Here is a 57671-nt window from a genome sequence, read left to right on the forward strand (position 1 = left end):
ACCAAAGGATAAGAATGGTGATTATCAGCCTCTTATGACTCTTACTCTTCCTAATGGAGATAAGAAGAAGATCTATATGATTACACAGTATAAGATTCGCCCAGGTACAAAGTGGGCAGATGGTGCTCCACTAACACTTGATGATATTATCTTCTACAACCTTCTTCAGCTTACACCTGGTATGAGAACACCAGGTACATATCCAAATGACCATATTGCTCTTATTGAAAAGGTAGATAACCAGACCATCAGATTCTATTGGACAGAGATCAACCCATATGCACCAATCGGTGCTGGTCTTGGTGCATATCCAAAGCACTGGTTCGAGAAGAATGTTCTTCACAAGACCTTGACATTCCCAGCAAAGTCCTACTTCATGACAAAGATTACAGAGGATGGAGATTATATTGCCGATCAGTCCATCCTTATTTCTAAGGACATCACAAACTTCATGGCTTCTAAGGCTCAGGATATTATGGCATCTTCTTTCAACGATAAGCCACTGGGCAATGGTGCCTATGAGGTTTCTAAGTGGCAGAAGGGTCAGTCTATCGAGCTTGTTACAAACAGAAATGCATGGCTTGGCCGTGGTTTGTTTGACAAGGTTATCTTCTCCTTCAAGTCTCCTGAGACAGCTCAGAACGAGCTTCGCTCCAAGAGAGCAGATGTTGCCATCATGGTTATCAATGCTCAGGCAGCTCGTGCTCTGAGGAGAGAGCAGACATTCATGAGAAACTACAACCTTATAGATATGGGTTCTGCTTTCTGGGAGCACTGGACAGTTAACTTTGACGATCCTAACAATCTGCCATCTAATCCTACATACAACACACCATATAACCACCCACTGTTCAAGTATAAAGAGGTCAGACAGGCTCTTTCCTTTGCTCTGAATAGAAAAGAAGTCATCGACCGTGTCTACTATGGTGGTCGTATGGTATGTCACTCCTTCATCATTCCTGGCACATGGCCATACTGGAGCGAGATTGACAATATAGTTAAGTACGACCCAGCTAAGGTTGAGCCACTTCTTCTGAAGGCTGGCTTCACCAAGCAGAATGGTGTATGGGTATCTCCAGAGGGTAAGAAGTTTGAGTTCTCTGTTGTAACAACAACAAGATCTGACCGTAAGCAGTCTCTGGAAATCTTTGCACAGCAGTTGAAGAAGTATGGTATTATCATGCATCCAGAGACACAGACAGCTCGTACACTCTTTGGTGAGACCATTTGGATAAGAGCCTTTGATGCAACAGAGTTTGCATGGGGTTCTGGTTCTGCCCTTGAACAGGGTGGAAGATCTCTCTACCACTCTTCTCAGATTCCTGATCCTGCTAATGATAAATGGGGTCAGAACCTTTCCGGTTTCAGAAACAAACAGATGGATGCAGCAATTGACATGGCATTCAAGAATGTTGACCGTAAGACCAGACGTGAAGGTTATATTGAGATGCAGAAGGTATGGGCAGAGTGGCTGCCAGAGATTCCACTATCCTGGTATGATACCCACGACGCAGTTATTAAGACACTTGAAGGCTTCGATATGAAGTTTGATGTGGGTGCCCACACCTGGAATATGGAGTACTGGTACAAGGAGCAGTAATAACTGCTATTAATTGACCTTGAAGGAGGGAGCTTTGTCTCCCTCCTTTTGCTTTTTTGATAATATTGAGATAAATATATACCGCCCCTTGAAGATTTGCTTTTTTATTCTCTATAATTTATGCAATTATATGTGTATATATTATGATGCCTTTTTCGACTTTTATGCATCTTAAGATGCATTTTTTATCTGGTTTCCCATATCGTGATATAATATCTGTTGAACTATTGCCTAATAGAAGGCGACATTATGAGGAAAGGGGTGTAGGGTAGTGTTAAATTACATTATCCGCAGGCTACTAGGGCTGATACCTACTTTTATTATTATCACCCTTGTAGCATTTTTTGTGCTAACGCTCATGGGAGATCCCTTTGAGCAAATGAAGATGAATCCTCAGATCCCCAAAGGTCAGATAGAAAGATTGCGTAGACAGTGGGGATTTGATCAGCCGTGGTTTATTCGTTATGTTAAATGGTTTATTTCATTTATGCAGGGAAATTGGGGACCTTCGATTTCCCAAAATCCAACAGATGTATACCATGCTGTAATGGAGCGAATACCGATTTCGTTGTATCTGGGTATTTACACAATTATTCTCCAACTGTTGATAGCGTTGCCGCTTGGTATATTTACGGCTATCAAGCAATACACAATCTGGGATAATTTGGTAACATTCCTTGTGTTTCTGGGATTATCCATGCCATCGTTCTTTGCCGGTGTCTTATCCCTGTACTACTTTGCCGGTGTTTTGAAAATATTCCCCAATGGCGGTATAGGTCCTGACACCTTCTATACATCGGATTACACTTTCTATCAAGTTTACCTTGTTAGAAGTTACTACCTTATGCTTCCGGTTGTCATTTGGGGTATTCTGTTTTCTGGTGGTTTGCTTAGATATGTTAGAAGTGCCATGCTTGAGGTCATGAATCAGGATTATATCCGTACAGCTCGTGCTAAAGGTCTTCCTGAAGAAGTTGTCATTAGAAAGCATGCTCTGAAGAACACTATGGTTACACTGGTTACCATATTGGTTCTTATGATACCGGGTATTATTGGTGGCGGTATTATTACAGAGCAAATATTTAATATTCGTGGTATTGGTAAGCTCATGTGGACAGGTCTTAACCAACAGGATATTCCCCTTGTTATGGCCATTCTTATTATTCAGTCTGTGCTTACCCTGTTTGCCAACCTACTTGCCGACATTCTCTATGGTGTTATTGACCCAAGAGTACGCTACAGCTAATGAAAGGGGTGAATTGGTGTGGCTGAAAACAACAATGTAAAAAGCGAAAGACAGGAAAAGTCTTATTCATATTGGTCGATGGTATGGAGAAGATTTCGTAGGCATAAGCCTGCTGTTATCTCTCTTGTGTTGTTGATTACTATATTCCTGTTTTCTTTCCTTGGTGGTCTTGTTTGGCGTATTCCACCAGATGAGACGATCCCATACAGGGATGTATTCAAAGATGTTATTTCTCGTACAGAGAAGCTGCCTTACTTTAACGACTTGAATAAGCAGGTTTTCTCCTATGCTGATGTATCAACTGATGATAAACTTATGACACTACTATATTCTGCTCCTGAACTCCAGAAACCGATTGAAAATGGTGCTCTTCCTATGGCTGTTGTTTTTGATTGGTTCAAGAATTTTACAGATGATGCTGAGAGAATGGCAGCTCAAGCAGATAAATATAATACTAATAGTAGGGATATGGAAAATGCATTTTCTCCGTATCTGGCCGTTATTTCAGTTATTGGTAATGAGATCAATGTCTATAATCAACTTCAGAATAGCGTATATAATTTAACGTATAACGGTGAATCCTTCGTAGATATTCTTAAAGAGAATCCTAGAACATTTGATATTAATAAGAGAAAGTTCTTTATTAATGCCCTTAATAACCTTATTACTGTTATGCATTCTTCTCTTACTTTCTATCCACGAAAGGTTGATTTGCCCAGCAGCTATGCCGATACATTTGCTAAACTCCAGAATAAAGATAAAATTAGTGAGGTAAATACTCTTCTTTCTAACATAGAAAATGGTTTGCAGTCCTATAACGAGTATATAGAAAAACAAACCCTTTACCTCCAATCTCTTCAGAAAGCATTTGATTTTGTTGATAAGGCCTTTTCTTACAAAATAGAAGAGCAAAAGGCAGTGCTTGTGGAAAAGTACAAAAAGGAAGTGGGCTTTTATTCTGAAAAAGGTTGTGCATTTGAGGATCCCTGTTCCTTCTGCCAGGATGAGGGAGCGGCTTCTACTCTATGTAATATCCCTGAGGGTGAAGGTTGTCAGAATGAGGTTGTAGGAAAGTTATGTAATAACGATAAGCTTTTCAATGGAACTGACAATGAGCCTTCAGCGTGTGATCTGTGCGGTTATATGGCATCTAAATTTGCCGATACAACAGATTTTAGCCAGATTGATGCAATGCAGAATCCTTGCGCTGCAAAGATCTTCATGGAGGCTAAATGGAAGGGAGAATATGTTGAACCCATCTCTGATATAGAGAAAAAGATAGCTGCATATGAAAACTTTCCTAAAATTGATGATCTTAAGGCTCCTAAGAACATACCTTCTCTGACAGATTACGATTTTGTGAAAAGTGCATACGATGAAGAAATTAGCCGTATCAATTCGGAAATTTCTTACTATAAGAAGATAAAAGGTGCATTAAAAGATGCTGCACAGTACGCGCAGGCGGGTAAAACTACTGCTATATCTAAACGTATGTTTGCTGAAAAACTCAGAGAGCTATCAGGTATAGATAATGAAAAGGATCCTCTGGTAAAGCAGAAAGTATATTCTTTTATTAAGGATCTTGCTTTCCAGGCGTGTGATCTTGAGAAGGATTGTAAGGATATTGTAAGTGTACTTTCTGATTATATTGATAACACCATTCGTCAAAGGGAGTCTGTTATTGCTAATATAAAGGCTGACCTTAAGGAATACAAGTCTACACTTAAAGACTTGGATTATTATAGAAATATTGTTAATCAACTAAAGCAGAAGAAACCTTTCGAGTCTGTATTTAATGCTGCCAAGCCGCTTGTTGGTGATTTGAACATTATGCTTATTATGAAAAACGATGCATTTCCGGTATATAAGGATTTGTTCGCTAAGGTTGAGCAGGATGTTAAACAAAACAAGGATAAATTCCAGTATGATACTCTTATTGTTGAAGACTTCAAAGACTTTGTTAATACATGGATTAAGCGGGAATTTCCACTTGACAAGTCCTACTATCCTAAATTCATTGTTAATCTAGCACAGATTCTTATTCCCAACTTCGATCAGTATCTTGAAGAATATCTAACACAGAATGTACCAGATTATCAAAGCATGTCTTATGAAGAACAGGAAAAAGTTAAAGCTATCTACGGAGCAGAGTTTGTAAAGAGTATTATTAATTCTCCCCAGCAAGCGGAGGTATATCTATTTGGTAAGGGCGCACAGCAAGCATGTAATAGTGGAAATATGTCTAATATAGCTGTTCAACAACTTGAGGCTATCTATAATTCTGCTCTTGTGGAGCGTTTAAGAGATATGAGGAAGGAACTTTATGGTGAAACATCTGTAACATCTAATAATGGATGTCCTGCTATCTCTGACCTTGATTACATTTATTATGCGTATAACCAGTTTGCCTCATTTAAGTCTACTGTTGGTAGTTTCACAACAGAACTTGAGTTTAAGGCCCATACATATGGCAAACTCTACTATGGATATGGTAAAGCTTGGTACGATGTTGCCGGTATCAAGGGTGAAAACGATCGAGAGGCACTGGCTAACCTTGTTGAGTTCCCTCACTTACCTATGTTCTCTCAGGGACACCCGCTGGGAACAGACGACAAAGGTAGAGATGTTCTAGCCAGACTGATATTCGGTGGTCAGGTATCACTGCTTGTCGGTATATTGGCTGTTGTTATCTCTATTACCGTAGGTACTGTTATAGGTATTACATCTGGTTTCTACGGTGGTTGGTGGGATAACCTTGCCATGCGTTTCGTTGACATTATGATGAACATTCCATCTCTACCACTCTTGCTGGCGTTGTCACAGGCTCTTAGGAAATTCTCTAACTTCTTCTCTGAGACACTACACATGGGTGCTATCGGTGGTGCTATGCCTATAGCTCTGGTCTTGGCCATCTGGTCTTGGATGGGTCTTGCCCGTCTTGTCAGAGGTCAAGTTTTGTCCGTTAAGGAGCAGCAGTATGTTGAGGCTGCCCGTGCTATAGGTACACCAAACAGCCGTATTATGTTTAAGCACATTCTTCCTAATGTTTCTGCTGCCATTATCGTTGCTGCCACACTCCAGGTCGGTGGTGCCATGCTATCTGAGGCCTCTCTATCCTTCTTGGGATTTGGTGTTCAGCCACCGGCTACATCTTGGGGTCAGATGCTCCAGAACGCTACACAAATATTCCAGATACCCGGTTACATGTATCTTATTATACTTCCAGGTACACTGCTATTCCTTACGGTTCTGTCATTCAACTTCCTTGGTGATGGTCTAAGAGACGCCCTTGACCCAAGGATGAAACTCTAATGAGGGGAGTGGAAAGGGATGAGTGAAACAAGAAAACCATTACTAAAAGTAAGGGACTTAAGGACATATTTCCATACAGAAGATGGAATAGTAAAGGCCGTTGATGGGGTAGACTTTGAAGTCTACCCCAACGAGACCCTTGGTATAGTTGGTGAATCTGGTTGTGGTAAGTCTGTAACATCTTATTCTGTTATGAGACTTCTTCCGGCTAGAACAGCCTTCCATCCAACAGGTTCCATTGAGTTTTGGGATAAGGACAAAAACGAGTATGTAGATCTTCTTAAACTACCTCTAGATGAGATGAGGAAGTATAGAGGTGCCAAGATATCTATGATCTTCCAGGAACCTATGTCTGCTCTTAACCCTCTTTTCACCATAGGTGACCAGCTAATGGAGGTTGTTCTAACTCACAGGCCGGATGTATCCAGACAGGAGGCCCGTGAACGTGCCATTGAGATGTTGGCCAAGGTTGGTATTCCTGCACCTGAAAAACGTGTAGATGAGTATCCCCACGAGATGTCTGGTGGTATGCGTCAGCGTGTTGTTATCGCTATGGCTCTTATGCTCAATCCTTCGCTGATTATTGCCGATGAGCCCACAACGGCCCTTGATGTTACCATTCAGGCACAGATTCTTGAGCTCATGAAAGACCTTCAGCGTGAATTTGGTACATCATATATACTTATTACCCACAACCTTGGTGTTGTTGCCCAGTATGCACACCGTATTGCCGTTATGTATTTGGGCAGAATTGTTGAGTATGCCGATGTTCATACGATATTCAAGAATCCGCTGCATCCGTATACCATAGGTCTGTTGAAATCCATTCCAAGACTTGATGTGGGACACCTGAAGGAGAAACTGCCTTCTATTCCCGGTACTGTTCCTAACCCAATGAATATGCCTAAAGGTTGTCGCTTCAATACCAGATGTGAAGTAGCAACGGAAGAGCTGAAGTGTTTCACCGAGGAGCCACCACTGGTTGAGGTGGAGCCCGGACACTTCGTCAGATGTTGGAAGTATGTATAAGGGGGTGCGGTAGATGGCTACGCCAATACTTCAGGTAAGAAACCTAAAGAAATACTTTCCTATAAGGGCAGGACTCCTTAGAAGGGTTGTCGCCCATGTTAAGGCCGTTGACGATGTCTCCTTTGATGTCTTTGACGGTACCACAGTTGGTCTTGTCGGTGAATCTGGCTCTGGTAAGACCACTGTTGGTAGAACAATACTGAAACTTATTGAGCCAACAGCAGGTGAGATACTCTTTGAAGGGCATAATATAGCACATCTCAAGCCTTCTCAGATGCTTGAGTTTAGGAAAGAGATGCAGATGATATTCCAAGACCCATATGGTTCTCTTAACCCAAGAATGACTGTAGGTGAGATTATTGCAGAGCCTCTTGTTGTGCATACCAAGATGACTCAGAAAGAGATTGAAAAGCGTGTTTATGAACTGCTGGAGGTTGTCGGTCTGAGACCAGAATATGCCAGAAGATATCCACACGAGTTTTCTGGTGGTCAAAGACAGAGAATTGGTATAGCCCGTGCTTTGGCACTTCAGCCTAAGTTTATTGTGGCAGACGAGCCCGTTTCTGCTCTTGATGTGTCCATTCAGGCACAGGTTATCAACCTTATGATTGAACTTCAGCAGAAGTATGGCATTTCATTCCTGTTTATTGCCCACGACCTTGCCGTTGTTAGACACATGTCTGACTATGTAGCCGTTATGTATCTGGGCAAGATTATGGAGTACGGAAACAACTATCACATCTTTGAAGAGCCCAAACATCCATATACACAGGCCCTTCTCTCTGCTGTTCCTGTTCCTGACCCAGATTATCAGCGTGAGCGTATTATTCTACAGGGTGAAATACCATCTCCTATCAACCCACCAAAGGGTTGTCGTTTCCATACAAGGTGTCCTTATGCAACGGAGAAATGCCGTACACAGGAGCCACCACTGCGCGATATCGGTGGAGGCCACTTTGTGGCATGTCACTATGCATAATGATATATACCCTACACCAGTATATATGGGGGAGCGTGTCTCCCCCTTTTTCTTTTTTGCCGTGTTAATATATAAAGCAGTTTATGTAGAGGGGTGAGATATGTGGATATATATAGCACACTGAATAAGCGTCAGCGTGAGGCGGTGCTTGCCCCCCGTGGGCCATTGCTTGTTCTTGCCGGTGCAGGTAGTGGCAAGACAAGGGTGCTGACCTACCGTTTCCTTCACTTTGTATACGATGAAGGCATAAAGCCCGACCGTATATTGGCGGTGACATTTACCAACAAGGCTGCCGATGAGATGAAAGAAAGGCTCCATAATATGTTCCAGCAACATATGGGACTGGATATTACCCCACCATGGGTGCGAACATTCCACTCGGCATCGCTGATGATACTGAGAAGATATCTATCTTCAGATGAGGCAAAGGATATTATTCGTAGCCATATAGAGAGACTTCTGCTAAAGGATATGAACCTCAGCTCGGATTTTACCGTTGCCGACAGAGATGATAGCCTTATGGTAATAAAAAATATCTTCAAGGAACGCGGCTATAAGGTGAAATCTACAGGTGATGATAAGAAAGCAATGGCACGTTTTCTTGAAGATGTTTCTCTTGCCAAACGCAGGGGAATATACGATCCTGACAAGTTTGAATTGTACTATGCCCCTGATTACTGGAATCTACCTATAGGATATAGAGACCTCTTCAAGATGTATCACTCAGAGCTATATGCGTCTGGTAGGCTTGACTTTGATGACCTGCTGGGCTTTGCCCATATGCTACTGGAAGACGAAAAGTTTGGTGCAAGGATAAGGCATCTATTTGATGCCGTGCTTATAGATGAGTTTCAAGATGTCAACGATGTTCAGTATTCCATGGGAAAACATCTGGCAAAGGACCATGGCAATATCACAGTTGTTGGCGATGTTCAGCAATCTATATACAGCTGGCGTGGTGCCTCCCCCCAATATGTTGATGCCTTTCTCAAAGACTTTCCAGATGCCAAAGTTGTCAAGCTAGATATCAACTATCGCTCAGCCAAGAAAATAGTTTCTGTAGCCAATAGTGTATCCCAGTCTATGGCAACGAGGCACCGTTTTTCTGTTCGCTCACACTCCGATGAAGATGGCAAGGTGCAGGTTATCCCCGTTTCCGATGAATATGCCGAGGCAACCCAGATAGCGAATATGATACACTCTCTTAGCATATCTGAGGGTATTCCCTACGAGGAGATGGCAGTGCTTTATAGGGTCAATGCACAATCTCGTCACTTTGAGGAGGTACTGGGTAGATACGGTATTCCGTATGTGCTTGTTAAAGGTGTGTCATTCTATGCCCGTAAGGAGATAAAAGATATTATCTCATATCTCACGGTTATACACAATCCACGAGATAAGGTGGCATGGCAGCGTATTATAAACACGCCTCCCCGCGGTATAGGTTCTGTTTCCCAAGATAAACTCTGGAAACACTTTGACGAGGTAGATGATATAGGTCAGCTGGCATCTGTGCTTTCTGGCAAAGGTGCAGCATCTTTTAAGAGACTATGGAGTCATATTGTTCGCTGGAGACAGATGGTAAAAGACGGCATATCCCTTGTAGAGCTGCTGAAGGATGTACTGCAGGGCAGTGGTTATCTTGATTACCTTATAGAGGCTGGGGAGGATATGAGGCGCGAGAACATTGGTGAACTTATGAATATTATGGCTGCTTACGATGGGGAGGGTAAGACCCTATCAGACTTTCTTGCAGAGATGGCACTGCGCACCGATCAGGATACAGCCGACGGTAGAGATGGTGTTAAGCTCATGACCATACATGCAGCCAAGGGTTTGGAGTTTGATGTGGTGTTTCTGGTAGGTGTTGAAGACGGGTATATGCCCTATCGCCGTGGTGGGTTTGGATGGCGAGATGTTGACGATGAAGAGGAAGAAAAGAGGCTATTTTATGTAGCTGTGACAAGACCAAGAAAGCATCTGTATGTAACATATGCCCAGTACCGCACTTTATGGGGTGATACTGTGCCGAGAAAACCATCACCGTACATTGAGTATATAGAGTATGCCATTGATGATGAAAGTGAAGAAAACTACGATGGTGATGAAACATATAAGATTCCTGTGGATGATGTTTCTATGCTGAAAGAAGGAGATAGAGTATATTCGGACCAGTTTGGGTATGGCAATGTTGTGAAAGTAATACCCCCGGCCAGCATAAAGGTAGAGTTTGACGATGGCACAAAGAGACGTTTTAGGCTGGGAATGGCCTCTATATACAAGGTTATTTCATAACATTTTGTGATTAAATATAAGGGGTAAATATGCAAAGAAAGGGAGGGAGAAGGATGAAGGAAATTACAGAGATTGCTAAACTTATAGATGTGGAGGTGGAGCCTTACGGTAAGTATATTGGTAAGGTGCCACTAAAGTACATGGAAGAGGGTGAGCGTCGTGGTGGCCTCATTCTTGTAACCGCTATCAACCCCACTCCTGCCGGTGAGGGTAAGACAACAACATCTATTGGCCTTGCCGATGCTTTGAGAAGGATAGGTAAGAATGCCATGCTCACACTAAGAGAACCATCACTGGGCCCATTTTTCGGTGTTAAGGGTGGTGCCACTGGTGGAGGTAAGGCAGTTGTTGAGCCAGCCCAGAAAATTAATCTGCACTTCACCGGTGATTTTCACGCTGTGACATCTGCACATAATCTCATATCTGCCATGCTTGATAATGCTCTCCACTTTGGACAGCTGGATATGCCAGCCGATGAGATTCTCTGGAAACGTGTCCTTGACATGAACGATAGGAGTCTCAGAGACATCATTGTGGGTATTGGTAGCCACTTTGTGAGAAATACAGGCTTTGAGATTACACCTGCCTCTGAGATTATGGCTATACTCGGTCTGTCTCTCAGTCTACAGGAGGTTAGAGAGCGTATATCTAATATACTTCTAGGCTTTGACAGAGACAAGAAACCTGTATATGTCAAGGATATCAAGGCGGAAGGTGGGGCAACACTGCTTCTTGAAGATGCCATTAAGCCTAACCTTGTGCAAACCGGTGAAGGTACACCTGTATTTGTTCATATTGGTCCATTTGCCAACATAGCACACGGTACAAACTCCATCATAGCCATGGAAATAGCCCTCAGAAAGGCAGATTGGGTTGTTGTTGAGGCAGGCTTTGGTAGCGACCTTGGTGCCGAGAAGTTTATTGACATCGTTCAGAGGAAAGCCGACCTTCCATTGAAGGCCGTTGTCATTGTTGCCTCTATAAGGGCTTTGAAGTATCATGGTGGTGTTAAGAAAAAGCATCTCACTGAGGAGAATGTAGAGGCTGTCAAGAAGGGCTTTGTCAACCTCCTTGCCCATGTTGAGAATATGCGTGCATTTGGGTATGAGCCTGTTGTAGCCGTTAACAGGTTTGCCGGCGACAGTGATGCCGAGCTTGATGCACTGACAGGTCTTCTTGATGAGCATGGTATACAGTGGGCACTATCTGAGGTATTCGCCAAAGGTGGCGAAGGTGGCATAGCCTTAGCCGAGAAGGTAATGGAAAATGCTAAAGACATTACACCAAACTATGTATATGACCTTGAAGACCCCATTGAGGAGAAGATTAGAAAACTGGCAAGACGTGTTTACAGGGCAGAGGATGTCTCATTCTCTGCAGAGGCCAAAAAACTTCTCAAGAGAATTAAAAAACTTGGCCTTGACAGTCTTCCCATATGCATGGCTAAAACACAGTACAGCCTTACCCATGATCCATCTATACTGGGTGTGCCGACAGAACCTTACACATTCAAAGTGTCTTCTATTAAGATTTCTGCCGGTGCAGGTTTTATCGTTCCTATCTCTGGTGATATCATGACCATGCCCGGTCTTCCTAAGGTGCCTGAGGCTGTGAAGTTTTAATGGCTATAAACATATAACGCACAAAATTTTGAATAAGGGGTGGTAAGTTAACCGCCCCTTTTTTATTTGGAAGTTTTCAGAAAAAGCACCAGAATTATTTGTAATTCCTGCTATTGTGTAATATTAAGTCGTTAATTTTAACATTGTTTATGAATATGAGAATGTTATATAAGGCGTTATAATAAATGTGTAGTAGGGGGAAGTTTTTTTTCCAAACAATATTACTCAGGGAGGGGTGGTGTTATGAAAAAGTACACTTATAGTCTTCTTTTTGTTGGTATTTTGGTAGGTATTCTTATTGCTGTTTTGGATGTTCTTGTTCCCCAAGCTGTTGTATGGGTCGCGATTATTATTCCACCTATTACAGGGTTAATTGTTGGCATGCGTATAGATAAAATTATTAAGGAGATTTCCACTGTTGCCAAGCGTCTTAGTGACAGAGATCTCACTCATATTAAAAGATCTGATGGCTCAGAAGAGGCAATGAATCTCTATACCGCACTTGATAATATGAGACAGTCTATTGGTGTTATTAAAGATGGGGTAATCACACTGACCGATACAGCAGAACATGTCACATCCTCCCTCAATGAATTTAAGATGTCTTTCGATGAGATGGGAACCCATCTTCAAGATATAGCAGCATCGGCAGAGAATGTCTATGCTGCTGTTGAGACAATTAATGCTTCGATGGAAAATATATCTCAGTCGGCTAATCTCTTAGCGGAAAATGCTACAGAGCTTGCCGGTGTTTATGCCAATATAAATACCATGGCAGAAGAGGGGGCTGAATCTGTTAGACAGCTTAGAGATGGTATCATCATGGGAGCCAATGCTATGTCAGAGACATCGGATATCACCGAAGAACTGAATCGACATATGGAAGAAATATATTCTATTGTCGACGAGATAAAAGATATTGCCGAACAGACTAATTTGTTGGCACTCAACGCTGCTATTGAGGCAGCAAGGGCCGGTGATGCCGGAAAAGGATTTGCTGTTGTGGCAGAAGAGATCAGAAAACTGGCAGAGAAATCTAAAGAGTCGGTAGAGCATATTAGGGATATGGTTACAAAGCTTCGTCAAAGTGCGGCTGATGCCAGTAGACAGAGTGATGAATTGTCTGCTCAGGTGAAGGCTTTAACGGAGCATGCAGAAAAAACCACAGATGAAATACTGGGTATCATAGAGCAGATAAAATCAGTATCTCAGATGACAGAGTCTTTGGCTGCTACATCTGAAGAATTATCAGCCACTGTGTCTGAGGTAAAAAGTGGTACAGACAGGGTGACACAGCAGACGGAATCTATGGCACAAGGTGCCACTCAGATAGCAGAGATAGTAACAAGGATGGAAGAAGAGCTGGAGAAGTTAGTGGAAGATAATGAAGAAATATATGCTACTGCTGAGCGACTCAGGGCAGAGGCAGAACTTTACAAGGTTCAGTAGTATTGAAGTACCATTATAAACTTTTATGGGCCTTTATATTATAATGTTGCTTGAGATGAAGAGGTAGACACTCCCTCCTCTCAATGGGACCACCATGTCAGATGGTCCCTGCCCTTTTTCTTTATATGTATGGGATAGAACGAGGTAGTTAGCTACTAAGATGTCCTGTGTTTGTTCCCTCTTTTACGGCCACCAGTGGATATACGATAAGTGCCGTGCCCCCAACTATGGCTAGAGCAACGCCTACGCCAAATGCATCTGCCAGTGCGCCCATGATAGGTGCTAGTGCAGCGGCAAGGAGACTTTTAATCTGACTTTCTACGGAAAGTCCTGTTGCCATGCTACCGGCAGGAATAATCTCAGATATGTAATCAAGCATAATAGGTCTTCTGAGGTTCTGAAGTACATACAGTACGAGGAACATCAGCACGGCTACATAATACCAACCTATATGGTAAAACACACCTGCCAATGTAACACCCAGAATGCCTATAATATATAGCGTATTTATGAGACCTGTGAGATTATTACCTGCCATGTTTTTCACCTTGTATGCATTACGAGAGGCAAAAGAGTTTATGAAGTAGATAATGGAGTATACGATACCAACAATAATAGCTGTGCGCTGCTGACCTGTGAGCCATAGTAGTATAGGCATGGCAAGTGCCATTTGCTTTAGCAATGGCTGTAGATAATCTTTGGTACCCCTAAATACACCCATAAAGATAGATGAGTTCATAAATGCCCTTAGTATAATAGGGTCTTTAAACATATTTATAAAGTCTGACAAAGTCTCTGTTTTCTTTTTCTTCTTTTTCACAAACTGGTCAAGTTCCTTGGGGTATGTCGCCAGATTGATGAGGTTGAGCACATAGGGGATAAGGGATATGGCAAATACTACACGGTAGTTGCCATACCATGCCACAAGAAAACCGGCAAGGAGGGCATTAACGGCGGAGCCCATCTGAGACCATGAGCGAGTGGCCCCATAGTACATGGTTTTTAAGTGTTCCCAGCCTTTAATTTTTAGGTATGCCAGTATCAGTGCTTTATGTGTGCCACTGCGGAATGCCTCACCCATGGCAAAAAGCACCATAGCGATGGCATATGCCCAGAAGTTGGGTATAAAGAAGAATATGAGAAATGACACGATATATGAGGACATGGACATGACCATAGATAATCTTCGCCCAAATGTGTCGGCAAATATACCTGTGGGTATCTCAAGCAGGTTGGTAGAGATTTCCATAATACTGTAGAGCACACCAATCTGGAAGAAGTCAAACCCTTGGGAGCGGAAGAATAGTATCATAAAAGGCTCAAAGAGCCTGAGGTTTTTCAGAAAGCCGTAGGCTGCAAATCTGTAAAATTGAAAATCTTTCTCAAAAGTCTCGGGTTTCTGATCCACACCTCTCACCTCCCTGTAGATACATTATATGCCACCTGTTTTTCTACTAATGCTATGGGATATAAGATGAGACCTACAACTCCTACAGCAATGAGTGCCATGTGTATGCCCCATGTATCTGCTACTTTTCCGGCTATAGGGGCAATGATGCCCGATGTGATGGTTGTTAGCTGTGTTTCTGCTGATAGTGCCATTGCCATGTTTTCTACTGCCACTGTGTCTGATATGTAGTCAATAATAAACGGTCGTGCCAGGTTGAGGGTTATGTAGATTACTATGAATATAAAAGCTGCCATAATATTCATCTGAATATATAGGCTTAGCCCGGCCAGTATCAGTAATGTGCCCGTAAGGATGTATAGGCTGTTGATGATGATGTGAGACCTATCTATAAACACCTTCTCCAGTACATAGGCATGCTTTGATGCCCGTGAGCTGAGTATATAGATGATGAGGTATGTAAAGCCAATGAGTATGGCTTCTCTCTGCTTACCTGATAGCCACAGCATCATCGGTATGCTAAGGGCTACGCTCTTCAGTATAGGTTGCAGGTAATCCTTGGTGCCTCTAAATATACCTGTAGATACCGATGAATTTAAGAGTATGCGTAAAACTTTAGGATGTGTCAGTAGCCATATAAACTCCTTAGTAGCTGATAAACTGCTTCTTCTCTTCATGCCTTTTTCATCTATGTAGTCAGGGTAAGAGAGTATATTGAAGAAGTTTATCATCATGAAAAAGGTAGAGGCAATGAATGTTGTCTTGTAATCCCCCCACAGGGCTATGAGTAGTCCTGAAAGTAGTGCATTGATAGCGGCTCCAATTTGCCACCAGCTTCTTACACTGCCATAGTATTGTTTTCTCATATGCTCTAATCCATGAATCTTCAAATAGCTCATAATCATGGCATTGTGTGTACCACTGCGAAATGCCTCTGCAGCACCAAGCATGAACATGGCACATGCGAAAAAATAAAAGCTTTTCATGAAGAGAAATAGTGGCAGTATGAGTATATAGATACCCATAGATATGAGTAGAGACTTCTTCCTGCCGTATGTATCGGCGATAATACCCGTTGGTATCTCCAGTATATTAACGGCAAACTCCCTTATGGCATATAGTATGCCTATTTGAAAATACGATAGACCTACTGAAAGAAAGTATAAAAGCATAAAGGGCTGGTATAGCCTTAGATTCTTCAGAAATCCATATGCGGCAAATTTTATGTATTGGATATCCTTTTTCCCCTCCATAGCCCTATCATTATACAGGGCTGATGCATAAATATTTGACGGATTGGCTAAATTAACCTATAATTATCTGATATGCGATTTATGAGGAGGTGTGAATGTGAAGAAGTTTCTTTTGTGGAGTATAGTGCTATCGTTTGTTGTGGGTATGCTCATGATACCTATGCCTACCCCATCTACATATGCAGGAGATTGTGCCGGTATCAAAGTGCTTTTTGACAATGCACACGGAGAAACAGCCGGTAATGCCGACTGGTCTATCGATGGAGCATATTCCTCCTTTGCCGATGCCTTGAGAAAAGAGGGAATGGGGGTAGACCAGTGGGGCAATACTGAATGCCGGAGATGTGGCGAGGACGACGATCCCATTACATACGATGTTCTTCAGAAATACAATGTATATGTTGTTCCAGAGCCCAATGTCAACTTTACCCCGAGAGAACGTGCTGCCATATTGATGTTTATCAAAAATGGTGGTGGTGTCTTATTTATGGGTGACCACTGGGGTAGCGATAGAAACAACGACGGTTGGGATAGTGTTGAGATTATCAACGGCTTTACCCAGTGGATGGCTACCGATAAAGATTATGACCTTACAAAGCCCTACATATACGATAAAGACTTTGCTGGTAGACTAGGCTTCAGGTATACCTTTGAAGGTGCCGATGATGATCATATATCTAACTTCATGAAAGACCATCCCGTAGTTCAGGGATTATCTTATGTAGGTTCTTGGGGTGGTGGTGTAATAAAGAATCTTGGCTTTGGCAATGCAAACACTGTCATATGGTACAACTCTTCAGAAAACGATGTTTACCTCATAGCCGGTTTCTACTTTAAAGGTAGATTTGCCTCTATTGCGGACTCTGGTGTATTTGATGATGGTACTGGTGCAGAGGGAGATAAACTCTATGATGGTTGGAACTACGGTAGCGATGCCCTTATGGGTATAAATACCATTAAGTGGCTTGCCGGTTGTCTACCAGCAGGACCAGAGTTTACCGGTAAAAAACTCTTTTTATATATAAATGATAAGAATATTGTTACCTACGATGGTAAAACACATGTACTTGAGAAGAAGACCATAGATGCTGCTCCATTTATAGATAAAGAGGCATGGCGCACCCTTGTGCCTGTGCGATTTGTATCTGAAAACATGGGACTGAGAATAGATTGGAACGGTAAGACCAGAGAAGTAACTATTACCTCTGCTGATAAGCAGATAGTGCTCAAGATAGGCTCTAAAAACGTTGTTGTCAAGGATCTTGCCACAGGTAAAGAGACTAAGCAAACCATAGATGTGGCTCCCCGTATCATACCCCCGGGTAGAACTGTTGTGCCACTAAGGTTTATATCGGAGACCATGGGTATGCAGGTGCGCTGGAGGGCAAGGCAGAAGTATATCGTCATTACATCTGGAGAGTAATAAAAGGGCGGGCATAAGCCCGCCCCTTATATTTATATATAGATGGGAAACCATATACAGAAACCCCACCAAACCAATAAAGCAAAGAATAAAAAAACCCCAGTCCACAACAAGAATGAAAGCCCCTCCCACATAGTAAACCCCTCCACCTCCCCATAGACATCCCCAAGCACCATAAAAGTATACAAAAATACACGATTGACTAGAGTACAAAAGCTGGTATACTAATAACTGCCTGCCTGGGGAGAGAAAAAACCGGGCACGGCGAGAGAGCGGGAACGCGACCAAGCAGGGAACGAAAGGAAAAGGCAGTGAAGAATACCCCGTGAAGGTATTTGAGACTGCCGTACTCCGCAAGTGATATAAGAGCTTGGGGATAAAAACTTTCCATGGATAGAAACGAAAGGCCGTGAGGTCTTGAGGATAAAGTATGTCATGGAGGGTTTGATCCCGGCTCAGGACGAACGCTGGCGGCGCGCCTAACACATGCAAGTCGAGCGATCGGCCCGCAGCCCTTATGGGCAGCGGGTACGGAGCGGCGGACGGGTGAGTAACGCGTACCTGACCTACCCTCCAGAGGGGGATAGCCACGGGAAACCGTGGGTAATACCCCATACGCTCCTACTGGGGCCAAGTTATTAAAAGATGACTTGGCTAAGGTAGGAGGAAAGCTGAGGCGCTGGAGGATGGGGGTGCGTCCCATCAGCTAGTTGGTGAGGTAACGGCTCACCAAGGCGAAGACGGGTAACCGGCCTGAGAGGGTGGACGGTCACACCGGGACTGAGACACGGCCCGGACTCCTACGGGAGGCAGCAGTGGGGAATATTGGGCAATGGGGGAAACCCTGACCCAGCGACGCCGCGTGGTGGAAGAAGCCCTTCGGGGTGTAAACACCTGTACAGGGGGAAGAGGAAGGACGGTACCCCTGGAGCAAGGGACGGCTAACTACGTGCCAGCAGCCGCGGTAAGACGTAGGTCCCGAGCGTTGTCCGGAATCACTGGGCGTAAAGGGTCCGTAGGCGGATTCCTAAGTCCACTCTGAAAGCTGCCTGCTCAACGGGCAGAGGAGGGTGGAAACTAGGAGTCTAGAGGCAGGTAGAGGCAGGTGGAATTCCCGGTGTAGCGGTGAAATGCATAGATATCGGGAGGAACGCCAGTGGCGAAGGCGGCCTGCTGGGCCTGGCCTGACGCTGAGGGACGAAAGCTAGGGGAGCGAACCGGATTAGATACCCGGGTAGTCCTAGCCGTAAACGATGATGGCTAGGTGTCGGGGGGTTAGACCCTTCGGTGCCGCAGCAAACGCGATAAGCCATCCGCCTGAGGAGTACGGTCGCAAGGCTGAAACTCAAAGGAATTGGCGGGGGCCCGCACAAGCGGCGGAGCATGTGGTTTAATTCGACGCAACCCGAAGAACCTTACCAGGGCTTGACATGCTGGGGCAAGCCCGCCCGAAAGGGAGGGGTGGGACCTGCTAAGCAGGTCCACCCAGCACAGGTGTTGCATGGCTGTCGTCAGCTCGTGTCGTGAGATGTTGGCTTAAGTGCCGCAACGAGCGCAACCCCTGTCCCTAGTTACTCCTTGCCAGTAAGGGGGCAAGAGGACTCTAGGGAGACCGCTGGCGAAGAGCCAGAGGAAGGGGGGGACGACGTCAAGTCATCATGGCCCTTATGTCCTGGGCTACACACATGCTACAATGGATGGGTACAACGGGAAGCGAAGCCGAGAGGTGGAGCGAAGCCCTAAAAGCCCGCCGTAGTTCGGATTGTGGGCTGCAACTCGCCCACATGAAGCCGGAGTCGCTAGTAACCGTGGATCAGCAAAGCCGCGGTGAATACGTTCTCGGGCCTTGCACACACCGCCCGTCAATCCACCCGAATCAGGGGCACCAGAAGGCTGGTGACCGGTAAGGGCCGGCTGAAGGTGTGTCTGGTGAGGGGGGATAAGTCGTAACAAGGTAGCTGTAGCGGAAGCTGCGGCTGGATCACCTCCTTTCTAAGGAGAGAGAAGTTCCCTGCGAGGTCGCGTTCCCGCTGAGGGTGAAGACCCCAGCACGCGAGCAAACGGGCAGTAACAGGTAGAGGGTAAGAAAGTGAGAAGATAAAACGAGCACACGGTGGATGCCTTGGCACCTGGAGCCGAAGAAGGACGTGGCAGGCTGCGAAAAGCCTGGACGAGGGGCCTGCACCCGGTAGTAGTCCAGGATCTCCGAATGGGGAAACCCGATGTGCGAAAGCACATCATCCATACCTGAAGCAAGTAGGGTATGGAAGGCAAGCCGGCGAAGTGAAACATCTCAGTAGCCGGAGGAGGAGAAATCAACCGAGATTCCCTAAGTAGCGGCGAGCGAAAGGGGAAGAGCCCAAACCCACAGGGTGAAGAAGCCGGCAGGCGTTGCCCTGTGGGGGTAGCGGGACATAGCTAGGCGTGGCTGCCGACACGCCGCGGAGTAAAAAACCTAGTGTATAGCCGAACCAGCTGGGACGCTGGGCCGAAGAAGGTGAAAGCCCTGTAGGCGAAATGCACTAGGCTCCGTGAGCTATGATCCCAAGTACCCCGGGACACGAGGAATCCTGGGGGAATCAGGGGGGACCACCCTCCAAGGCTAAACACTCCAGGTGACCGATAGCGGAGAAGTACCGTGAGGGAAAGGTGAAAAGCACCCCGGAGAGGGGAGTGAAAGAGGACCTGAAACCGTGTGTTCACAAGGGGTACGACCGGATCTAAGGATCCGGAAGTGCATGCCTATTGAAGAATGAGCCAGGGAGTTCATGTCAGTGGCGAGGTTAAGGCGCTGGAGCGCTGGAGCCGGAGGGAAACCGAGTCTGAAAAGGGCGAAAAGTCGCTGGCATGAGACCCGAAGCCGCACGATCTATCCATGCCCAGGGTGAAGGCCGTATAACAGCGGCTGGAGGCCCGAACGGGTTCGGGGTAAAATCCGTTCCGATGAGGTGTGGATAGGGGTGAAATGCCAATCGAGTGCGGGGATAGCTGGTTCTCCCCGAAATGCATTTAGGTGCAGCCTCACGGATTGCCTGCTGGAGGTAGAGCTACCGATTGGGGTAGGGCCACAGAAGTGGTACCGAACCCAGTCGAACTCCGAATGCTGGCAGGGAGAAGTGGGAGTGAGTATCCGGGGGACAAGCTCCGGAGGCGAGAGGGGAACAACCCAGACCGTCGGCTAAGGTCCCGAAGTCTGTGCTAAGTGTTGCAAGAGGAAGGATGTGGGACTGCGAAGACAGCCAGGAGGTTGGCTTAGAAGCAGCCATCCTCTAAGGAGTGCGTAACAGCTCACTGGTCGAGCGGTTCCGCGCCGAAGATATAACGGGGCTAAAGCACAGCACCGAAGCCACGGAACTATACAGGTCTGCGGATCTGTATAGTTGGTAGGGGAGCGTTCCCTGCGGGGTGAAGTCACACTCGTGAGAGGTGATGGACTGCAGGGAAGTGAGAATCCTGGCATGAGTAGCGAGAGGTAGGTGAGAACCCTACCGCCCGGAAGCCCAAGGGATCCTACGGAAGGCCAATCCACGTAGGGAAAGGCGGGACCTAAGGTGAGGCCGAAAGGCGTAGCCGATGGATAGCCGGTCAAGATTCCGGCCCCACCCACCTGGAGGCTGAGGCGGGACGCAGGAGGTGCAGCACGCCGGGGAAGGGAACACCCGGTCCAAGTCCTGAGGCGAGGAGGAGTAGGCAAATCCGCTCCTCCGGTAAGCTGAGGGATGACGGGGAGCCCCATAAGGGGTGAAGGTGTGACGTGCCAGACTGCCGAGAAAAGCGTCGCAGCCGATGAAAGGTGGGTGCCCGTACCGGAAACCGACACAGGTGGGCAAGGTGCGAAGCACCAAAGGGTAGCGAGCTAACCCCAGTCAAGGAACTCTGCAAAATGGCCCCGTAACTTCGGGAGAAGGGGCGCCCGAGTAGCTTGACCCCCGCTAAGCTTAACAGTGGAGCGGGGTGTAGGGCGAAAGGGCCGCAGGAGATGGGTCCTGGGGACTGTTTACCAAAAACACAGCTCTATGCGAAGGCGAAAGCCGAAGTATATGGGGTGAGGCCTGGCCAGTGCTGGAAGGTTAAGGTGAGGGGTTATCCCCCGGAAGGGGGAGAAGCTCCGAGCCGAAGCCCCAGTAAACGCCGGCCGTAACTATAACGGTCCTAAGGTAGCGAAATTCCTTGCCGGGTAAGTTCCGGCCTGCATGAAAGGCATAACCACCGGGACACTGTCTCGACTGGGGGCTCGGTGAAATTACAGTGGGGGTGAAGATGCCCTCTACCCGCGGCAGGACGGAAAGACCCCGTGGAGCTTTACTGCAACCTAACATTGCCTATTGGGTGGCACTGCGCAGGATAGGTGGGAGGCTAAGAAGGCCCGCTTTCGGGCGGGCTGGAGCCGCCGGTGAGATACCACCCTGTGCCACTTGATGGGCTAACGACGCTCCGTGAAGCCGGAGGTCGGACAGTGTTAGGCGGGCAGTTTGACTGGGGCGGTCGCCTCCCAAAAGGTAACGGAGGCGTCCAAAGGTCACCTCAGGCGGCTTGGAAACCCGCTGATGAGTGCAAAGGCAGAAGGTGGCTTGACTGTGAGAGCGACAGCTCGAGCAGGTGGGAAACCAGGGCTTAGTGACCCGGCGCGCCTAAGTGGAAGGGGCGTCGATCAACGGATAAAAGCTACCCCGGGGATAACAGGCTAATGGGGCCCGAGAGTCCACATCGACGGCTCCGTTTGGCACCTCGATGTCGGCTCGTCCCATCCTGGGGCTGCAGCAGGTCCCAAGGGTTGGGCTGTTCGCCCATTAAAGGGGCACGCGAGCTGGGTTCAGAACGTCGTGAGACAGTTCGGTCCTTATCCGCCGCGGGCGCAGGATACCTGAGGGGAGGTCGGCCTAGTACGAGAGGACCGGTCGGCAGGGGGCGCTGGTGGATCGGTTGCACTGCCGAGTGCACAGCCGAGTAGCTAGACCCCCGAGGGATAAGCGCTGAAGGCATCTAAGCGCGAAGCCCATCCCGAGACGAGGTATCCCACTCCCTAGAAGGGAGGTAAGGGACCTGGGAGACTACCAGGTAGATAGGCCGTAGGTAGAAGCCCCGCGAGGGGTGAAGCCGAGCGGTACTAATATCCCGAGGGCTTCTCACTTTTAACTCTACCTGTTACTGCCGGATGCTCGTGTGCTGGGGTTTAGAGGTAAATAGTGGGTCTGTGCCCACGTCGTGGGGGTACACCCGGCAACATGCCGAACCCGGAAGTTAAGCCCACGAAGGCCGATGATACTAGTCACCGCGAGGGGCTGGGAAAGTAGGCCGGTGCAGACCCACTATAAAGGTGAGAGGGAGCCGCTGGAAAGTGGCTCCCTTTTTTCGTTTTGAAGAAAGATACAAGAGGTAGTAGATACGGATAGATAGAAGGATGTGGAAGAAGAGATTTTTCTTTTGACAACCTACTTGATCTAATCAATAGATGTGTGCATGGATAGAAAAAAGTGAAGTAAGACGAAGTGAGGATTGTAGAGGCAGACACCCCGAAAAAGCTATAGTTAAGTGAAAGACAAAGAATGCAAGTAGTTTGATGTAGCAATATGAGATGAGCAGAAAAGCCATAGTGGGTGCCCTGCAAATTATTCAGAAAAGCTATGTGTGATAGGGGTTTTTAGAGTAAGATGTGATATATCCTTATCGGTTGGTATATTCTCTGAAAGCGTTTCCTTATTTGAAAGGCCGAAGGTATAAAAGATAAAGTGCAACGAGTAAATGCTTTCAATAGCATATTACTGCATAGCTTTCGGTTGAACACTGAAGAGATAATGAAGGTATCTCATACTTCTTAATGTTTTTATAGTTTTACTCTCCTGTTATTGAACCTCAGATGAATTGATGAAGCTATGAGTATTTATGCTATGTTTGTGATGACTCACTACCTTGTATTCAGATGATGAATGGTAGCGTTTTTAAAGATTTGCTCTATCTGAATTTTTCCAGTACCACTGTACTATCTGCTACATCTTCCCACCAGTTTGAGTGGGAGACAATAATGAGTGATTTCCCCATGTTTTTCAGTGTATGGACTATCTGCTGGAAAATGTTTTTATATTTGTCATTGACACCTGACTCCGGTTCATCCATGAGAATGATATCGGCATTTGATAGCGCAGCTCTCAGGATATCTATAGCCCTTTTCTGTCCCCCACTAAGCGTGTCTTTATCAGGGTGAAGCTCTCTATCTAGTGGTAGATCTTCAAACAGTAGATGTAGCCCCAGCTGGTCTATCAATTTTTCTACCTTTTCAGGTGATATGTCTTTGTCAAGCTTGATATTTTCATATACGCTACCCGGTATTATTAGTGTGTTTTGTGGTAGGTAATAAAATCTTCCTTTGCCCTTCTTGATGCAGCCACTGTTCTTCTGCAGGCTACCAGTAAGACTCTTTAGTAAACTACTCTTGCCTATGCCGTTATCTCCCTTGATCAGGATACACTCTCCCTTATTTACTGTCATAGACACAGGTTTATGTGTTCCATATATAGATACCATGTCTTTGATATCAAGTGGAATATCTGGAGATATGAGACGGCTCTCTTCTTCATTCATGAGCTTTTCTATGTGTTTCATGGCTATGAGTGCCTTTGATATTCCTACGACGGAGCCAATGATTTTGTCTATCTGTATAAACCACATGGGTATGATGCCTATCAGTGCAATGGCTATAGCTTTGTTTTCTCTCATGTTATATACGCATATGGTTGTGGATATCACAGTCATAATATTCATCATTATGTTTCTGGAGCTTGATAGCACTGCCCATCTCTGGACCGTGTCTTTGTATTTATCTACAATATCTTTTACGATCTGGTGGAAAAATGTGTCAGATATGCTAACTTTGAGAAATGTGTTTTCTTTCAGTATCATTGTTGTAAGGTTTTGCTTCTGACGAAACACATCTCTGACATGGCCATATAGCTCTTTGGCTACCTTTGTGCTCCACATTCCATAGAGGCCGTATGCGGTGGATAGCACAATGAGTATAAATGCCGTTTGTATGGAGTATCTGTCTATGAGAAAGAGAATATATATGCCTATAGCTGTGCCTGTGATGATATTGGCTGGATAGTCAAGGAAGAGTTTCAGCACTGTATTAAGATCGTTATTTACAGTAGTGTGGAGCTTACCACTACCGTAGTGTGCAAGGGCAGATTCTTCTATAGACCTTAGTTTTTCAAAGATATTTGTTGTGAGTGTGCGATAGATGTTAAAAGAGTATATAAAGTATGTTGCCATACTCAGGGTGTATAGACATATCCATATAAAAAGTAGGGTAAATATGCGAAAGCTTTCTCCAGCTATAGTAGTACCAAGTCCAACCATTAGCTGAGTCTGTGCTATATATGTGGCTGTATGTAGCAGACTGTAGATGCCTACATATATGGCCAGCGTATTTATACTTCCATACCACTTTTGGGCTTTCTGGTTTTTCATAGGTATCTCCTGCGTGTTTTTGTATATTATACAAATTTCCATGATTATTTAGACTATAAAAAAGCCCCGCATCATGCGGGGCGTGAGGTGATTTCCCCTAAGGGAAAGGGGAGAGGAGCTAGAGTTCCCAGAGGTACTTCATGATGTTTCTCTTAAGAAGCATCTTTTTATCATCATCAAGAAGGGTGTCGGCGGCTTTCAGCATAACTCTAATATCATAGTGTCCCTTATATGTTTCTGGTGGCTGTTTGTCTATACCCAGTACACCGTATACTGCCATCATTGCGGATTTGATGGAATACTCAACGGTGAATACACATTCACCGGGTACTTCGGCAAACTGTCCCATAAAGGCTATATTCTTATAGCCTTCTGGCACAACAGGTGGTCTATCGCCCACTGCTCTTGGCATAAACTGGGCTGTAATATACGGCATCATGGCTGTGCGTACATTGATGACGCTTTTCATGAGCTCCTCCTTGTCATCAAGCCACCTAAGCTGATACAGAAGTTCTTCAAATATCTCTTTGCCCGTGCACTGGCTCATGGGCTTCTTTACATAGTCACCCTCTTTGTCTATAAACAGCCCATATCCCCAGAGAACATATACATCATCGGGTTGATTCCTAAAGTGTGGTTGTCTAAATGCCACGATGGACATGAGCCAAGAGGAGTCTTTAAATGTGACAAGTCCACCGGTACCTGTTTTATTGCCCGTAAACTCTTCCAGCTTTTTAAAGAACTTGTCGCCTTTGAATGTAATGGTAAAGGACTCCCACTTAGACTTGTCAATATTGCTGGCAAATTTGTCGGGATTGCCAAATATCTTATCTCTCTTTGCAAGGTTTCTCCATAGCCTCCACACATCACCCTCAGATGTGTTGAGGGGTGGCACGGTGTTCCAGTCTCCATATGTGGAATTTTCTACCATAGAACCGTTGGTAATAAAGACGATGTCTTTGGGACCGAGTTTGATAACATCTTTGCCACTGGCATTTTCTATGTGAATAGCCATGGCATATTTGCCGTCGCTTCTTTCTTCAAAGTCTACATCTACAACCTTTGTGCCCATGATAAATTTCACGCCACGCTCTTTAAGGTAATTTTGTAGAGGCAGTATCATGGCATCGTATTGGTTGAGTGGAGTTCTCAGTACTCCCTCTATACGGTTCATGCCGGGTACAAGGTGCATAAAGCGAATCATATACCTACGCATTTCCGCTACGCTGTGCCATGGCTGGAAGGCAAACATTGTTGCCCAGAAATACCAAAAGTTGGTCTTGAAGAATGATGGGCTAAACCACTGCTCTATGGTGACATCGGCAAGGTCTTCTTCTGGGGTTAGTAGTAGCTCGTTCATCTCGTTGAGATGTCTCATGGTAAGCTCGTACTTTTCAAAGTTTGCCTTTTTACCACCTTCTACAAGACGGCATTTAGATGAGCCTACATATTCTTTGTTGAACTCTACAACCTCGTCAAGAACGGTTTTCTCAGGATTATCAAGCGATGGTATTTGAGAGAAGAGGTCCCAAGTGCTGTCGTAATGTTCCTCAAACATGCGGCCTCCTCTGAGGATATAACCCCTCTCGGGGTCACCTGCACCATCAAGACAACCACCATTTAGCCCTGTTTTTTCTATGATGTGAATATTTTCACCGGGCATACCGGCATCTCTCATGAGATAAAATGCCGCAGCCAGTGATGCTATGCCACCGCCAACAAGATATGCCTTTCTCTCTTTTATATCTGCTGGTTTGGGTGCATTGTATCGTCTGTAATTTAACATATCTTCCACCTCCTTGTGTGATTTCACTGGTATTGTAGAAAAAAATTTTCATAATGTCCAATATATGATTTAATATAATTAGATAACTTATCAATTATGAGGTGAATGCTATGGAGCTGACATGGATAAAGTACTTTGTGGAGCTTGCCCATGAGGGACATATGACAAGGACGGCAGAAAAACTGGGAGTGTCTCAGCCCAACCTTAGCATGGTGATAAAGAGACTGGAACAGGAACTGGGAGTGCCATTGTTTGATAGGGTAGGAAGAAGGATTACCCTTAGTGACTATGGCAAAGCCTTTTTGCCTTATGCTACAAAGACTTTATCGGCAATAGAGTCGGGTAAAAGGGCTGTTTTAGAGGTCAAGGGGATTTATGATAGAAATATAACCCTTGCCACGACGGGAACAACTTTTCTGTTTGGACTTTTAAAAGATTTTATTAAGCAATATCCCGATGTTAGGGTGCGTCAGTTTATCGTGTCTCCAGAGGAGGCCTCATCTATGCTCAAGATGGGAAAGGCAGACTTTGCCATAACATCACCGCCACTGAGTGAAGAGGAACTGTGCACGACACTGATATATGAAGACAAAATACTCCTTGCCACATCAAGAGACCATCATCTATCGAGGGAAGAGAGCATAGATCTAAGAGATTTAAAAGATGAGCCCTTTATAGACCTTGTTGAAAACTACACGTTTAGGAAGCTAACAGATGAAATGTGTCAGCTGGCAGGATTTACTCCCAATATTGTATTTGAAGGAGAAATAGTCCTTATGGCTGAACTTGTAGAAGAGGGGCTTGGAGTTGCCCTTATTCCGGAGAGCATTATGAGACTATATCCCGACTTTCCGGTGAAGGTAATTCCTATCAGATACCCCGAATATACAAGAAAAGTGGGGCTTAGTTGGTATAAGCATAGCCATATGGGTAAGTACAAGGAGGCATTTAGGGAGTTTGTGGAGGCATATTATAAGTGAGTTTTATATAATACTATTGTAAATATTTATGGGAGAGTGGTTATCGTTGCCTCAAAGAAGAAAGTATATTGTATTACTTACTGTAATGGCTGCGGTGGTGCTTGTAATACTGGTTGTATACTTTCAGGTAAGAAATATGGAATATCCTCCTCCTGGTAGCCATGTTGTTGATACTTGGGTAGTTTCTCATAATGGAAAAAGCTATATTTCTGATGGACGATACAGGGCTTTGAAAACTGAAGATGATGTAGGTATATACACATATACTGCTACTGTTCACTTATGTGAGAATAAGGAGATGTTTCTAGTTATTTCCCGTCCTGTTTTTCGAGGGCTTAATGTATTTATAGACGGAGAGCTTGTTGGTAGTATTGGTGATATGAAAACAGGGCGAAGTAATCTGTGGAATGGTACATTTATGTTTCCTATCAATTCTAAGACATCTACAGCAAAGATTACACTTGTGGGATATGCACTATTTGCCAGAGGATTTTACATACCAGCATTTGTTGCTCCTAGGGATATTGCCCAAATGTATGTGATGAGAAACAATGTGTTTTCTGAAAACTTGTTTGCATGGGCGACAGGTGCAAGTATCCTCTTGTTTATTACTTTTATGATGATTGCTTTCAGCGGTAGGGTGCCTATAGGCAAGGTGTATTACTATTTCGGGTTGGGAATGCTATTTTTATCTGCGGTATTTTTTGACAATGTTGTAGAATTGGTCCTACCTGTAGACTATGTTATTTATCAAAAGGCACTGGTGATAGCTTCCCTTGTAGCTCCCTTATTTATTCATGTGGGAATACTGGAACTTTTACTCAATGGGCAGAAGAAACCATTGGTTGCCCGTATTTTATCGTATACGTTAGCTCTTTTATCTCTTATTGTCGCCCTCTGGTGGGGGAATATACTATCTTTTAACAGGTTTATTTATTACTCGATGATTATTATTCCTGTAGTTGTGCTGTATGATGTGTATCTATTTATAAAAGAAATCTTTGAGGGGATTTCTATTCCCTTTACATATCTCATTATATTTGTCGGATTGGTTGCGGAGATGATACTTCTCATTATTGATATTGTGGCCAGGATACTTATGCTGACGCGACCGATGTATGTGGTTTTTTACTCATATTATGGTCTTGTGTTTGCCATGCTGGGTATCTATATGGCCCTCATTTATGATTATATCTATGTATATGAAAGTGCTGGTGCAGAGCATAAGCTTGCCATGGAACTCAAGGATGCCTCTGAGACCGACGAACTAACTGGGGTATACAATAGGCGCTATCTTCATAAAATAGCCCAGACTGTTGAAGGAAGAGTATGTATTCTCATGATAGATATAGACCATTTTAAGAAGGTCAATGATACATATGGCCATCTTGCCGGTGATACTGTGCTTAAGGAGCTTGTGGGTGTCATAAGAAAGCAACTCAGGGCTCATGATGTTCTTGTTAGGTATGGTGGAGAGGAGTTTCTTGTTATTCTTTCAGATACTCTGCCTGATGCAGCCGTTCATATTGCAGAACGGATTAGGAGGGCCATAGAAAAGTATGAGTTTGTTGTCAAGTCAGACTATATTCATAAGATACATATAACAGTCTCTGTAGGTGTTAGCTGCGGACTTATTCCTGCCGGAGGCTCTTCGTATATCATTTGGAATCTTATTGCTAAAGCAGATGAAGCATTATATATAGCAAAGTCTGCTGGAAGAAACAAGGTTATATCCTCTGGATAAGGTATGAAAGTTTTTCTATTATAATGTTCTGTGAATAGTTGCAATGTCTCTATAAACAAATATTAGACCGGGTATATTAGCAACGGCGTGAACTATGGTGTTCAGGGTAAGACTGTGATATATGGAAAATGTATACGCCAGTATGCTTCCCAGTATAAAGATACCTATAAGGTGTATGATTTTATATGTCATTGAGTTTTGCCAATATGCCCCTATATGTAGAATGGCAAATATGAAACCGTCTACTACAATAGCTACGGCAAGTGGCATAAACTGTATTAGGCCTGTAAATAATACTCCCCTAAATATTATCTCTTCTGACAACGGGGCTAAAACAAATAATGTTATTACTACAATGGCTATATTACTCTGTCTGATGATATGTTTTAGTTCATCGTCTTCGTGAAGGTATGCTGCAAGTGCGTTTAAGGTAAGGCTTATCATCAAGGCTACACCACTCCACATAAGGGTGGCATAGCCCCATGGCACATTGAAATACTGATACGTAAATGGTAGTGCCACAGCGCCTCCTACCAATGCACCTATGGCAGATGCGTAGAGTGGATTTTCTATATACCTAATAAGGTATGTTGATATCACACCTTCCATAACAATAACACATATAAAAACTGCTATCATTAACATATCCATCACCGTATATAGGTTATCATTTTACAGAGGTGATAGTGTTGAAAATTCGAATAATAGTTGATTCTGGTAGCAACTTTACGGCTGAAGAGGTGGAAAAATATGATTTGGGCTGGATACCCCTTCATATAGTCTATCCCGATGGGCGTATTATAGATGATGAACCTCATCTTGGACAGGAGCTATATGATGATATAGCCACCGGTAAACTGTCCACTTCTCAACCCACTCCTGAAAAAATACGTACTGTGTTTGAGGAGACCCTTAGTCGCTATGACTATGGTGTGTATTTGCCCTTGTCCTCTGCACTGTCTGGGACATATATGGCTGCCAAAATGGTTGTCTCGGAGATGAAGACAGATCGTATTAAGGTCATAGATAGTAAGCAGATTACTATAGGCATTGATGTTCTTGTGATGCGTATTCTTGAGGAGATAGAAAAAGGAGTGGATTTCTGTCGAATAGAAGAGCTGTTTAACGATATTCGTAGTAGGCAGAGATTTTATTTTCTTCTTGAAACACTTGAGCACTTGAAAAGGGGCGGGCGTATTGGCAGGGCAAAGTATGTTGTGGGTACAATGCTAAGAGTTGTTCCTCTCCTTGTTATAGATGACGATGGTTATATTAATGCCAGTAAAAAAGCCCGTGGTGTGAAAAAGGTTATTAAGATGATAGATGAATATGTTTCTACTGATAATATCGGTCCATCTTCTCATATGCATGTTGTGCTTGGGAGACCTAAACATAAAGATATATGGCCTTTTGCCCATAAGCTCCAGTCAGAGTATGGTGCTAAAATCAAGCTTGTAAGACCGCTAACTGCCATACATGTTGGTATATGGGGCGTGGGTGTGTCTTATATAGTGGAGTAGATTCTTATAAATGTTAAAATGCATATAGAAATCCGTGCAGAGGAGGGATATTGTGGATATTGGTATAGTTGTGGATTCCGCAAGTAATTTTACACCGGAGGAGCTAGAGCAGTATGATTTGGGGTGGGTGCCGCTGCATATAGTGTACCCTGATGGACATAGTATACCCGATACACCAGATCATCTTCTTGATTTGTATGATGACATAGCTACAGGAAAGCTAACAACCTCTCAGCCCTCGCCGGATAGTATTAAGACAGCACTTCTTCAGAAGCTTGAAAAATATCCCAAGGTCATATTTTTCACACTGTCCTCTGCACTATCAGGTACATATCATACGGCCAAGATGGTGGCCTCTGAGATTGGTGAAGATAGGGTAAAGGTTATCGATACAAGGCAGATGGCTACCGGTATTGATGTACATGTAATGGCTGTAAGGAACTGTCTGATATCTGGAGCATGCTCATTTGAAAAGGTTGAGGAATATGCCAAGTCTCTATGGGGCAAAGCTCAGATTATGTTTCTTCTTGAAACTCTTGAACATTTAGAAAAAAGTGGTCGCATTAGTAGGGTGCAATCAATCATAGGTTCTATGCTAAGGGTTATGCCTATTTTCTATGTTGATGAAGAGGGATATGTCAATGCCATAGAGAAAGTGAGAGGTAGTATTAAAAAGGGACTGAGGGTACTAGAAAAGATATTTGATAGCAGAAAGATGAGGAAAGATGTGCAGCCTAGAGTGATTGTTGGTAGACCTAAACACAAAGAACTGATGGACTTTGCCCATTATCTAGCCGATAAATTTGATGGTGTTATTAGATATGTAAGACCTACCACAGCCGTTCATACAGGTATATGGGGCGTTGGTATGTCTTGGGTAGATGAGTAGAAAATTTATACTCTCCTTGTCAAGTGGCGGTTCTTTAGGTTATGCCCACATTGGTGTTTTAAAGGCGTTTATTGAGAGTGGAATTGATATTTTAGCTATTTCTGGTACTTCTATGGGTGGAATAGTGTCTTCTCTGTTTGCCTTGGGTATATCTCCTTATGATATAGAGGATGTATTCGTCTCTATTATGAGCAATATCTCTGTCTTTTCGTCAGCTGTTCTTAGCCATATAGGGGTTCATGTGGGACCTATGGCATTTTTACACTCTATGCTGAAAGGTATAAAGATAGGACATAGTCGTATACCCCTGTTTGTGTATGCCACCGATATGTATACCCGAAAGCCCTATCTTTTTCAGCCAGAAGATGATATGTTTACAGCCCTGAGGGCCACATCTGCTATTCCCGGTATCTTTCCCCCAATAAAGTACAAGGGCATGTATCTTGTCGATGGTGGTATTGCTCTACCATTACCTAGCAAAGATCTGATGAAATATAAGACACCTGATGTGGTATCGGTTGGTATTGAGGTATATGGTGGTACACTGATGGGCATAAGACGTTCCCGAGTATCTATTATGCATGCCTACAGCCTTATTATGAGCAGGCACGGGCGGTGTAGAGGAAGATATCTTGACTATATTATTTCTCCTAACCTCAGAGGGTATACCAACCTTATGTATGGCAGGGTAAGAGAGATTATCGAGAGAGGATATGCAGCAGGTATCTCTTTTCTTGAAGACATATATAGAAAAGGATTGTTATGAATACCTTGGCTTGCCTGTGAATTAACTGGAAATAGATAAAGAAAAGAGGGGGCACAAGGCCCCCTTATACATTACTCTCTCATGAGTTTCCTCAGTTTCTTACTTCTGTGTGGTGAGCGGAGCTTCTTTAGTGCCTTCTGTAGTATTTGTCTAACCCTTTCACGGGTTATACCAAAGTGCTGTCCGACATCATCAAGGCTTCGTTCAATACCGTCGTCAAGCCCGTAGTAGAGTTTAATAATTTCCCTTTCTCTCTCGGGCAATTCTTCTATTATCTTACGGAGATTCTCTTTCATCTCTTTTCTAGCTACATACTCCTCTGGCTTTTCTGTGTTGGGATCCTCAATAAAGTCGCCAAAATGGGTATCCTCTTCATCACCAATAGTGGCCTCCAATGATTTAGGGTCTTGTATGGTGGTTTCAATGTCTTTAACCTTTTCCACATCTATACCCATGGCTGCGGCTATTTCCTCTGTGGTGGGTTCTCTGCCAAGCTCATGGTATAGCTCCTGCTTTGTCTTAAGATACTTGTTACGAGTTTCTACCATATGTACGGGTATTCTGATGGTACGGGACTGGTCAGCCAGTGCCCTTGTAATGGCCTGCCTAATCCACCATGTGGCATAAGTGGAGAATTTGTAGCCTCTGCGCCATTCAAATTTTTCAACAGCCTTCATGAGGCCTATGGTGCCCTCTTGAATGAGGTCCATAAAGTCCATTCCTCTGCCTGTGTACTTCTTGGCAATAGAGACAACGAGTCTGAGGTTGGAAACAATCAGCCTTTCCCATGCATATTCTGCCTCTTCTTTTAATACCTCCAGTTCCCAGTCATCAACAGGTTCGTCACCATATTCTTTGAGAAATTCCAGTTCCTCTTCTGTTAGCTCTTCGCCTCTGTCTCTTTTATCGAGAATTTCCTTCTTGCGCTGGAGAATGTTGTATTCTTCTATCTTTTGGGCTAAAGCTTTCTCCTGCTCAGCTGTTAGTAGGTTAACCTGTCCTATTTCCTGAAGATATGTCTGTACTAGTCCCAATGCCCTTTGTGCACGGGAATAGGTATGGATTTCAGAGAATAGATCTTCTCCTGCATCTTCTCCTACAGATAAACCTGCATCTTCAAGCTCCCCACTAATGTAGTCAAGGTCTGCATCGTTGCCATAGTAAGAGACAATATCCTCTTCAGTTAGGGTACCTTCTTTATCGTAGATGCGTTTAAAGTGGGCAAGATCTCGTTTGGAGAGTTTTTTCTTCTTAGATGTAGATTTTTTCTTCCTTCTGCGCTGGATAATCTTGTTCATCTTTTCACATGCAAACCACCATACCCAATCATCAAATGTGTATGGCATGTTCCAAGAATATTTTTCTTGGGCTTCCTTAATAGCTTCTTCAAGTCTGTCATAGATGTCGAATGGTTCGAGTCCGAATGCTGCAAATTGGGGAGCAAGGTCATGTAAAATGCGGAAATGCTCTTCATTGATGTCTTCAACCGAATCCATGATTGTTACATCATGAACATGTCCCTTTTTCCTCGATAGGAACAATTCCTTTTTCTTGTCGATGTGTTCTTTGATTTCAGATAGAGCTTCTTTGTCGGGTTTTTCTGTGCTATATACAATTTGCACAGGTAAGTTTTCTTTTCTGATTCTGTATCTGAGATATGCCACCACTTCTGGATGGTACTGCTTGGTAATCTTCTTCTTCCTAAACCAAGTTTTCAGGTCATCCCATGTAATGAACTCTTTACCTTCATTGATGGCATTTTCTACAAGTTTCCATGCTGCGGCCTTGATATCCTCCATGCTTTTAGCCAAGAGATACCACCTCCCATAAAGAAAAAGCAAAAACAAGAGTAGTTCACGACTACCCTCACAGGTTAGATACCATTATATCACAAACATTATTCACAAATCAGACTTATCTCTGGTGTGCAGTTTTCTCAGCATCTGGATCAGAGCTCTTTTTACCCGCAGTGTGGGGATAGTGATTTTCATTATTGGGGAAGAGGGACCTGTTGGTCTTATTGTATGAGGTATTTTTACTCGAGGATGTATTTGTGTTTGTTCTTCTGAACTGGTGGGTTGTATGATAAGAAAGTATTTCTGTTGTTGCCGAGGGGGATGGAGCTCTGTATACACAGGGTGTTTTTGAGGAGTGTATTGAGGGCTGTATCGTTGAGGATAATATATCTTTCTATTGGTGATGGCTACATGTGTATAGAACGGGGCTATCTTTCTTAATTTTTCTAGATATGACTTGTATTTTATTTTCCTTACAGATGCATTTATGATCTGTCTTACTCGTTCTCTACTGAGCCCGAAGATATTGCCTATTTCCGATAATGACATAGGTGGATAATCTTCTATTCCAAAATGCATCGTGAGGATTTCTCTATTACGCTCTGGAAGCTTTGATAATATGGCACTGATATGCCTTTTTATATCCTGTTTTAGGACATATTCTTCTGGGTTAGACCATGAATGGTTATCAGGCACTTCATATGCCATACTTTCTACTGTTCTATCGATAGATATATACTGCTGTTGTATAAGTTTCTTTATATCTCTGACTTTTTCTACGGTCATGTTGAGGTGCTTGGCTAGATCGCTATCTGTGGGAGGTGTGCCTGAAGCTTCCAATAGCTCTTTGTATGCCTTTTGATACTTTTTGATGGCTTCTTGCATATGGACGGGTATTCTTATCTGCTCCTTGGTATTGGCGATATACCTATTAATATGCTGTTTAATCCACCATGTGGCGTATGTGGAAAACTTGTTTCCCATTGTCGGGTCAAAGTTGTCTATCGCCTTCATTAGTCCTAATATACCCTCTTCTATGAGATCTTCTAATGGTGCTTGGTAACTGGTAAAGTGTTTGGCAATTGATACTACCAGTCTCAGATTGGATGTAATAAATCTGTTTCGTGCTTCCTGTGCCTGCGGGGCTAATTTTTCTAATAATATCTCGTTGACTATAAGTGGTTTATGGTCTTCTAAAAACTGTCTTTCCTCATCAGATAGGTTGTCTTGTCTGGCGAGTTTTTCTTGTATCTGTTTCTTTTTCAGCTCTGTTTGGTAGGTATAAATAATCCATGCTAGCTGTTTTTCTTCTTCTGCACTGAGAAGCGGGTATCTTCCCATCTGCTTCATAAATATAGTAAGGGCACTGCTACCTTTAAAATCTGTAGCATCTGCACTAGGTTCATATATAGCATCTATTTCATATATTTCCTCTTGATATTTTCTATTAGCGAGTTTGCGATAGAAGGTTTGTGAAATATACCACCATGCCCAATCGGTGATGGTTGTTTTAGCTCTTTCGTCATAGGATTGATATGCTTGGTCTATGGCCTTTTCCATAACATCGATGACATCGTATACATTTTCAAGATATGCAAATTCGGGATATAGATTATAAATGAGTTTATAGTATGTGTGATTGCGTTCTATAGGTGGCGTAGCATGCTTGTCGAAATAGATGGAAAACCTTAATACTGTTCTAATGTTATTTTCTTTCATCCACTGTCTAAGTGATGCTGTTAAATAGGGTTGCTCTCTTAATCTTATAGCCTTTTCTCTAAACCATGTCTTCAACTCTTCAAATGTGATGATATGTTTACCTAGTATATCAGACTCTCTTATTTTATCTATGAGGTATTGTAGATTATCCATGATTTTTCAACCTTGTGCATCCAAGGTCGGGATGGCTGTATATCTTTTCCACAACTGCTTTTTTCTTCTGTAAGGTTTCCAACATTTCGGGGTTTTTCATGTTTTCTTGCATGAGGTCCCTGTATCTCAGCATGAGCCATCGGGAGACAAGACATATAAATCGTGGTCCACTGTCCTCCGTATTTACGCTGCCAGAATATTTGTATATGTCCTTGGCTATTTCGTTGTCTACAGCCCTCAGATAGGTATGAAAAGTCTCTATAGGGGCATTCTCTTCATGCTTCTGAAAAAACTCTACGATATGTTTGAGTAGCCTTGCCAACTTGTCCATGTGTGGATGAAAATCCTCGGCGTAGCTCTGTGGAAGATAAATGTATTGAACAGGGTCGAAGAGTAGAATCTCGTAAATGCCTTCTTCTAATGTGTCATATCGATTACGCCCTTTTCCTATGGTTATCGATGGAGAGCGCGATGTACGTTTCATCTTATACAGCTTGCCCATCAGTTCAGGTCCCGGTATGGCAAGTGCTTTTTCGATAAGCCCTACGATAATCTTCCATGTGTCTTCAGATTGTGAAGTGGCATATTGACTATACTCTTCTAGTCGTTTCCCTATGATCATCGATTTTCGTGGGTCCGATGGTGAGATCCCTTCTGTTAGTCTGGTGGCTATAAATCTCTCAAAAGGCATGCCCTCCATAAGCATATTCTCCATAGCCTGCTCTCCATACTTTACGACATACTCATCTGGGTCCATTCCCTCTGGGAGATGGACGACATTGACGAAAATCCCTAAACTACTGAGTTTAAAGCCAGAGGATATGGTTGCCTTTATGCCTGCTGCATCGGGGTCGAATAGGAGATATGCTCTTTCCACTAAGGAGGATACTTCTCTTGCTAACCTATCTGACAGAGCTGTTCCCATAGGTGCCACTGTTTCGACAAAGCCGTATTTGTGCATGAGGATGACATCAAAATATCCCTCAACGAATATCATACGCTTCTTTTCTTTTGCCACCTTGCGTGCCCTGTGAAGTCCAAAGAGTATATTGCTCTTTTTAAATATAGGACTATCGGGACCGTTAAGGTATTTGGGACCTTCCCCTTTCCACAGTCTTCCCCCAAGTGATACATATTTACCTGTGCCATCGGCGATAGGTATAATAATGCGATTTCTCATAGCGTCTGTGCCATCTTTTCTGAGAATACCTGCCTCTACAAAGGGCTTAAGGTCTATCCCCTTTTCCCTAAGATAAGCAAATAGTGGCTTTAGTGGTGAGGCAAACCCTATTTTCCACTCTTCAATGTCTGCATCATCAAGTCCTCTGTCATATAGGTACTGAAGGATAATACTATTCTCTTTTGCCGATAAGAGAAAGCGGTGATAGTATTGAGCTGCGTATGCTACTGCCTTTTTCAGGAGCTTAGACGGAGAAGTTTTTATTGTTGTAGTGGAGCCTTTCATAGATTTTATTTCTTCTTCTACATCTATGCCTACACGCTCCCCCAATATCTCCAGTGCCTCAAGAAATGATACATTTTCAATATCCTCTATGAACTTGATTACATCACCCGATGCTCCACATCCAAAGCAGTGGTACAAACCCTTTTCACCGGACACGGAGAAAGAGGGATTTTTATCGGGATGAAAGGGACATCGCCCCATCCACTGGGAGCCTACCCTTTTTAGCTCGACATAATCTGATATAACATCGACAATATCCACATTGTCTTTAATGTACTGGACCAGTTCTTCAAATGTTTCAAAGCGAGCCATATATCATCACCATAATCATTGTACAGTAGAAATGAAAAGAAAAGGAGTTTAGCTTATAGTTAGAACACAAACAACCCCCTCACAGCTGGTGAGGGGATTGTTTCAATATATATTTATGCTTCTACACGATCTTTTATCTGCAGTGTGGCACTTTCTGCCTTCTCTATGTCGTCTGCCATAAGACTATCAACTACCATGATGGCATCTTTTTCCAGCACAACTTTAGCGGTGATAACATCATCTGCTCTCAATTCACCTCTAACAATCAGTGTTGTTGTGCTGATGTCATCACACTTTGCCTTGCCGAATACCTCCATATGTTTTGTGCTGATATCATCACATATCAGCGTTCCTTTTACGATAAGTTTGTCCACTTTGACATCATCACACGAGGCTTTCCCTAATACTTCCATTTTTTTACCAAAGACATCATCACACTTGAGGGAGCCGAGAATGTCTATTGTGGAACTGCTGACATCATCACATGTCAGTGAGCCTTTTACCTCCAAACTCTCTGCATGAACATCACCGCACACTACATTGCCACCAATGACAACCTCTTTACCGTATATGTCATTTCTTGTGTGTAAATTGTCGTTAATGACAATATTTTCTCCTTTGCTATTTTCGGTAGGTATAGATTGACCTAGCTTAGAAAGTTTTTCAGGAAGTGTGCTTACGAGGTCCATAGCCATATTCAAGGCAGAGCCTACAACTTTACCTACCATGGCACCTATAGGGCCAGCCAGTACATCTACCTTGCCACCTACCGGTGGTCTGCTACCTAATTCCCTTGCCCCAACGATTTCTAAATTGCCCTTTATTTCTCCTCTCTTCCACTTAACAGTGCCCCCAACAACATCTACATTGCCAGAAACAGTGCCTCCAAACTCTACCTGTGATGCTACAGCATCAATATTGCCATCTACATGGCCCTCCAGTTTCAGCCTTCCCTTAACAAGATCTATATCTCCAATAACCCTTCCCTCTGGTGTTATCCATATACTTTCTCCTATTCCACTAATACTGCCATGATATTCTCCTTTGATAATGCGCCACTGACCATCGTGATGAGGTGTCTCTTTCAGTTCTTCTATGCTTTCCTCACGACTTTTTATTGCTTCTATAAGTATTTCTGCCTCCTCTGGTGTAATATCTCCTCTCTGCAGTGCCTCCAATACCTTTTTAATCTCTTCAGACATGTATTTCACCCCCTTATGATTTTTTCATTCGCCTAATGGCCTCGTCCACGCTAATCTTGCCCTCTTTAAGAAGCTTGATAGGGTCATCTTTCTCTTCTTCTGGTGTTTCTTCTTCCTCTTCTTCAAGTAATGTCAGTCCCATGGATTTCACAATCTTCTCGATTTTGCCTCTGAGGGCAAAATATCCTATGCCCGTGATACGCTCTAACTTCTTGAGATTGCCTCTTGCCCTGAGGAAGAGTATGACAAGCTCTGCATCTTCCTTAGACAGAGTTGCCAATGGTGATAGTTCAAAGGTGCCTCTAATGGTGATACCATCGCGGGGACAGTATAGCTCTGTTACCTGCATGGTACCTCCGCACACAGGACATTTTGGTATATTCATGGTTTTTTCACCTCCAACAAAATATTAGCATTTTGTAGCAAATTTTTCAAGTGTTTGGAAAAATATTTGTGGGCTGAGGCAAATTTTATGAGGTAAGACACTCTTTCAATGTCATGGCATTGAAGGGTGCATGTCCATCGGCATCATTGTTAAAGAATACAAATCCCTCTTTGTCTTTGATATCGTGACAGAGTTTCTGGAGGTACTCAGGGGGATAACTGCCCCCATATTTCCTTCCGTATCCGTGAAGCCTGATGTATACGACATCTTTTTCTATCCACTCTATGGGGGTGTGCATGTATTTACTCTTCGCTACCATGTGGTATGAAACGGGGGTAATGCCTTCTGGTAAGGTGATATCGTGCCAGAGTTTATTTCTTAGTTCTACAAACGGTGGAATGGATAGCCCTTTATGGGTGGTTGCAATGATGTGTAGATACTTCAGTGTTTCTTCTGCTGGTTTGAAGGAATGTGGAAATTGCCATAATATACCTCCAAGTGTGTTTTTCATAATTTGTAAGAATCTTGAAACATATACAGAAATTTCTTCCTCAGGTTTCATACCCATATGTGTAAATGACCGGTGAGCCTTTAAAACAAATATGAGACCTGTTTCTTTACCTACAGCCTTCCATCTTTTTAAGGTGCTTTCTCGTGGGTGTCTGTAAAATGTGGCATTGATCTCTACGGCATCAAATAGTTTTGCATAGTAAAGGAGCATATCAGAGGGTTTTATACCTTCTGGGTATATCTTTCCTATCCATGAGCGGTATGAAAAGCCCGATGTGCCAACTTTTACCATCTCAGTTCACCTCTGCATGTTATTATATCCTTTGATAAACTCTATCTTATCTTTGGGAGGGGAGAACATGGAGATTGTTGCCGAAGTTAGAAGGGGAGAGCTTATAGAAAGCTATCATTGGGGGAGTGTTGCCATAGTAGATAGTGATGGCAACCTCAGATATTTTCACGGGAAACCTCTTATGTATATACACACTCGCTCGTCAATGAAACCTTTTCAGGCACTGCTACCATTTATTACCGGTGCCATAGAGAAGTTTGATATCACCGATGAGGAGCTGGCTGTCATTACTGCCTCTCACAACGGTACAGACTATCATAAGGAACTTGTCCTTGGCATACTAGAGAAAGCTGGATTTACGGAGGATGACCTCGAGTGTGGTGTTCATATGCCTTATGACAAAGAGGCGGCAGAGCGTATGATGAGAAACGGAGAAAAACCTACCCCTGTAAGAAACAACTGCAGTGGTAAACATGCGGGCATGTTAATTTCTGCTAAGGCTATGGGGGTAGACCATAAGGGCTATCGCTTTCCCAATCACCCTGTTCAGAACAAAATTAGAGAGATTATACGCACATTTGTGGGAAATAAACCTATCTATGAGGGTATAGATGGCTGTGGTGTACCTGTGTTTGCTATTCCACTGAGAGACCTTGCCTACATGTATGCCATGCTTGCCGATCCTGAGAAGTCTCCATATCCCCAGTACCTTGCCCGTATACAGAGGGCTATGAAATCCTATCCTGTCGCCGTTGCCGGTGAGGGCAGATTTGATACCGACCTCATGAGAAAGGTACCCGGTGTTGTGGCAAAGGCAGGAGCAGAGGCAGTGTACGGTGTTGCTATACCACAGCTGAAGATGGGCCTTGCCATAAAGATACACGATGCCGGTAGACGTGCGGTGGCACCTACTGTTATGCATGCCCTTGATACTTTGGGTATTCTTACCAAAGATATGAAAGATGCCCTTAGAGATTGGGTAATGCCACCTGTGAAAAACAATCATGGTGAAACGGTGGGGCATGTGCATGCCGTTTATTCCTTGAAAGAAGTTTAATATAAACAGCCAATTTAAAGTGAAATGAATTACAATAAAGAAAAAGCACCATAGAGGTGTTGGTGTGTGATGTTATCCAATATTGATGACACAGGTGGGCGGGTAAGATTTCGTTGTATTGTATCTCCTAGGGGGTTTGTAAAAAAGCCTTATGGAATAGCGAGAAAGAGAACCCTCTATATTAAGGCTGATACGATGTATCCTGAGAGGGTTCTCTTTGCTACTTTGTATTCGTTACTTAGTGATTGGGGTAAGAGGGAAATCCAGAAGTTGTTTGATGGAAAGATGTCTGCTTTTTTTGATAGCTTCTACAAAGGCCTTCCCACAGTATCACCGTTTCCACCTGTATCTTCCTATCTTATTGTCAAGATGATACAGCTTATATCGGGTAATCGTCCCTATGCTCTGTATGTGGATATTGGAACTAGTCCGTTTTATTTTCTTGTCATGGATACCCTTCGTGAAGCCAGAAGAATAGCAAGTAAAAGCCCCATCGAGCTTTATCTTGTTAGTGCATATGATATACCCTTGTGTCGTGCAGCATATTTTGACACCAGAGCCCCTAATATGGACTATGAAAAACATGCATTTTATCTTCGTTTTTTCGTTGCTGGTCACATATGGAAGAAGTTTCTCGTGTCTGTGTACGGTCAGGAGTCTGAGGTTGCAGACTTTGGTGAATGGCTCGATGATATAGGCCTTTTGGGTAGGGAATCTATTAGAGATATCGAGATGGTAAAGTCTGTTTTGCAGAGATGGGGAAGTCATGAGATAGATATGTTGGCTCAGAACTTTTGGTATTCTGGTGTGGCTGATAGAGTAGAGATATCTGATACACTTGCATGGCTTTATAGTTTTATAGATAAGGCGAAATCTGATTTTTATAAGAAATTATCGCTTATATATAGGAGAAATCGTTCAGAGTATCAGATAGCACTGGCAAGAGGGATAGAGGTTCTTGGTGACAGAGAGCTGTCTACTGAAGGTGTCTTTGATATGGAGATCATTAAGCTTGCCAATGCAGCGGATTACTATCCCAGAGAGGTAAAGAAAAAATTTAGGGTTTATAGGATGAAAAAGCCATTTACAGTATTTCATACATACATGTGGGGTGCTCGCAATCTAAAACCTATTTCACATTTGCCTGCTGTAGCCTATGGTCTTCTTGCACAGGAAGATTCACCATATAGAAGACTGTACCTATCGACAGTACTGCTAAAGAGCCGTTATCTCCACAACATGAAGCATGACATAGGGGAACAGGTGCTTCTGAAACTGAGAAATGAGATACTTGATATAGTGCCGAAACTAAAGCATGCCCAGAAAGATATTATCTTGCATGCAGGTATATCTGCTGGCACGAGTTTTGCCTCTAAATATCCTGATGCCTCTGTTGCTATCATGAGGGATATGGTATATAAGGCTAAAGAGTGGAAAATGCCCTCTTTAGAAGCGTCGGCACTTAACAATATGGCCACTGCCATTATGCGTATGGATGTCTCGCAAGCTATGGTAAGGGGGCTTTATGAAGATGCCATCATGGTTATGCTTGCCAGCGGTGGTGGCAGTATGCTTCTGCCTATCGTACTAAATAACTATACAATTCACATGATAGGTAGTAGAAACTATGATGCGGTGAAACGGCTCAATCGTATTACAGCTATGCTCTTTCCGCAGAGAAGTTTTTTCTCCAATGTGTTATCAATATTTCTTAATCTTATCAATGGCTACGATGTCAGAGAAGAGTTGTTAAACTTAACAGATCTTCTCAAGCGAACACCAATGATTAATAAGAGGCGTTTTGCCGAGTTTTTGTTTTACCAAATGACATATGTTACCCGTAATAGGGATATTATTGAAGTGCTGGTCAACTATATGAAGAAAGGTCCGATAGTTTTGCTTTACAAAGCTATGTCGGGTGAAGATGTATCTATTGATGATATAGGGCATATTAGCGAGTTGTTTACATACAGGCTACTATTTGAAAAATATCTCTCTGCAAAAGATTGGACCAGTGCCATACTGTACGGTGAGAAGTTGGCTTCTGCCCATCTGCGGTATGGCAATATGCTATTTCATGGTACAGTCAAAGAATGGCTGGGAGATATCTATCTAAAGGTAGGGGAAGAGGAAAAGGCCTCTTTGAGTTTTTCAAGGGCCGTTTATATATATGAGACACTAGGATATTCATCTAAGACATGCAAAGTGCTTGATAAAATGGGTATCCGACATAGGAAGTGGGATAGTCCCCTAAAGGAAGCCATATTTGGAGTGCTTGAAGAATCTCTGAGAAAAGATATTAATCTTGATCTTATTACTTCGCTATCCAGTGAGGTGGATATGGAGAGTTTGTTTAGAAGTAGTCTGTGGCATCTGGCAAATTTTCTCCCGTTTTGGCAGGGCTTTGTTGCCCTGTATAATGGTGATGATATTGAGTACTTGTATAGCATGGATATTAGTGGGAAGAGAGATATACCCCTTGACGAATTTCATCAGTGTCGCTCCACAGGTAAGTTTGTTGTTTATGGCAGTTGCATGGATGCTTCCTTTCCTGTTTCTTATAACCGTATACTCAAAGTTCATATTGAGAGACCGTTTGGTGGAAAAGAGTTTACATCTGGGCAAAGACTTCTATTCGAGGAGTTTGTTTCTTCTCTTTCCAGTGTCACATCCAGTGTGCTTGTAAAAGAGCGTGGTATAGTTGATAGCCTCACAGGTGTTTATACAAGGTGGTACATTGTTCGTCGTTTGGAGGAACTTATAAATACGCGAGCCCGTACAGGTGAAGATGTTTCTGTTCTCTTTATCGATGTTGACAACTTTAAAATGGTCAACGATATTTATGGTCATCGTATAGGTGATATGGTGCTCAAGAAGATAGCCTATGCTATAAAAGATAGTGTTAGAAGTACTGATATGGTTGGAAGATATGGTGGTGATGAGTTTATTGTTATTATGCCAGCTACCGATATAGATAAATCGCTTATTGTGGCACATCGTATAATTGATACGGTGAAGAAATATCTTAGTGATATAGAAGAGGCCGTTGGTGTATCTGTTTCTATAGGAATTTCCAGTACCAGGCTGTGTAGGGAGATATCTCCACAGATATTGATAGAGTCTGCCGACAAGGCTATGTATATGTCCAAGAAAGCTGGTAAAAGTAGGGCGACAATTTATGATGGGAGTTAGGTGCTGTGGAACTTAGAGAGATGTTGCATAAACTGAAAAATCCTATGCCGGGTATTAATATCTATGAGGTTGTAATGCCTGATATTCATACCGACTATCTTGTATCTTTACTGAAATTACCATCTAATACACCGGTTATTAATCTGTCTAAGTTTAGTGGAAATATTGAAAGACGCTTGACAACAACATTGCTTTCTCTTGTCTCCGACGAGGTTATATCGCGTACAGGAAACTTGTTTTTTGGCACGCTAAAATATGTTCTTGGAAGTATGGCACCTGATGATGAGAGGGTGCCCAAAAGATCAGAGTACAAGTTTCCAATCCCACCGTTTGCTGCCTCGATTATTATGACACTTTTTCAGCAGGATGAGGAATATCCTTCCAATGTCATTATTCGCGTACCACATTCTGATCTGGCTTTTTCTATCTATAGGGTTCTTATCAATATGGTGGATTACTATGGGAATAATCTCAAACCGCTTAATGTCATACTTGTATTTGACGAGAAGAACTATATATTGCCCGGGGATCCACTTTATATTATCGATGTACCAACAATGAAGTTTTTGAAGTATGCACCTCTCAATATGTATAAGGTATCAGAAGGAAGACCGCTATTAGGTTATATATATGCTCGAGCCCGTAAGTATCCAGAGGATATGAAGAAGTTAGATACACCCGAATTTCATCTTCTGCTTCTGATGTCTGTTATGTTCGATAAGGAAATGTTCCAAAAGATGATGACGTTGGTATCTAGAGAATTGCCTATGCATGAATTATTTGAGCTAGCCCAATTTTTCGGTATATTAGATGAGCATGGTCATAGTCTTAGCTACACATTTACACATAATATGCTCGATAATATTCCCTCTGATATGTTGGATACATTTATGAGATATGCTGAAACTCTGTATGAGGAGATCGATGAGGACAAAAAAGGCCAACTTTTAGACGCTATCGGTAATGTTCTATTTTTTATAGGAGATAAGCGTTATCTCTTATATAGAGTTTTAGCTATGCGTAAGTATAAGCAAATAGGGGAATATGCACTGGCTATTCATAGGGGAATACTTCCACTGGTTGCGGGAAAAAGACGACACAAACGTATAATGATAGAGTTGGAAAGGCTAGTTAATATGCAGAGATATGTACCACCAGAGTTTGAAACATGGGAAAACAAAGTGTTTTCTGTTGGTAGTCCTGTACATATGCTTCACTCTGTGTGGATAAAGAATGCCTACTTCGAGGAGAAAGACACTATCACCACTGGTTTTCGTTCCAAATGGAGAGATATTCTCTCTCACATGCCTAAGACGAGGGCTATTTATGTTCTTGCACTGCTACTGGCAACCGATGTGTTTACTGGTAGTGTGGGTGAAGAGACGGTGGAAATAGCGAGATTTTTAGAAGATTTACTCTCCGATGTGGAACATGTGCCGTATGTGGCAAGAGACCTTTTGACATATGGTTATCTTATCTTGGCTTTGTACTATGAGTCCGAAAAATTTAGGGAAAAATCCATGGCCACCTATCAAAAGCTCGTTGCTATTGCTTCTGATAAATCTATACATGTTGTTGAGGGCATTGCCTATAACAATATAGGGGTATTGCTTGGTGCTGAAGATTTGCCTCTGCGTTCCTATGAGCGTTTTTATAGGTTGGGTATTACCTCTCTTATAAAAGCTGGAGGTGCTTCCGGGCTCATGTCCATAGCTATGCTCAATTATCTTAGTATCGTCAATGCGTACGAGGCTAAATCTATTGTAGACAACTTGTTTGATAGTTTTAGGCAGTTTATATATCCCAAAACAGCTGAGCGTAATCGCAATAACTATTATGTTCTTAAAGCTGCATATCTTGTTAAACATGGTTATATAGAAGAAGCAGCCCAGATAGAAAGGGAGCATATCAAGGGTAAAACTTTATCTGAGAACATACTAACCAGCTATGCTAACTTGCTTCTTGACCTTGCATATAAAACAGAGGATTTATCCTATCTTGATGCTATTCCCGAGGCTTATAAACATCATGGCAAGGATTGGACCGAGAACCGATTTGTGTTTATGGCTGTCAAGGCCATGCGAGGTGAGAATGATTTTCTTACTTTACTAGAGAAGGAAACGACATTTGACGAAATACAGATATCGATATTAAAGAAACTTTACTATAAAGCCACCCAGCAATATCATCTTATGCTTGCCGAGCAGAAGAAACTTATTACTTATAGTGTGCAAGTGGGGGATACTTTATCCGTGGCGGAAGAGGAGCTCGAGATGGGACTTGTTCATCTACAGCTTGCTGAGATTAGGGCTGCCTATGAGCATCTCAGAAGGGCACTAGAAATATACAAACAGATTGGTAGCTATAAGATGGCGAGCATTGTTGAAGACGCCATAAAAAAGGTGGGGGAAATGGATACTAAGTCGTTCATATTTGATGCCATGGTGATGGAAATGTTTGTCCATAATATTGTCAAAATAGCCACACTTACGGCTCCTGATAGATTGCTTTCTGATATCTTGAATATGCTTATATCCCTAACCCCCGCATATCAAGGTATTGTAGGCATTTACAGAGATGGGCAGTGGCAAGAGTATGCTGCCCGTGATATTACCGGTAATATTGACATTACTCCCGATACATTCCATATTAACTGGAATGTTGTTCCGGAACATGCCTATATATCCCAAGACCATAGTAGCATTACTATCATAAGTGACTATAAGGACAGGAAGATTGTTATTCATCTTGAAGACCCCATGTATGGTGGTGAATTTGAAGAGAAGGATAAGGTGATATTGGAGCATGTAGTATCTTTGATGCCATCTCTAATAGAAGATATGGAGCTTAAACGCAGAAGTCTATTTGACAGTCTTACAGGATTGTATGCACGATGGTATCTTATGCGCAGACTTGAAGAGATTGTTTCCGAGGCCAGTCGTGATGAAGATAATGTTTCTGTTCTGTTTATAGATGTAGATAATTTCAAGAAAGTTAATGATACCTATGGACATGATATGGGTGATGTCATATTAAAGGAGATTGCCAGGAAGATCAAGGAAACTGTAAGGAATACAGATATTGTTGGTAGATATGGTGGAGATGAAATTGTCGTTGTTATGAGGCATGCCGGTGCGGAAGAGGCTGTTAAAGTTAGTGAACGTATTAGAAGGGGAATTATGACCATTAGAGAGAAGTATCCAGAGGCTTCAATGATATCTCTTTCTATAGGTATTGCCTCATCTGAGATATTTGGCTATGACCATGAAAAGCTTTTAAAGGCAGCTGATCAAGCTATGTACAAGGCCAAAGCATTGGGTAAGAACCGAATATATATTGCCCATACTTAATCATCTTTTTTATCTTCCATGATGTGTCTTGCCGTGTTGATTCGATATACATCTTTAGACACTTTGACAATCTGAGATGGATATATACTCCGTGGTCCAACAATTTCAAATGCTATAAATACGGCTATAGCAGCTGGTAGTATCATTCCAGAACCAAACAATTCGCTGACCATTACCATTGTCGCCAGTGGTGCGTTGGCTGCAGCCCCGGCAACAGCAGCAAAGCCCAGAGCCGCTCCAAATGAAACAAACTGAGAGCCCAGTAGCCTTGCAATGATATTGCCACTAGTGGCCCCTACGAAAAACAGGGGGGTCATAAGACCACCAGAACCACCTACAGATAGTGTGAGTGAGGTTAGAACCAGCTTGCCTAAAGGATCTATATACGGTATATTCTGTCCTTGAAGTGCTGCTGCTATGGTATCTGTACCCAGTCCATGCCATCTTTGATGTCCTATGAGAAAACCCAGCAAGGCTATAACGGCACCTCCGACAAATGCTTTGATATATGGTGAGACATGCCAGCGTGCTAGTATCTCTTCTGTGAAGTCTTTGAAGTCTATAAATAAACGGGCGAGCATTCCAAAGAGTACTCCACCAACGACAATGAGGAGCATAACATTAGGTCCCATAGCTGGCACACTGATATGGGGAAAATGGATATATGTCAGGTTGTAAAGAGATTTGGCCACATAAAGGGCACTATATCCTGCTATAAGACTGGGATATAGCATGTTGTATGGAAAGTAGTTCATATATACAACCTCAAGGGCAAAGAGCCCTCCAGCTACTGGGGTGCCGAAGACTGTGGCAAAGGCTCCACTAATACCCAGAATGATAAACCATTTTTCATCTTCATCAGTGATGGTTATGTGAAAGGGTTTCAGGAGCCATCGTGTGATTTTTCCCAGTAGTGCAGAAAAAGATGCTCCTATATGCCCGGCAGGCCCTGCCTTACCAGCTGAACCGCCAAATCCTATTGTCAGCACGGTGGCTATAAAAATGATGATAAATCCTATGGGATTTATTGTGGTATCTCGTGAATGTATAAGTTTAATAACCTGTTCAATACTGGCACCACGGGCCGATGGGAAGAATTTTCTTGACAGAAATAGTGACAGTGTAAGAGCAAAAGGCAGGAGCAGTAATCTTTCAGGTTTACCAGACATCATATCTATAGTCTTGTAGAGTATAAGCAAAAAAGCACCAACCACAGTTCCGGTGCTCATACCCACTATGATGCTCAATATTCCCCACTTGATCAGCCAGCCACTGAGGTATCTTAGCTGATGTAAATATATTTTTAGTCTTCTCACCGCTTTAGCACAGTTTTGTATACCTCTATATACTTTTCAGCCGACCTATCCCAAGAAAAGTCTTGCTCCATGGCTACCTTCATGTTGTAAGCATAATCGCCGCTTGTATAGTGTTTATATGCCCTTAGCATAGCCTTGACCAGAGGAAGTGGTTTGGGTCCCTCAAATAGAAATCCTGTTCCTTCGGCATTTTCTGTGATATCTATGATGGAATCCTGAAGCCCTCCTGTGCGAGTGGCTATAGGCAGTGCACCGTATCTCATAGCTATCATAGCCGCAAGTCCTCCTGGTTCAAATCGTGAAGGCATCATAAAGTGTGTGGCAGCAGCATATATCTTGTGTGCCTTTTCTTCAGAGTATTCATTGAGAAAAACCACATCACCTGGGAGCCTTGCAACAGCTTTTCTTACCTCTTTTTCTATATCCTCTTCACCTGTACCCAATATGATGATTTGGAAGCCAAGTTCTACGGCAATGTCGGCTGTTTCGAGGAATATATCAATGCCCTTTTGATGGGTAAGCCTTGAAACAATGCCCATTAGAGGAGCATCTTCTTTATCGGTTAAACCAAATTCACGGCGAAGTGAGCGTCTGTTTACTGCCTTACTCTCCAGTGCGTCCTCTATATCGTATGGGGCTGGAATATATGGATCTGTTAAGGGGTTCCAATATGTCGTGTCTATACCATTGAGTATACCAATAAATGTGCCCTCTTCATATCTCTTTTTGAGACATTCATGTAGCGGTGCTCCAAACTCTGGTGTTGTTAGCTCCTTCGCGTGGCTGGGAGAAACGGTGGTGACGAAGTCGGCAAGCACAATACCGCCTTTCAATATGTTGGCATCGGTTCCAATTCTCAGAGCATTCCATAGATGCTCTGGAAGGAAAAATATTAGGCGAACAGGACTGGCCTGTCCCTGGAATGCTATGTTGTGTATTGTCAGTACTGTTTTTATATTGAGATTCATATATCTTAGTGCTACAGTGGTAAAAGCTGTATGCCAGTCGTTCATGTGCACGATATCGGCATCTATATGTTTAGCGAGTGATGCTACTCCAACGCTGAATATCTGAAACAGCTCAAATTCGTCAGGTTCTTTATATATTTCATATCTACCTTCATATGAATTATGTCCAAGAAAGTGGTATATTACTCCATCCCTTTCAGTCCATATGTGGGAAAAATCTCCAACAGGAGAATGTATTATTTCGCTACCTAAGATTTTTTCAGGTATCTTTGTGGCACCAGTCTTGGGAATAACAACATGTGAATCCACTTGTTGGGCTCTTAATGCGTAAGGAAGACTACCCAGTACATCACCCAGTCCCCCTACTTTGTAAAATGGAAACGCCTCTGCTCCTGCTATTAATATCTTCAACTTTATCACCCTCTTTCATTGTATACCAGTCTAGCTATGTTATTATTACAGGGAGAGAATATATTGGTAAGCACTAATGTTAAAAACCACAGTTGTGTTAAAAGGGAGGGTTGAGGGTGTCTGCCGAAGAATCTAGAGAAGTTACTATAGGGCCTATATCTATAAAAGTGACTATGGATGGTACTTATCTCAAGATTAATCAGACAATAAATGATGCTCTACTAATAGCCATAATGAAAAAAGAGGGTTTGCCTCCGCTTGAGCCTAAGGTATCGGCCACATTGCGGAAACATCTTGGGGAATGGATAAAGATAACAGACAGGCGCCTTCATAGAGATGGCTTTATAGAAGTTGTAGAGAGCCCCGACCTCCTGAAAGCCCGTCTTGTGTATCATCCGGCCATAGGTGGTGGCAAAGATCTGACCCCTGATGAAGTGATAAGTATGCTTATTGAAAAAGAGGGTATCATTCCAGAGTTTATTAATCCCAATGCTGTGAAAAATGCCCTTTCCAAGCCGGGTAATGCAACCCTTGTAGCTGAGGGTATACCTCCTAAACCTGGTAAAGATGCCAAGATTGTCATTGTTCCAGCCCAAAAGACCGAGGAAGCTCCAGAAGATGAGCCTCAGCGTCTTGATTGGCATGAGGCATCTTCCTCTGTTATTACCGTGAAGGCTGGAGAGCCTGTTGTGGAGAAGATTCCTCCTACAGAAGGAGAACCGGGTACAGGAGTTAAAGGAGAGACAATACCTCCTGTGCCCGGAAAGGATATAGATTTGGCAGCGGTTAAAGGGAAAGGCCTTGAGCTTGAAGAGAATATCCGCCTTATTGCTACGCGTACGGGAATATTGAGGCAAGAAGAGGGGAAGTTTCATGTTGATGAAATATTTATTGTCGAAGGAGATTTGGACTTTGAAGTTGGAAATATTAAAGATGTCAAGCATATAGAGATTAGAGGCAATGTGCTTCCCGGTTTTTATATACGGGTTGAGGGTATGGTTATAGTTGGTGGTAGTGTGGAAAACGCTACCATAGAGGCTGGTGAAGATGTTTATGTTAGAGGTATCGTAGTTGGAGAGAAGGGAGGTTATATAAAGGCTGGAGGGTTTGTTTATGCCAAGGAGTTTCTCTCTGCTACTGTGGAGGCTGGTGGCGATGTGTATACAGATAGTGGTTTTAGGCACAGTAATATATTCTCTGGAGGCTATATTATAGCCACCAATCCCAAAAGCCGAACATCGGGTGGTATCTTAAAAGCCAGAAAAAGCGTGTACCTTGGTATTGTTGGTAATATTCATGGTACCAAGACAGAAGTGCATGCTGGCTATGTGTCTGATTTGAGAGAACAAGTAGCCTCGATAGATGAAGAGATAAAGGCATTAATGGAAAAGAAAGAAAGTCTAAAAGCTGCTATTCCCCTTCTAAAAGATAATCAGGCAAGGCAGAAAACGCAGAAGGCTTTGGAGAGTTTAGATGTTATGATAAAAGAGAAAGAAGAAGCAAAGAAAAAGATAGATAAAATAATAAAGGAAGCTGTTTATCAAGAGATATTTGTGGCTGGTAAGGCATATGTAGGTACACAATTTGTTTTAGCAGATACTTATATATACAATGTCAAGGAAGACTTAGAGCATGTAGTTGTTAAAATAAATGAGGAGGGTGAATTTGCACCTGTGCCTTGGAGGGAGCCAAAGTTTAAAACAAAGCCTCCACAGGCACGAATGCCAAGAGGATAATGAAAAGAATACACCTAGAGAACTTTGAAATCTTTGAAACGGAAGATGGCATATACGCCGTGTCGTACAAATCTGTACCGCGCATTGTTGTTAGTGGTATCTTATCTCGGATCGGATTTTATCCTCCTAAAGAGGTTCTTCAGGCTATTGCCCTTGGCAATGGTAAACCTGTAAAAATCAGCGACCCTGTAGATAGAGATGCAGATATAGAGGTATCTATTACGGAAGATAATCTTAGGGCATATATCCAGTATATTCCAGCCTTTGGCAAAGGGAAAGACCTCGAGGTTACCGATATACTTCAGAAACTCGTTGAGGAGTATAAGATAGATCCTCAATTTATCAGGGTTGATGCCGTGAAAGAGGCAATAGAAAACCCACTTGATATTATTATTGTTGCCGAAGGTGTCCCACCAGAAGAGGGGAAAAATGCCTCTATTGTTATATTGCCCCTTGATGAGGTAGAAATTGACCCTTATGAAGAGATAGACTGGCACGCTTATAAAAAGCACTTTATCACTGTCAGAGAAGGTGAGATTATAGGGCGCAAAAATCCTCCATCACTTGGTCGTGATGGTGTAGATATCTTTGGCCGTATCATACCAGCCAAGCCGGGTAGGGATATTGACCTGAAAACCTTTGCAGGTGATGGCACAGAGGCCAGCGGTGATGTTATTATCTCCAAGACCACAGGCATATTGGTGCTTGGTGGTGTCTTGTCTGTTGAAGAGATTCTCATTATCGATGGAGATGTTGATTTCAGTGTTGGTAATATTACCGGGGTTAAACATCTATGGATAAAGGGTGATGTCAAGCCGGGTTTTGTTATAAAGGTTAAAGGCAAGGTACTTGTAGAGGGTAGTGTGGAAAATGCCTCTGTCCATGCTGGAGAAGGGGTTTTCATCAGAGGTATTGTCACAGGTGACAAAGCCGGTGTTATAAGGTCTGGTGGATTTGTATATATCAAAGAAGGTCATATTGCCCGTATTGAGGCGGAGGACAATGTGTATATAGAGACTGGACTATACGGTAGCAAAGTTGAGGCGCTGGGTGATGTTGTGTTTGTACATCCCCGGGCAAGGCTCCGTGGCGGGGAAATTAAGGCCTCTGGTAGTATTTATGTGCCTATAGTTGTGTCGGCAAGAAAACTGTCTACAAAGCTATATGCCGGTTATACAGATACCATAAGAAAGCGTATACTCGATGTACAAAAAGAGCTGACAGAACTAATATCAAAAAAGGAACATTTAGAAAAACTTATGATGAGGGTGAAAAACGCTACTGTAAGAGAAAAGATACGCACCGAGCTTTCTCAGATACATGCGGCTATTCCACTTGTTGAAAAAGATATAGCCGAGTTGTCTACTTTTCTTCGTAAAACGACAGATCAACATATCTATATTGCCGTATCTGCCAGTGAGGGAGCGTATTTTAGGGTAGCCGATTCAGAACCCTATGTTGTTAGAGGAACCCCTTTGGGTAGGTGTAGACTGGGTTATAAAGATGGTGAGACGGTCCTTTTACCCTGGAATGATCCTGCTATAGATATTAATCCCCCTGTTATAAAGAGTATTAAACAGTAAACGAATAGCATTTGCTTGTAGCCTACTATCATGGGCTAGTGGAGTAGCTTGTTTCCCTTTGCTGGAGATATTATCGGTGTATCTTGTATCAAACCAAACAGGCTAATATCTGGGCGTTGAGATAGCTTTGTGCTTCGTTTATTTATCTATGGGAATATCTTTTAGTGCTATACCACCATCAGGTGTAATGGTGATTTCTGCCCACATATGTCCAGGAGGTGGTTGTGGTGTTACATCCATTGGACCATTTGGGGTAAAACTAATAACCTTGAGATGAGCTTTCCTCTTTTCTGGGATTTCGATAACCCCAATAGGCTTGCCGCTCATATCTGTGGCCACAACAGCATCAACAATATCTATTTGGTCCTCACTGAGTTCTATACCTGCTATTTCTGCCTTGCCTATCTCTTCTCCCTTTTCATTGTAGAAAGGTATAACGGTGACTCCTTCATCTGTCCAAACCTCTATAGTCTCTGCTGCAGGTGGCAGGGCAATAAGTGGTGGCTGTCCACCGGGTGGAGGTGGTAATTTTATGGCTTTGGCTAACAGTAACCGAATGGCACCTTGAGGAGCTTCTCTGCGTACCGTATTGCCATGTCCCATATCTATGTCTACAACAAGTTTTTTATCTCTAAGAAATGGTGGGACGGGAATATCCCCCATGACACCGCCTAACCCTTTGCCTTCTTTGTATAGTTTTATCCAGCGTTTGCCTGGTGGTAGTGGAGGGGTAATATCTACCCATCTGCCATTTTCATCTACACCTGCCTTTATGAAGTATGCACTATCTTTTGGGGGAACATATATGCCTCGTAGATTACCTTCGAGGTCTTTAAATACAATAACTTCTCGTATACCCTGTATGTCAGAAGCCTCGTATATTTCTGCCATTTCTGTGCCATGTGGTGCTGGTTCCATAATCTTCTTGCCTCTATGGTGCACCTCAACAATGAATTCCACACATATCACCTCTATGTAATGATAGCACTTTTTGTATGGAAGATGAGGAGCTACCGTTTATAGAGTATGTTAGAGAGATTGTTTGTAACTTTGTAGAGGTTCTGTTCCTGCTGTAACTGTTGAGGTGAAAGTTGCTGGGAGTGGTGCTAAGTTTCGTCTTGATATATTGAAAAAAGTTGTTTTCTGTGTGGTGCTGACAATACTATATAAAAAGGAGGGGGCAGCCTTGCTGCCCCCTTATCTGAATGTATGTTTTTTATCCTCTAAAGAGCTGGAGTACGCTCTGTGGTGCTGTATTGGCTTGAGCCAACATTGCTGTAGCTGTTTGCTGTAGGATCTGGTCCCTTGTTGCATATACCTGCTCTTTGGCCATGTCGGCGTTGTAAATGGTGTTCCAAGAAGCCTCAACATTAACCTGTGCTACCATTACAGTTTCTTCTTTGGCTTGCAACCTTGCCATAAGGGCTCCGATGCCTGCTGTCCATTCAGATACCTTTCTTATGGTTGCATCTACACGCTGCAACAGTTCGTTGGCAGAGGCATTAACATTCTGAGAGTCAGAGAGCGAACCTGCTGTAATACCTGCCGTTGTCTTGACTCCCAGTGATGCATATACCTCTTCTACGGTGAACTGAGCTGAAGCAGTTTGGAGACCATCTTTAGAACTATATACCTGAGCGGCTACAGCTTGTGTGGTATCGTTGGCTTTGGTAAGCATTATACCGATCTTATCGGCGGAACTCTGCCAATTGGACCAGTTATCCTCGGTGTTGGCTATTGTACCGTTATTGGTAATAAACTTGAATGTCCTTTCCCATGTAGTTGTTTCGAAGGAATCAGCACCTGTTTGAAAGTAGAATGTTGTAGAGGCAGTTTGAGACGTTGTTGGAGGAGCTGTATCATCAAGAATACCCATATCGTTCCATCTTGTCTCATGAGCTATACGGTATATCTCGTGCATATATTCTTTAACCTGCTGTGCTATAGCCAATCTCTCTTCCGTTCCCATTGTGTCGTTTGCAGCTTGTTCAATTTTATCTCTAATGTCGAGGAGTAAATCTTTAATCTTTGTCAGTCCACCTTCAGCGACTGCAAGCATGTTCTTTGCATCGGCGATGTTGTCAAGAGCTACACCGAGTCCACGACTACGTGCTTTTAGCTTTACAGCAATTCTAAAACCTGCAGGGTCATCTGCAGCCTTTGTGATTCTCACGCCTGTTGCCAGGCGAAGTTGCCTAAGGGCCAAATCATTGTTTACCAGCTTTAAGCTGTTCAGGGCATTCATTGCCCCGATGTTTGAGTTGATTCTTGTCAGGTCTGCCAGTGCCATTGCTGCCCACCTCCATGTGTTTTTTTGTTTGAGGTCATCGCCGCCTTCCTTGGCGGTTCCACAACCTATATCGGGTAGATGTTTGGCAATTTTATAGTGGAGATAATTAATGTTGTTGCAAGCTTTTATGGGATACGGTTTTTTGAGAAAATTTGTCTTGGAGACACTAAAAAACTGTCATATATTTCCGATACTTATACAAGCCTTCTTTAGAAATGAGAAAATCCTCTTTCCATACTGCGTTTTGGTAGGACTAACATATCAGTATCGGAAGATATGAAACATAATTTAGTGTGATCTTTCAAGTAAAGCCTCTATTTCCCTTATGGGATACTGCTTTCTGTGAGGTATGGGTTAGTGCGTTCTAAACTGTCTTTCCGTGTAAACCGATAATCCATATGGTTCAGGTATCTGGCAGGTGCCAGACTCTGTGGGGACGGTGTATGGGGGTACATCGTCCCTTTGTTTGTAAGATTTATTCTTCAAAGGTAAATAAGCTATTTATCTTGTCTATAATACGGTCAAGCACCTCGTGCCCTTCAATATACGCCACCATGAAATATACTGTAGCTCCAATAAAGATAATGAGGAGTGTAAATACACGGGTTTGTGGCAGTAGCTTATCAAGAGGATATATAAAGACCACCATGGCAAGAGATGCAATAAGTGTTTTGATGGTTGATGGTAGTAGTGTTCTTAGCTGAAGACCGCCGAGCAGTTTGGAAAGTATATATAACTGAGCAAAATTTCCTATGGTGACAGCTATAGCCGTCGCCAGCTTAAGACCTATAGCTCCCATACCTATGGTAAATGCCAGAATGTAGTTGAGGAGTATGTTGAGGGGGACTACAAATAGTGATATCTTCATTCCAATATCTGTCCGTTTCATGGGTATAAAAGCGGATGTATAAATTTGTGATGCTGCCAGCAACTGTACATAAGACATTATGGCGGCTATAATACCAATGGTTATCAAGGTGTTTCCACCTATTTTATTGCTACCGAAGAAGAAGAAGGCAGTTCTATAGGTTAAAGTCGATATACCTATGACAGCAGGAACACTGAAAAATAATACTAACTTAGTGATACCATGAGCTTCTTTTAGAAAGCTATATTTATCATTTTTTCGGATATATGCCGATACCTTTGGATATATGCTCTGAACGAAT

General features: G+C 43.1%; 35 protein-coding genes and 3 rRNA genes (2 of these 38 running past the window's edge). 22 read left to right on the top strand and 16 right to left on the bottom strand.

Going from position 1 to position 57671, the window contains the following annotated elements; all coding sequences use genetic code 11:
- The 8 genes from GM182_RS00750 to GM182_RS00785 form a co-directional block, all read left to right on the top strand.
- A protein-coding gene (locus GM182_RS00750; RefSeq protein WP_449186695.1) for an ABC transporter substrate-binding protein crosses the window boundary here: on the top strand, positions 1-1600 show its 3' portion. Its footprint begins 875 nt before the window's first position; 1600 of the gene's 2475 nt are visible here — the last part of the coding sequence; its start codon lies off the left edge, out of view; the stop codon is at positions 1598-1600.
- Between the two features lie 271 nt (positions 1601-1871).
- Positions 1872-2846: an ABC transporter permease gene (locus GM182_RS00755; protein WP_449186696.1), complete on the top strand. Its 975-nt coding sequence runs from the start codon at positions 1872-1874 to the stop codon at positions 2844-2846.
- Positions 2847-2864: 18 nt separating this feature from the next.
- Positions 2865-6158: an ABC transporter permease gene (locus GM182_RS00760; RefSeq protein WP_449186697.1), complete on the top strand. Its 3294-nt coding sequence runs from the start codon at positions 2865-2867 to the stop codon at positions 6156-6158.
- 18 nt (positions 6159-6176) lie between these two features.
- Positions 6177-7187, top strand: a complete 1011-nt coding sequence (locus tag GM182_RS00765) for an ABC transporter ATP-binding protein (RefSeq protein WP_449186698.1) — start codon at positions 6177-6179, stop codon at positions 7185-7187.
- 13 nt (positions 7188-7200) lie between these two features.
- Positions 7201-8166 (top strand): ABC transporter ATP-binding protein, encoded by a 966-nt coding sequence (locus GM182_RS00770; RefSeq protein WP_449186699.1) that lies wholly within the window; start codon positions 7201-7203, stop codon positions 8164-8166.
- 102 nt (positions 8167-8268) lie between these two features.
- Positions 8269-10461 (top strand): ATP-dependent helicase, encoded by a 2193-nt coding sequence (locus GM182_RS00775; protein WP_449186700.1) that lies wholly within the window; start codon positions 8269-8271, stop codon positions 10459-10461.
- A 53-nt stretch (positions 10462-10514) separates the two neighbouring features.
- A complete protein-coding gene (locus GM182_RS00780) occupies positions 10515-12083 on the top strand; it encodes a formate--tetrahydrofolate ligase (RefSeq protein WP_449186701.1) in 1569 nt (522 codons plus the stop codon).
- Positions 12084-12326: 243 nt separating this feature from the next.
- Complete coding sequence (locus GM182_RS00785) at positions 12327-13532, top strand: methyl-accepting chemotaxis protein (RefSeq protein ID WP_449186702.1); 1206 nt, start codon at positions 12327-12329, stop codon at positions 13530-13532.
- Between the two features lie 148 nt (positions 13533-13680).
- Here the strand turns inward: GM182_RS00785 and GM182_RS00790 are convergent, their stop codons facing one another.
- Entirely contained in the window at positions 13681-14940 is a 1260-nt protein-coding gene (locus tag GM182_RS00790; protein WP_449186703.1) for an MFS transporter, read from the bottom strand.
- Positions 14941-14945: 5 nt separating this feature from the next.
- Complete coding sequence (locus tag GM182_RS00795; RefSeq protein WP_449186704.1) at positions 14946-16193, bottom strand: MFS transporter; 1248 nt, start codon at positions 16191-16193, stop codon at positions 14946-14948.
- 97 nt (positions 16194-16290) lie between these two features.
- Here GM182_RS00795 and GM182_RS00800 point away from each other — a divergent pair, with 97 nt between their 5' ends.
- The 4 genes from GM182_RS00800 (at position 16291) to rrf (ending at position 22923) form a co-directional block, all read left to right on the top strand.
- On the top strand, positions 16291-17616 hold the full coding sequence (locus GM182_RS00800) for a copper amine oxidase N-terminal domain-containing protein (protein ID WP_449186705.1): 1326 nt from the start codon (positions 16291-16293) through the stop codon (positions 17614-17616).
- Positions 17617-18048: 432 nt separating this feature from the next.
- A 16S ribosomal RNA gene (locus GM182_RS00805) occupies positions 18049-19608 on the top strand.
- Between the two features lie 98 nt (positions 19609-19706).
- Positions 19707-22747: ribosomal RNA gene (locus tag GM182_RS00810) — 23S ribosomal RNA — on the top strand.
- A 59-nt stretch (positions 22748-22806) separates the two neighbouring features.
- Positions 22807-22923 (top strand): 5S ribosomal RNA (rrf, locus tag GM182_RS00815).
- The 16S, 23S and 5S rRNA genes sit together here, the layout of an rRNA operon.
- A 645-nt stretch (positions 22924-23568) precedes the next feature.
- Here the strand turns inward: rrf and GM182_RS00820 are convergent.
- Positions 23569-25080: an ATP-binding cassette domain-containing protein gene (locus GM182_RS00820; protein ID WP_449186706.1), complete on the bottom strand. Its 1512-nt coding sequence runs from the start codon at positions 25078-25080 to the stop codon at positions 23569-23571.
- Between the two features lie 118 nt (positions 25081-25198).
- Positions 25199-26866, bottom strand: a complete 1668-nt coding sequence (locus GM182_RS00825; RefSeq protein ID WP_449186707.1) for an oleate hydratase — start codon at positions 26864-26866, stop codon at positions 25199-25201.
- A 110-nt stretch (positions 26867-26976) separates the two neighbouring features.
- Here GM182_RS00825 and GM182_RS00830 point away from each other — a divergent pair, with 110 nt between their 5' ends.
- Positions 26977-27846 (top strand): LysR family transcriptional regulator, encoded by an 870-nt coding sequence (locus GM182_RS00830; RefSeq protein WP_449186708.1) that lies wholly within the window; start codon positions 26977-26979, stop codon positions 27844-27846.
- Positions 27847-27892: 46 nt separating this feature from the next.
- Positions 27893-29590: a GGDEF domain-containing protein gene (locus tag GM182_RS00835; protein WP_449186709.1), complete on the top strand. Its 1698-nt coding sequence runs from the start codon at positions 27893-27895 to the stop codon at positions 29588-29590.
- Between the two features lie 18 nt (positions 29591-29608).
- Here GM182_RS00835 and GM182_RS00840 read toward each other — a convergent pair whose 3' ends face one another.
- Entirely contained in the window at positions 29609-30229 is a 621-nt protein-coding gene (locus GM182_RS00840) for a CPBP family intramembrane glutamic endopeptidase (RefSeq protein WP_449186710.1), read from the bottom strand.
- A gap of 50 nt (positions 30230-30279) precedes the next feature.
- Here GM182_RS00840 and GM182_RS00845 point away from each other — a divergent pair, with 50 nt between their 5' ends.
- Genes GM182_RS00845 through GM182_RS00855 form a run of 3 tightly spaced genes read left to right on the top strand, consistent with a single transcriptional unit; the run spans position 30280 to position 32765 of the window.
- Entirely contained in the window at positions 30280-31110 is an 831-nt protein-coding gene (locus GM182_RS00845; RefSeq protein ID WP_449186711.1) for a DegV family protein, read from the top strand.
- A 52-nt stretch (positions 31111-31162) separates the two neighbouring features.
- Positions 31163-31999: a DegV family protein gene (locus GM182_RS00850; RefSeq protein WP_449186712.1), complete on the top strand. Its 837-nt coding sequence runs from the start codon at positions 31163-31165 to the stop codon at positions 31997-31999.
- A complete protein-coding gene (locus GM182_RS00855; RefSeq protein WP_449186713.1) occupies positions 31992-32765 on the top strand; it encodes a patatin-like phospholipase family protein in 774 nt (257 codons plus the stop codon). The genes GM182_RS00850 and GM182_RS00855 overlap by 8 nt, the downstream gene beginning before the upstream one ends.
- A 71-nt stretch (positions 32766-32836) precedes the next feature.
- On the opposite strand, the gene GM182_RS00860 is transcribed toward GM182_RS00855, so the two are convergent.
- The 6 genes from GM182_RS00860 to GM182_RS00885 all read right to left on the bottom strand — a co-directional run bounded on the left by GM182_RS00860 (position 32837) and on the right by GM182_RS00885 (position 40599).
- Positions 32837-34063 (bottom strand): sigma-70 family RNA polymerase sigma factor, encoded by a 1227-nt coding sequence (locus tag GM182_RS00860; protein WP_449187262.1) that lies wholly within the window; start codon positions 34061-34063, stop codon positions 32837-32839.
- 603 nt (positions 34064-34666) lie between these two features.
- Entirely contained in the window at positions 34667-36433 is a 1767-nt protein-coding gene (locus GM182_RS00865) for a sigma-70 family RNA polymerase sigma factor (RefSeq protein ID WP_449186714.1), read from the bottom strand.
- Complete coding sequence (dnaG, locus tag GM182_RS00870; protein ID WP_449186715.1) at positions 36426-38210, bottom strand: DNA primase; 1785 nt, start codon at positions 38208-38210, stop codon at positions 36426-36428. Before dnaG ends, GM182_RS00865 begins: the two co-directional genes overlap by 8 nt.
- A 113-nt stretch (positions 38211-38323) precedes the next feature.
- Complete coding sequence (locus tag GM182_RS00875) at positions 38324-39412, bottom strand: SHOCT-like domain-containing protein (RefSeq protein ID WP_449186716.1); 1089 nt, start codon at positions 39410-39412, stop codon at positions 38324-38326.
- 13 nt (positions 39413-39425) lie between these two features.
- Positions 39426-39797: a DUF2089 domain-containing protein gene (locus GM182_RS00880; RefSeq protein ID WP_449186717.1), complete on the bottom strand. Its 372-nt coding sequence runs from the start codon at positions 39795-39797 to the stop codon at positions 39426-39428.
- Between the two features lie 85 nt (positions 39798-39882).
- The gene (locus tag GM182_RS00885) at positions 39883-40599 is read right to left on the bottom strand and encodes a DUF72 domain-containing protein (RefSeq protein WP_449186718.1); all 717 of its coding nucleotides are present in this window, start codon (positions 40597-40599) and stop codon (positions 39883-39885) included.
- Positions 40600-40666: 67 nt separating this feature from the next.
- On the opposite strand from GM182_RS00885, the gene GM182_RS00890 reads away from it, so the two are divergent.
- From GM182_RS00890 to GM182_RS00900, 3 genes are all read left to right on the top strand, one after another.
- Entirely contained in the window at positions 40667-41656 is a 990-nt protein-coding gene (locus tag GM182_RS00890; RefSeq protein ID WP_449186719.1) for an asparaginase, read from the top strand.
- A gap of 69 nt (positions 41657-41725) precedes the next feature.
- Positions 41726-44848 carry a GGDEF domain-containing protein gene (locus GM182_RS00895; protein ID WP_449187263.1) on the top strand — a complete coding sequence of 1041 codons (3123 nt, stop codon included), beginning with the start codon at positions 41726-41728 and terminating at the stop codon, positions 44846-44848.
- A gap of 5 nt (positions 44849-44853) precedes the next feature.
- Positions 44854-48198: a GGDEF domain-containing protein gene (locus GM182_RS00900; RefSeq protein ID WP_449186720.1), complete on the top strand. Its 3345-nt coding sequence runs from the start codon at positions 44854-44856 to the stop codon at positions 48196-48198.
- Here GM182_RS00900 and GM182_RS00905 read toward each other — a convergent pair.
- The gene (locus GM182_RS00905) at positions 48195-49514 is read right to left on the bottom strand and encodes a chloride channel protein (RefSeq protein WP_449186721.1); all 1320 of its coding nucleotides are present in this window, start codon (positions 49512-49514) and stop codon (positions 48195-48197) included. The genes GM182_RS00900 and GM182_RS00905 overlap by 4 nt on opposite strands.
- Positions 49511-50893 (bottom strand): glycogen synthase, encoded by a 1383-nt coding sequence (locus tag GM182_RS00910; protein WP_449186722.1) that lies wholly within the window; start codon positions 50891-50893, stop codon positions 49511-49513. Before GM182_RS00910 ends, GM182_RS00905 begins: the two co-directional genes overlap by 4 nt.
- A gap of 116 nt (positions 50894-51009) precedes the next feature.
- Between GM182_RS00910 and GM182_RS00915 the strand changes: the two genes are divergently transcribed.
- Together GM182_RS00915 and GM182_RS00920 are read left to right on the top strand one after the other, a co-directional pair.
- Positions 51010-52629 (top strand): flagellar assembly protein A, encoded by a 1620-nt coding sequence (locus GM182_RS00915; RefSeq protein WP_449186723.1) that lies wholly within the window; start codon positions 51010-51012, stop codon positions 52627-52629.
- Positions 52629-54212 carry a flagellar assembly protein A gene (locus GM182_RS00920; protein WP_449186724.1) on the top strand — a complete coding sequence of 528 codons (1584 nt, stop codon included), beginning with the start codon at positions 52629-52631 and terminating at the stop codon, positions 54210-54212. The genes GM182_RS00915 and GM182_RS00920 overlap by 1 nt, the downstream gene beginning before the upstream one ends.
- A 138-nt stretch (positions 54213-54350) precedes the next feature.
- Here GM182_RS00920 and GM182_RS00925 read toward each other — a convergent pair whose 3' ends face one another.
- The 3 genes from GM182_RS00925 to GM182_RS00935 form a co-directional block, all read right to left on the bottom strand.
- Positions 54351-55172, bottom strand: coding sequence for a hypothetical protein (locus GM182_RS00925; RefSeq protein WP_449186725.1), 822 nt, complete (start codon positions 55170-55172; stop codon positions 54351-54353).
- Positions 55173-55428: 256 nt separating this feature from the next.
- Complete coding sequence (locus GM182_RS00930) at positions 55429-56502, bottom strand: flagellin N-terminal helical domain-containing protein (RefSeq protein ID WP_449186726.1); 1074 nt, start codon at positions 56500-56502, stop codon at positions 55429-55431.
- 475 nt (positions 56503-56977) lie between these two features.
- A protein-coding gene (locus GM182_RS00935) for a lipid II flippase MurJ (RefSeq protein WP_449186727.1) crosses the window boundary here: on the bottom strand, positions 56978-57671 show its final stretch. It continues 851 nt past the right edge of the window; the window shows 694 of its 1545 coding nt (coding positions 852-1545); its start codon lies off the right edge, out of view; its stop codon occupies positions 56978-56980.

It is taken from the genome of Zhurongbacter thermophilus (genome assembly GCF_026184435.1).
Lineage (GTDB): Bacteria > Coprothermobacterota > Coprothermobacteria > Coprothermobacterales > JAADFF01 > JAADFF01.

Bases quoted from the DNA above. Each gene is read 5' to 3' on its own strand.
- GM182_RS00765 (WP_449186698.1), top strand. From the start codon at position 6,177: ATGAGTGAAACAAGAAAACCATTACTAAAAGTAAGGGACTTAAGGACA.
- GM182_RS00920 (WP_449186724.1), top strand. From the start codon at position 52,629: ATGAAAAGAATACACCTAGAGAACTTTGAAATCTTTGAAACGGAAGAT.
- GM182_RS00865 (WP_449186714.1), bottom strand. From the start codon at position 36,433: ATGGATAATCTACAATACCTCATAGATAAAATAAGAGAGTCTGATATA.
- GM182_RS00890 (WP_449186719.1), top strand. From the start codon at position 40,667: ATGGAGATTGTTGCCGAAGTTAGAAGGGGAGAGCTTATAGAAAGCTAT.
- GM182_RS00780 (WP_449186701.1), top strand. From the start codon at position 10,515: ATGAAGGAAATTACAGAGATTGCTAAACTTATAGATGTGGAGGTGGAG.
- GM182_RS00895 (WP_449187263.1), top strand. From the start codon at position 41,726: ATGTTATCCAATATTGATGACACAGGTGGGCGGGTAAGATTTCGTTGT.
- GM182_RS00785 (WP_449186702.1), top strand. From the start codon at position 12,327: ATGAAAAAGTACACTTATAGTCTTCTTTTTGTTGGTATTTTGGTAGGT.
- GM182_RS00880 (WP_449186717.1), bottom strand. From the start codon at position 39,797: ATGAATATACCAAAATGTCCTGTGTGCGGAGGTACCATGCAGGTAACA.
- GM182_RS00885 (WP_449186718.1), bottom strand. From the start codon at position 40,599: ATGGTAAAAGTTGGCACATCGGGCTTTTCATACCGCTCATGGATAGGA.
- GM182_RS00860 (WP_449187262.1), bottom strand. From the start codon at position 34,063: ATGAACAAGATTATCCAGCGCAGAAGGAAGAAAAAATCTACATCTAAG.
- GM182_RS00840 (WP_449186710.1), bottom strand. From the start codon at position 30,229: ATGATAGCAGTTTTTATATGTGTTATTGTTATGGAAGGTGTGATATCA.
- GM182_RS00770 (WP_449186699.1), top strand. From the start codon at position 7,201: ATGGCTACGCCAATACTTCAGGTAAGAAACCTAAAGAAATACTTTCCT.
- GM182_RS00875 (WP_449186716.1), bottom strand. From the start codon at position 39,412: ATGTCTGAAGAGATTAAAAAGGTATTGGAGGCACTGCAGAGAGGAGAT.
- GM182_RS00825 (WP_449186707.1), bottom strand. From the start codon at position 26,866: ATGTTAAATTACAGACGATACAATGCACCCAAACCAGCAGATATAAAA.
- GM182_RS00855 (WP_449186713.1), top strand. From the start codon at position 31,992: ATGAGTAGAAAATTTATACTCTCCTTGTCAAGTGGCGGTTCTTTAGGT.
- GM182_RS00830 (WP_449186708.1), top strand. From the start codon at position 26,977: ATGGAGCTGACATGGATAAAGTACTTTGTGGAGCTTGCCCATGAGGGA.
- GM182_RS00820 (WP_449186706.1), bottom strand. From the start codon at position 25,080: ATGAAAAACCAGAAAGCCCAAAAGTGGTATGGAAGTATAAATACGCTG.
- GM182_RS00795 (WP_449186704.1), bottom strand. From the start codon at position 16,193: ATGGAGGGGAAAAAGGATATCCAATACATAAAATTTGCCGCATATGGA.
- dnaG (WP_449186715.1), bottom strand. From the start codon at position 38,210: ATGGCTCGCTTTGAAACATTTGAAGAACTGGTCCAGTACATTAAAGAC.
- GM182_RS00930 (WP_449186726.1), bottom strand. From the start codon at position 56,502: ATGGCACTGGCAGACCTGACAAGAATCAACTCAAACATCGGGGCAATG.